General features: G+C 47.4%; 61 protein-coding genes (1 of these 61 running past the window's edge). 32 read left to right on the forward strand and 29 right to left on the reverse strand.

All coding sequences use genetic code 11. From position 1 onward, the window contains the following. Positions 1–482, reverse strand: a 482-nt coding sequence (locus DXZ20_RS34005) for an OB-fold nucleic acid binding domain-containing protein (protein ID WP_250566024.1), incomplete at its 3' end; no start/stop codon positions are given. Positions 483–682: 200 nt separating this feature from the next. Next, positions 683–1,711, reverse strand: a complete 1,029-nt coding sequence (locus tag DXZ20_RS34010) for an adenosine deaminase (RefSeq protein WP_006518281.1) — start codon at positions 1,709–1,711, stop codon at positions 683–685. Positions 1,712–2,081: 370 nt separating this feature from the next. Here DXZ20_RS34010 and DXZ20_RS34015 point away from each other — a divergent pair, with 370 nt between their 5' ends. The 5 genes from DXZ20_RS34015 (at position 2,082) to DXZ20_RS34035 (ending at position 5,531) form a co-directional block, all read left to right on the forward strand. Continuing rightward, positions 2,082–3,419 (forward strand): adenylosuccinate synthase, encoded by a 1,338-nt coding sequence (locus tag DXZ20_RS34015; RefSeq protein WP_163663403.1) that lies wholly within the window; start codon positions 2,082–2,084, stop codon positions 3,417–3,419. 174 nt (positions 3,420–3,593) lie between these two features. Next, a complete protein-coding gene (rplY, locus tag DXZ20_RS34020; protein WP_163663401.1) occupies positions 3,594–3,884 on the forward strand; it encodes a 50S ribosomal protein L25 in 291 nt (96 codons plus the stop codon). A gap of 131 nt (positions 3,885–4,015) precedes the next feature. Further along, positions 4,016–4,315, forward strand: a complete 300-nt coding sequence (locus tag DXZ20_RS34025; RefSeq protein WP_163663399.1) for a hypothetical protein — start codon at positions 4,016–4,018, stop codon at positions 4,313–4,315. 111 nt (positions 4,316–4,426) lie between these two features. Further along, positions 4,427–5,221, forward strand: coding sequence for a YdcF family protein (locus DXZ20_RS34030; protein ID WP_163663397.1), 795 nt, complete (start codon positions 4,427–4,429; stop codon positions 5,219–5,221). Between the two features lie 91 nt (positions 5,222–5,312). After that, positions 5,313–5,531, forward strand: coding sequence for a hypothetical protein (locus DXZ20_RS34035; RefSeq protein WP_163663395.1), 219 nt, complete (start codon positions 5,313–5,315; stop codon positions 5,529–5,531). Between the two features lie 114 nt (positions 5,532–5,645). On the opposite strand, the gene DXZ20_RS34040 is transcribed toward DXZ20_RS34035, so the two are convergent. Together DXZ20_RS34040 and DXZ20_RS34045 are read right to left on the reverse strand one after the other, a co-directional pair. Further along, positions 5,646–5,888: a ferredoxin-thioredoxin reductase variable chain gene (locus DXZ20_RS34040; protein WP_006518275.1), complete on the reverse strand. Its 243-nt coding sequence runs from the start codon at positions 5,886–5,888 to the stop codon at positions 5,646–5,648. Between the two features lie 172 nt (positions 5,889–6,060). Further along, positions 6,061–7,911: a PP2C family protein-serine/threonine phosphatase gene (locus DXZ20_RS34045; protein ID WP_163703016.1), complete on the reverse strand. Its 1,851-nt coding sequence runs from the start codon at positions 7,909–7,911 to the stop codon at positions 6,061–6,063. 258 nt (positions 7,912–8,169) lie between these two features. Here DXZ20_RS34045 and DXZ20_RS34050 point away from each other — a divergent pair, with 258 nt between their 5' ends. Then, the gene (locus tag DXZ20_RS34050; RefSeq protein ID WP_250566025.1) at positions 8,170–8,547 is read left to right on the forward strand and encodes an NfeD family protein; all 378 of its coding nucleotides are present in this window, start codon (positions 8,170–8,172) and stop codon (positions 8,545–8,547) included. A gap of 75 nt (positions 8,548–8,622) precedes the next feature. Further along, on the forward strand, positions 8,623–9,579 hold the full coding sequence (locus tag DXZ20_RS34055; RefSeq protein WP_163663389.1) for an SPFH domain-containing protein: 957 nt from the start codon (positions 8,623–8,625) through the stop codon (positions 9,577–9,579). A gap of 83 nt (positions 9,580–9,662) precedes the next feature. Here DXZ20_RS34055 and DXZ20_RS34060 read toward each other — a convergent pair whose 3' ends face one another. Beyond that, entirely contained in the window at positions 9,663–10,052 is a 390-nt protein-coding gene (locus tag DXZ20_RS34060; RefSeq protein WP_163663387.1) for a Fur family transcriptional regulator, read from the reverse strand. A gap of 120 nt (positions 10,053–10,172) precedes the next feature. Between DXZ20_RS34060 and purS the strand changes: the two genes are divergently transcribed. Next, complete coding sequence (gene purS / locus DXZ20_RS34065) at positions 10,173–10,439, forward strand: phosphoribosylformylglycinamidine synthase subunit PurS (protein ID WP_006518270.1); 267 nt, start codon at positions 10,173–10,175, stop codon at positions 10,437–10,439. 93 nt (positions 10,440–10,532) lie between these two features. Continuing rightward, positions 10,533–11,231: a phosphoribosylformylglycinamidine synthase subunit PurQ gene (gene purQ / locus DXZ20_RS34070; protein WP_163663385.1), complete on the forward strand. Its 699-nt coding sequence runs from the start codon at positions 10,533–10,535 to the stop codon at positions 11,229–11,231. A gap of 127 nt (positions 11,232–11,358) precedes the next feature. Here purQ and DXZ20_RS34075 read toward each other — a convergent pair whose 3' ends face one another. Next, complete coding sequence (locus tag DXZ20_RS34075; RefSeq protein WP_163663383.1) at positions 11,359–11,601, reverse strand: hexameric tyrosine-coordinated heme protein; 243 nt, start codon at positions 11,599–11,601, stop codon at positions 11,359–11,361. Positions 11,602–11,798: 197 nt separating this feature from the next. Here DXZ20_RS34075 and DXZ20_RS34080 point away from each other — a divergent pair, with 197 nt between their 5' ends. Continuing rightward, the gene (locus DXZ20_RS34080; protein WP_163703018.1) at positions 11,799–12,272 is read left to right on the forward strand and encodes a MarR family winged helix-turn-helix transcriptional regulator; all 474 of its coding nucleotides are present in this window, start codon (positions 11,799–11,801) and stop codon (positions 12,270–12,272) included. Positions 12,273–12,337: 65 nt separating this feature from the next. Here DXZ20_RS34080 and DXZ20_RS34085 read toward each other — a convergent pair whose 3' ends face one another. The 6 genes from DXZ20_RS34085 to DXZ20_RS34110 form a co-directional block, all read right to left on the reverse strand. Next, complete coding sequence (locus tag DXZ20_RS34085) at positions 12,338–13,207, reverse strand: Rpn family recombination-promoting nuclease/putative transposase (RefSeq protein ID WP_163703019.1); 870 nt, start codon at positions 13,205–13,207, stop codon at positions 12,338–12,340. 201 nt (positions 13,208–13,408) lie between these two features. Then, positions 13,409–14,089: a DUF1877 family protein gene (locus DXZ20_RS34090; RefSeq protein ID WP_163703020.1), complete on the reverse strand. Its 681-nt coding sequence runs from the start codon at positions 14,087–14,089 to the stop codon at positions 13,409–13,411. Between the two features lie 146 nt (positions 14,090–14,235). Then, positions 14,236–14,853, reverse strand: coding sequence for a flavin reductase family protein (locus tag DXZ20_RS34095; RefSeq protein ID WP_163703021.1), 618 nt, complete (start codon positions 14,851–14,853; stop codon positions 14,236–14,238). 134 nt (positions 14,854–14,987) lie between these two features. Beyond that, a complete protein-coding gene (locus DXZ20_RS34100) occupies positions 14,988–15,797 on the reverse strand; it encodes an inositol monophosphatase family protein (RefSeq protein WP_163703022.1) in 810 nt (269 codons plus the stop codon). A 4-nt stretch (positions 15,798–15,801) separates the two neighbouring features. After that, positions 15,802–17,253 (reverse strand): BCD family MFS transporter, encoded by a 1,452-nt coding sequence (locus DXZ20_RS34105; RefSeq protein ID WP_163703023.1) that lies wholly within the window; start codon positions 17,251–17,253, stop codon positions 15,802–15,804. Between the two features lie 284 nt (positions 17,254–17,537). Further along, complete coding sequence (locus DXZ20_RS34110; protein ID WP_163703024.1) at positions 17,538–17,975, reverse strand: Hsp20/alpha crystallin family protein; 438 nt, start codon at positions 17,973–17,975, stop codon at positions 17,538–17,540. 262 nt (positions 17,976–18,237) lie between these two features. On the opposite strand from DXZ20_RS34110, the gene DXZ20_RS34115 reads away from it, so the two are divergent. After that, on the forward strand, positions 18,238–19,029 hold the full coding sequence (locus DXZ20_RS34115) for an SDR family NAD(P)-dependent oxidoreductase (RefSeq protein WP_163703025.1): 792 nt from the start codon (positions 18,238–18,240) through the stop codon (positions 19,027–19,029). 10 nt (positions 19,030–19,039) lie between these two features. Here the strand turns inward: DXZ20_RS34115 and DXZ20_RS34120 are convergent, their stop codons facing one another. Then, positions 19,040–19,360 carry a hypothetical protein gene (locus tag DXZ20_RS34120; protein ID WP_163703026.1) on the reverse strand — a complete coding sequence of 107 codons (321 nt, stop codon included), beginning with the start codon at positions 19,358–19,360 and terminating at the stop codon, positions 19,040–19,042. A 192-nt stretch (positions 19,361–19,552) separates the two neighbouring features. On the opposite strand from DXZ20_RS34120, the gene map reads away from it, so the two are divergent. From map to DXZ20_RS34135, 3 genes are all read left to right on the forward strand, one after another. Then, positions 19,553–20,371 (forward strand): type I methionyl aminopeptidase, encoded by an 819-nt coding sequence (map, locus tag DXZ20_RS34125; RefSeq protein WP_284681703.1) that lies wholly within the window; start codon positions 19,553–19,555, stop codon positions 20,369–20,371. 35 nt (positions 20,372–20,406) lie between these two features. After that, entirely contained in the window at positions 20,407–20,949 is a 543-nt protein-coding gene (locus DXZ20_RS34130) for a hypothetical protein (RefSeq protein ID WP_250566026.1), read from the forward strand. Between the two features lie 324 nt (positions 20,950–21,273). Further along, positions 21,274–22,020: an SDR family NAD(P)-dependent oxidoreductase gene (locus DXZ20_RS34135; RefSeq protein WP_163703027.1), complete on the forward strand. Its 747-nt coding sequence runs from the start codon at positions 21,274–21,276 to the stop codon at positions 22,018–22,020. Between the two features lie 52 nt (positions 22,021–22,072). Here the strand turns inward: DXZ20_RS34135 and DXZ20_RS34140 are convergent, their stop codons facing one another. Together DXZ20_RS34140 and DXZ20_RS34145 are read right to left on the reverse strand one after the other, a co-directional pair. Next, a complete protein-coding gene (locus tag DXZ20_RS34140) occupies positions 22,073–22,660 on the reverse strand; it encodes a protein kinase family protein (protein ID WP_163703028.1) in 588 nt (195 codons plus the stop codon). A gap of 322 nt (positions 22,661–22,982) precedes the next feature. Further along, positions 22,983–23,909, reverse strand: a complete 927-nt coding sequence (locus DXZ20_RS34145; protein ID WP_163663361.1) for a glycosyltransferase family 2 protein — start codon at positions 23,907–23,909, stop codon at positions 22,983–22,985. A gap of 197 nt (positions 23,910–24,106) precedes the next feature. On the opposite strand from DXZ20_RS34145, the gene DXZ20_RS34150 reads away from it, so the two are divergent. After that, complete coding sequence (locus DXZ20_RS34150; protein ID WP_163703029.1) at positions 24,107–25,315, forward strand: argininosuccinate synthase; 1,209 nt, start codon at positions 24,107–24,109, stop codon at positions 25,313–25,315. Positions 25,316–25,411: 96 nt separating this feature from the next. Here DXZ20_RS34150 and ruvC read toward each other — a convergent pair whose 3' ends face one another. Continuing rightward, positions 25,412–25,906, reverse strand: coding sequence for a crossover junction endodeoxyribonuclease RuvC (gene ruvC, locus DXZ20_RS34155; protein WP_163663357.1), 495 nt, complete (start codon positions 25,904–25,906; stop codon positions 25,412–25,414). Continuing rightward, complete coding sequence (bchI, locus tag DXZ20_RS34160; RefSeq protein ID WP_348918748.1) at positions 25,907–26,986, reverse strand: magnesium chelatase ATPase subunit I; 1,080 nt, start codon at positions 26,984–26,986, stop codon at positions 25,907–25,909. Positions 26,987–27,144: 158 nt separating this feature from the next. Here bchI and msrP point away from each other — a divergent pair, with 158 nt between their 5' ends. Then, a complete protein-coding gene (gene msrP / locus DXZ20_RS34165; RefSeq protein ID WP_163703709.1) occupies positions 27,145–28,128 on the forward strand; it encodes a protein-methionine-sulfoxide reductase catalytic subunit MsrP in 984 nt (327 codons plus the stop codon). On the opposite strand, the gene DXZ20_RS34170 is transcribed toward msrP, so the two are convergent. Beyond that, positions 28,125–28,556, reverse strand: a complete 432-nt coding sequence (locus tag DXZ20_RS34170) for a GNAT family N-acetyltransferase (protein ID WP_163703030.1) — start codon at positions 28,554–28,556, stop codon at positions 28,125–28,127. The two genes, msrP and DXZ20_RS34170, sit on opposite strands and share 4 nt — an antisense overlap. Here DXZ20_RS34170 and DXZ20_RS34175 point away from each other — a divergent pair. Then, entirely contained in the window at positions 28,549–28,830 is a 282-nt protein-coding gene (locus DXZ20_RS34175; protein WP_250564899.1) for a hypothetical protein, read from the forward strand. The genes DXZ20_RS34170 and DXZ20_RS34175 overlap by 8 nt on opposite strands. A 168-nt stretch (positions 28,831–28,998) precedes the next feature. Here DXZ20_RS34175 and DXZ20_RS34180 read toward each other — a convergent pair whose 3' ends face one another. Then, entirely contained in the window at positions 28,999–29,403 is a 405-nt protein-coding gene (locus DXZ20_RS34180) for a hypothetical protein (protein ID WP_163660576.1), read from the reverse strand. 929 nt (positions 29,404–30,332) lie between these two features. On the opposite strand from DXZ20_RS34180, the gene DXZ20_RS34185 reads away from it, so the two are divergent. The 3 genes from DXZ20_RS34185 to DXZ20_RS34195 all read left to right on the forward strand — a co-directional run bounded on the left by DXZ20_RS34185 (position 30,333) and on the right by DXZ20_RS34195 (position 32,349). Continuing rightward, positions 30,333–30,671, forward strand: a complete 339-nt coding sequence (locus DXZ20_RS34185; RefSeq protein WP_006518245.1) for a hypothetical protein — start codon at positions 30,333–30,335, stop codon at positions 30,669–30,671. Between the two features lie 117 nt (positions 30,672–30,788). Then, positions 30,789–31,259: a YchJ family protein gene (locus DXZ20_RS34190; protein WP_163660578.1), complete on the forward strand. Its 471-nt coding sequence runs from the start codon at positions 30,789–30,791 to the stop codon at positions 31,257–31,259. Positions 31,260–31,599: 340 nt separating this feature from the next. Beyond that, positions 31,600–32,349 carry a COP23 domain-containing protein gene (locus DXZ20_RS34195; protein ID WP_163660581.1) on the forward strand — a complete coding sequence of 250 codons (750 nt, stop codon included), beginning with the start codon at positions 31,600–31,602 and terminating at the stop codon, positions 32,347–32,349. Between the two features lie 148 nt (positions 32,350–32,497). Here DXZ20_RS34195 and DXZ20_RS34200 read toward each other — a convergent pair whose 3' ends face one another. Both DXZ20_RS34200 and DXZ20_RS34205 read right to left on the reverse strand, forming a co-directional pair. Next, complete coding sequence (locus tag DXZ20_RS34200) at positions 32,498–33,490, reverse strand: cysteine synthase A (protein WP_163703031.1); 993 nt, start codon at positions 33,488–33,490, stop codon at positions 32,498–32,500. Between the two features lie 103 nt (positions 33,491–33,593). Further along, on the reverse strand, positions 33,594–34,550 hold the full coding sequence (locus DXZ20_RS34205; RefSeq protein WP_163703032.1) for an ABC transporter substrate-binding protein: 957 nt from the start codon (positions 34,548–34,550) through the stop codon (positions 33,594–33,596). A gap of 157 nt (positions 34,551–34,707) precedes the next feature. Here DXZ20_RS34205 and DXZ20_RS34210 point away from each other — a divergent pair, with 157 nt between their 5' ends. Continuing rightward, complete coding sequence (locus DXZ20_RS34210) at positions 34,708–36,024, forward strand: ATP-binding protein (RefSeq protein WP_163703033.1); 1,317 nt, start codon at positions 34,708–34,710, stop codon at positions 36,022–36,024. A 27-nt stretch (positions 36,025–36,051) separates the two neighbouring features. Here the strand turns inward: DXZ20_RS34210 and DXZ20_RS34215 are convergent, their stop codons facing one another. Next, the gene (locus tag DXZ20_RS34215) at positions 36,052–36,693 is read right to left on the reverse strand and encodes a peroxiredoxin (RefSeq protein WP_163660588.1); all 642 of its coding nucleotides are present in this window, start codon (positions 36,691–36,693) and stop codon (positions 36,052–36,054) included. A gap of 514 nt (positions 36,694–37,207) precedes the next feature. Between DXZ20_RS34215 and DXZ20_RS34220 the strand changes: the two genes are divergently transcribed. Continuing rightward, positions 37,208–37,906 carry a response regulator transcription factor gene (locus DXZ20_RS34220; protein ID WP_163660590.1) on the forward strand — a complete coding sequence of 233 codons (699 nt, stop codon included), beginning with the start codon at positions 37,208–37,210 and terminating at the stop codon, positions 37,904–37,906. 145 nt (positions 37,907–38,051) lie between these two features. Here the strand turns inward: DXZ20_RS34220 and DXZ20_RS34225 are convergent, their stop codons facing one another. Continuing rightward, positions 38,052–38,477 carry a DUF1824 family protein gene (locus DXZ20_RS34225; protein ID WP_163660592.1) on the reverse strand — a complete coding sequence of 142 codons (426 nt, stop codon included), beginning with the start codon at positions 38,475–38,477 and terminating at the stop codon, positions 38,052–38,054. Positions 38,478–38,618: 141 nt separating this feature from the next. Here DXZ20_RS34225 and radC point away from each other — a divergent pair, with 141 nt between their 5' ends. From radC to DXZ20_RS34255, 6 genes are all read left to right on the forward strand, one after another. Further along, positions 38,619–39,386: a RadC family protein gene (gene radC / locus DXZ20_RS34230; protein ID WP_163703034.1), complete on the forward strand. Its 768-nt coding sequence runs from the start codon at positions 38,619–38,621 to the stop codon at positions 39,384–39,386. 203 nt (positions 39,387–39,589) lie between these two features. Then, positions 39,590–40,141, forward strand: coding sequence for a sodium-dependent bicarbonate transport family permease (locus tag DXZ20_RS34235; protein ID WP_163703035.1), 552 nt, complete (start codon positions 39,590–39,592; stop codon positions 40,139–40,141). Positions 40,142–40,232: 91 nt separating this feature from the next. After that, positions 40,233–41,912 (forward strand): SulP family inorganic anion transporter, encoded by a 1,680-nt coding sequence (locus DXZ20_RS34240; protein ID WP_163703036.1) that lies wholly within the window; start codon positions 40,233–40,235, stop codon positions 41,910–41,912. A gap of 258 nt (positions 41,913–42,170) precedes the next feature. After that, the gene (locus tag DXZ20_RS38635) at positions 42,171–42,380 is read left to right on the forward strand and encodes a hypothetical protein (protein WP_348917889.1); all 210 of its coding nucleotides are present in this window, start codon (positions 42,171–42,173) and stop codon (positions 42,378–42,380) included. Between the two features lie 122 nt (positions 42,381–42,502). After that, on the forward strand, positions 42,503–42,925 hold the full coding sequence (locus tag DXZ20_RS34250; RefSeq protein WP_163703037.1) for a hypothetical protein: 423 nt from the start codon (positions 42,503–42,505) through the stop codon (positions 42,923–42,925). A gap of 313 nt (positions 42,926–43,238) precedes the next feature. Beyond that, the gene (locus DXZ20_RS34255; protein ID WP_163703038.1) at positions 43,239–45,092 is read left to right on the forward strand and encodes a pentapeptide repeat-containing protein; all 1,854 of its coding nucleotides are present in this window, start codon (positions 43,239–43,241) and stop codon (positions 45,090–45,092) included. A gap of 56 nt (positions 45,093–45,148) precedes the next feature. Here DXZ20_RS34255 and DXZ20_RS34260 read toward each other — a convergent pair whose 3' ends face one another. From DXZ20_RS34260 to DXZ20_RS34275, 4 genes are all read right to left on the reverse strand, one after another. Continuing rightward, on the reverse strand, positions 45,149–45,337 hold the full coding sequence (locus DXZ20_RS34260) for a hypothetical protein (RefSeq protein WP_163703039.1): 189 nt from the start codon (positions 45,335–45,337) through the stop codon (positions 45,149–45,151). Positions 45,338–45,491: 154 nt separating this feature from the next. Beyond that, positions 45,492–46,310 (reverse strand): TolB-like translocation protein, encoded by an 819-nt coding sequence (locus DXZ20_RS34265; RefSeq protein ID WP_163703040.1) that lies wholly within the window; start codon positions 46,308–46,310, stop codon positions 45,492–45,494. 75 nt (positions 46,311–46,385) lie between these two features. After that, on the reverse strand, positions 46,386–47,669 hold the full coding sequence (bioA, locus tag DXZ20_RS34270) for an adenosylmethionine--8-amino-7-oxononanoate transaminase (protein ID WP_163703041.1): 1,284 nt from the start codon (positions 47,667–47,669) through the stop codon (positions 46,386–46,388). 55 nt (positions 47,670–47,724) lie between these two features. After that, entirely contained in the window at positions 47,725–48,123 is a 399-nt protein-coding gene (locus DXZ20_RS34275; protein WP_250564805.1) for a DUF4399 domain-containing protein, read from the reverse strand. A gap of 336 nt (positions 48,124–48,459) precedes the next feature. Between DXZ20_RS34275 and DXZ20_RS34280 the strand changes: the two genes are divergently transcribed. Beyond that, positions 48,460–48,927, forward strand: a complete 468-nt coding sequence (locus DXZ20_RS34280) for a porin family protein (protein ID WP_163703042.1) — start codon at positions 48,460–48,462, stop codon at positions 48,925–48,927. 113 nt (positions 48,928–49,040) lie between these two features. Here DXZ20_RS34280 and DXZ20_RS34285 read toward each other — a convergent pair whose 3' ends face one another. Then, complete coding sequence (locus tag DXZ20_RS34285; RefSeq protein ID WP_163660614.1) at positions 49,041–49,832, reverse strand: SGNH/GDSL hydrolase family protein; 792 nt, start codon at positions 49,830–49,832, stop codon at positions 49,041–49,043. A gap of 441 nt (positions 49,833–50,273) precedes the next feature. Between DXZ20_RS34285 and DXZ20_RS34290 the strand changes: the two genes are divergently transcribed. Next, positions 50,274–51,440, forward strand: a complete 1,167-nt coding sequence (locus DXZ20_RS34290; protein WP_163660616.1) for a 1-acyl-sn-glycerol-3-phosphate acyltransferase — start codon at positions 50,274–50,276, stop codon at positions 51,438–51,440. Positions 51,441–51,571: 131 nt separating this feature from the next. On the opposite strand, the gene DXZ20_RS34295 is transcribed toward DXZ20_RS34290, so the two are convergent. Further along, positions 51,572–52,309 carry a leucine-rich repeat domain-containing protein gene (locus DXZ20_RS34295; RefSeq protein WP_163703043.1) on the reverse strand — a complete coding sequence of 246 codons (738 nt, stop codon included), beginning with the start codon at positions 52,307–52,309 and terminating at the stop codon, positions 51,572–51,574. Positions 52,310–52,917: 608 nt separating this feature from the next. Here DXZ20_RS34295 and DXZ20_RS34300 point away from each other — a divergent pair. Both DXZ20_RS34300 and DXZ20_RS34305 read left to right on the forward strand, forming a co-directional pair. Further along, on the forward strand, positions 52,918–54,711 hold the full coding sequence (locus DXZ20_RS34300; RefSeq protein WP_163660620.1) for an adenylate/guanylate cyclase domain-containing protein: 1,794 nt from the start codon (positions 52,918–52,920) through the stop codon (positions 54,709–54,711). Further along, positions 54,704–55,477, forward strand: partial view of a pentapeptide repeat-containing protein gene (locus DXZ20_RS34305; RefSeq protein WP_163660622.1) — the 5' portion only. Its footprint extends 222 nt past the window's final position; only the first 774 of its 996 coding nucleotides appear in the window; the start codon lies at positions 54,704–54,706; the stop codon falls past the right edge of the window. Before DXZ20_RS34300 ends, DXZ20_RS34305 begins: the two co-directional genes overlap by 8 nt.

Raw genomic sequence — 55,477 nt, forward strand, 5'->3', positions numbered from 1 at the left:
TGGTCTTCAAGAAAACGACGAATCGCTTTCATGACCTCATGACGCAAGCGGATATTACGACTCATGCGCTCTCGTCGCAAATCTAAATAGCGGTACTTTAACCGCAGTTCCTCACGCACATTTTCCTCTTCCGCCGTTGAAATTTGAAACGGCAGTTGCTTACGCACGGCGCTGAGGAGTTCAATGCTATCGGCGTAAATTTCTACCTGCCCCGTTGGCAAGTTAGGGTTCAATGACTCGGGTGGACGCTGGCTAACCCGGCCTTCAATTTTCACGACATACTCATTACGTACCTGATCAGCCGCTGGATAGGAGGCCGGGGTACGTTCGGGATCGCTGACAATTTGCACAACACCATCGCGATCGCGCAAATCTAGAAAAATCACACCACCATGGTCACGGCGGCGATCCACCCAGCCATACAGGGTAACAGTCTTATCGATATGCTCGGCCCGCAGCTGACCGCAGTATAAGGTACGCATGGATATAGAAAGAGGGTGATTTTTCGTAGGTTTCAACAAAGCCTACCTATTATCTAGGATTGTTAGGTAGTTTTGAATTTTGAATTTTGAGTTTTAAGTTTGATCCTTTTGAGATTTTTCTGGCAAGCCCAGGACATCAACTCAAAATTCAATACTTAAAACTCAAAATTCAAGGCCAAATCTCCCTTTCCGTAAAACCGCTATCGGACGGCTGCACGGCCTTGCATCATATCCGATAGCATAGACGCTGGCTGCTTTTGGTGGGGCCAGGCAAAAGCATGACGAAACGCAGCTTCTTGACATGCTCGCAGGCCATCGAAACCAATGACGTCCTGAGTTAGCAGGTTTTCATACTCAAAGGGCAGTCGCACATTGTGCAACCCAGCGTTGTCCGTACAAATTGCAATATCCACACCTGCGTCAAAGCAGCGGCTAAAGACCTCTTTCAGCTGACTAATTTCATCGAGGGTACCCGTTTGCCAGTAGGTCGTCGGACAGACTTCTAAGCATTGTCCCCGCGCAGCTACATCCTTGAGCAGTTCTGGATAATGTAGCGGGATCTGAATACCATGGCCAATCCTCATCAGATAGGGCAACAGCTCTGGATAGCAGCCATTGGACGTTTCATAGAGGTGTCCCGTTGTCTTGATCCCCAACGATTGAGCATAGCGATATAGCTGCACAATCTCATCCAGCTTTTCTCGATAGGCTGCATCTCCACCCGCAATGTCAATGGCACAGACATAGTCTGGGTACTGTGCTGCCAGATCAACGGTGGCTCGATTAATTTCGTAGGGCAAACGGGAGTGCATACATAGAATTTGCCGAGTCACGACTGGATACTCGGTTTGTTCACTGGCACGACCAACGATCTCAACGATCTCCGCCATCATGTCCATGCGCTCCCGCTCGCTCATGCTGTGGGGTGTGCGATAAAACGGCGTATAGCGCAATTCAAGATAAGCCAGGTTTTCGAAGATGTAGGCTCCTCGAATTAGACGATAGATAAAGTAAGGCAGTGCTTCGCGAGTTTGAACACTTTCTACGAGGGTATGTAGCTCCAAATACTCTTCTAGAGAGTCCTTGGGTTGAATGTAGAATTGCTCAAACTCGGCATAATTTTGAAACCGCTCAGCTAAATCAGGACGGTTTCTCTGAAAGTAGCGCCACAGGATTCTGGGTACGACAGAGCCCCCCAGATGGCGATGGAGTTCTGCATAAAGACTCATGATGTCTCAATGTATTGGGTGGATTGGTGAAAAAAATTAATTGCTTAATGTCGCGAGAGCAACGACAACCCCACGACCCTTTCAAAATTACGCGGGGATCAAAAATTACAACGTTGAAACAAAAATTAAAAAAGTGTGAAATGCCTATTAAATTAAGTTTTACCTCAGGATTTAATTTTTTGCCTAAAAAAAACTTCAAAACCCTGATGAGCTTAAACTTTAGTTAACCTTTGGGGTTTGAGAAAGTAGCGCGCAAGTTAGCGGAATTTATTTTTTTACTACGACCAAGGTTTATGTTGCATTTGTTGACACTAGCTACCTTGCCTCATCATAATTGTGATTTGTTTGAACTCTAACGCGCGAGATTCCCTTGGCAAACGTTATTGTAATTGGTGCCCAGTGGGGCGATGAAGGTAAAGGAAAAATCACTGATTTGCTTAGTAAATCAGCAGATGTGGTTGTCCGTTATCAAGGTGGTGTCAATGCAGGACACACTGTTGTTGTAAAAGATCAGACCTTTAAGCTGCACTTGATCCCATCAGGCATCTTGTACCGTGATACGGAGTGTTTGATCGGTAGTGGTACAGTTATCGACCCTAAGGAGTTGATAGCTGAACTTGATAAGTTAGATGGCCTGGGAGTTTCCAGTAAAAATCTCTTTATTTCTGAAACTGCCCATGTGACCATGCCTTATCATCGGCTGATTGATCAGGCTTCTGAGGAACGTCGAGGGAGTAAGAAGATCGGCACTACAAAGCGTGGTATCGGTCCCACCTACGCGGACAAGTCAGAGCGCACAGGGATTCGCATTTGCGATCTAATGGATTTGTCAGCTTTTCGCGATCAGTTAGATTGGACAATTAGCTACAAAAATATTGTTCTAGAAAAGCTCTATAATCTTCCACCTCTCGATGCAGAGGAAGTATTCCAGGAGTATGAGGTTTACGCTGAGCGATTACGCCCCCATGTGGTTGATAGCTCTTTGCACATATACGATGCATTGACAAAGCGTAAAAATGTACTGTTTGAAGGGGCTCAGGGAACTCTTCTAGATCTCGACCACGGTACTTATCCCTATGTGACATCATCCAACCCAGTTGCCGGTGGTGCATGTATTGGTTCCGGTATTGGCCCAACTGCTATTGATCGCGTGATTGGTGTTGCCAAGGCGTATACAACTCGTGTAGGTGAAGGACCCTTCCCCACTGAGCTATTGGATGAAATGGGCAATGCTCTTTGTATGCGTGGGGCCGAGTTTGGTACGACGACGGGTCGACAGCGTCGCTGCGGCTGGTTTGACGCTGTGATTGGTCGTTATGCTGTCCGGATTAATGGCTTAGACTGTTTGGCCATTACCAAGCTGGATGTTTTAGATGAGCTGGATGAAATTAAGGTTTGCGTTGCCTATGAGTTAGATGGTGAACGCTGCCATGATTTGCCGGGTAGTGCTAGTCAGTTTGCTCGGTGTAAGCCGGTTTATGAGGTGATGCCAGGTTGGAAACAATCCACAGCGAACTGTCGTAAACTAGAGGACCTGCCTTCACAGGCTCTTGATTATCTAGAGTTTTTGGCCAAGCTGATGGAAGTTCCCATTGCCATTGTGTCGTTGGGTGCTAGCCGCGATCAGACAATTATTGTGGAAGATCCAATCCATGGTCCAAAGCGTGCCCTGCTCTATGAGAACGGTGGCGCATTTAAGGTGGCTTAGATTATGATCATTGGCCCCCAAACGCTAGGATGATAAAGCTCTAAATTACGGTGTTACTGGGCAGATGCCGTATCGCAAAGGTTTGAGGCCAGTGCAAACTCGATTGTAGGCTGACTGGCTGCCTAAAAAGTTGGACGGACAACAATTTCTTTTTTCATCGATCGGATAATTATAATGGAACTGACTCTCGACTGTAGTAAGCGTGCAGATAATGAAAAACCTGGGGCTTTACGTCGCGCAGGTGTGATGCCGGCTGTACTTTATGGCCACGATGGCACTAACTCGGTATCCCTCAAGGCAAATACCCGTGAAGTTGAAGCGCTGATACGTAATGCTAAGGGGCAGAAAGTGGAGTTGAGCCTGAATGTGACTGATATGCCTTGGAACGGCAAAGTCGTTTTGCAAGAAGTGCAAAATCATCCTTGGAAAAGTGAGATTTATCACATTAGTTTCTTGGCTCAATAAGCTTAATTTTTAGCACAGCTATTAAAACCTCTGATTTCTCTAAGAAGTCGGGGGTTTTAAAGAAACCGGGCTTTTTAATGGCAGCCAGTATAGTATAGGCGTTAACTATTCAGCCCTGTTTTACGACGGATATGAAAACGCCTCAAGGAAAAAAAATTATTAATGACATGACCGATTTGATTGTGCCAGCTGCGTTGCGGATTTGGCTGGTCTTTCTATTGGTCTTTGTGTTGTTAGGGTATCCAGTAACGGTCAGTATTTTGTTCGGGGCTGTGGGTGGTTTTGCAGGTGGCTTAGTGTCTGCCTGGTGGTATGCACCAGGAGGAGAGCCTATGCCTAAAGCAGATGGGCAGACCTTGTCTCCCATGTTGCAGTTACCTAAATTGCGCTGGCGCGGTGAGCGGCGTCATTTGCGGCGGCGGCAGCGCTAATATCCATCAAGTTTAAAAAAGTTGATAGACGGTGGGTAGCATGATGGCTATTACATTTTTTAATTCGGTGATTCCATCTACTCAACAATTGACCCTTGATGGACTACTACTATGTTTTTCTTTTTATCGAAGTTCCTTCCTTTACTGATTTATCCGTTGGGATTGAGCTGTTTGCTCCTATTGATAGCTCTAGTTTCGCTATGGAAGTTTCCTCGCCGGTCTTTATTTGCGATCGCAACCGCCTTACTCATCCTTTTTTGCAGCAGTAATCCTTTAATTGCGGTCACCTTTGTCAAAACCCTAGAATGGCAATACTTGCCCTTAGACCCTGTACCCGCCGCTGAAGTGATTGTAGTTCTAGGTGGGAGTACCCGCGCTCAGTCCCCACCTCGTCCTTGGGTCGAAGTTTTAGAAGCAGGTGACCGTATTTTGTATGGTGTCAAGCTCTATAAAGAGGGGGTGGCTCCCTCGATTTTGTTTAGCGGTGGTCGTGTCTCTTGGCAAGGTAATGAGGGTGGTTCAGAAGCTCAGGATATGGCTGCGATCGCGAAAACAATGGGCGTGCCTGAACGCAGTATTGTGCTAGAGAATGTATCCTTAAATACGTACCAAAATGCCGTAGAAACAGCGAAAATCCTGCGCCAGAAAAAGATCACCAACATTTTACTAGTGACTTCAGCTATCCATATGCCCAGGTCTGTCGCAATTTTTGAGAAGCAGGGGTTTGATGTGACGCCAGCTCCTACTGACTATTGGGTTGCTCAGGAATCTCTGGATCAGATGCGAGGAATTTCCCCAGGGACATTTCTCAATGTCTTGCCCGACACCGAAGCCCTTCACTTTTTTACAAGAGCTCTTAAGGAATATATAGGACTCGGCATCTATCGTCTGAGGGGCTGGTTATAGTGAGGTGAGTAGCACCTGTTTCCCCACATGATTTTCAGACTATGCAAGGTTAAACGTTGACCTCCACCTTAACTTTCTGACTAGCTCGAGTATGTTCAAACGTTCTTTAGAACCTCCCGCAACGAATGTTGGTGAATCGATTCAACTACAACAAATTGCCTACGAGTTTCGTCAGGAGGTTAGATACCGTGATGACTTTGAAGCCTATTGCCAGTGGTACTACGACACGGCTGAAAAACATCGTACAGAGCTCGCTGCAATGAAAAACGATATCCCTTTCTTTAGTTGGTTTTGTCGTAGTCGTACCTGAGGAGACTGTTGGAGTTAAGAGAGGATGGTTTGGCTAGAGAGTAGGATGCTGACATACCATTAAAGTGTTAGCCAACGGCTCAGCTAGCCTAAGCGGTAACTGTTGAGGGAGATGCTAGAGTACTTCTAATTCTGCTGATGACAGGTGAGCTTTGAACGGTCTTTTGGCACCTTCAATGGCAAATTCAACCACGACTGGAAAGTTAGGGCTAATGGGGCGTCCTTTCCAGTCAGTTAAGACTTCTTTGATGACTCCTTCCATGCCCTCAGCATTGTGAGGTTGATTTCGGTGTTGAGGATGGTGAAACAGAACAACAGGAGTGGAAACCCGTACGCGATCGCCAGCTTTCATAGACATGCAATAATCCCAAAAAAGAAAAAACGTGTGATCGCATTGCGAACCACACTGTTCATTAAGTTGAGAATTATTTTCTCATAAGATAGCACCCTCCATGTAGCTTTAACAACTCAGTAGTTGTTAAAGTCGGGTAGTCTTAGCTCTATCCTTGGGTAGGTTGCTAAGCATCGGATTAAGAATCGGGTGCCGTGATGGGTTCCTGTTGGGGGTCATCCGGGATGGCAGCAGGGCGTAGATTTTGCCAAACTAAAACTCCGGCTACACCAGCTACACTGACAGCAATCAAGAGCAAAATGCTCAAAACCAGAGCTTGTAAGGATCTTCGCGGTTTCTCTTCAGTCGGTGTCTCCATTTCTGTGGGCTCCTCACTCTCCCCATACAGTAGGGCTTTAGACGCCGCAGTCAGCTCTGTGGGATAGCTTATGTCCTGTTGGGTTGTTATGGATGGAGGTGTGATCGGGTCGTCAATAATGACCGTATCACCTGTCATGGTGCAACTCATGAGCACAACGGCAACATTGTCATGCCCATTCTTTTGATTGGCTAATTCCACCCAAGACTCTACGGCAGTGGGTAACGGCACAATATTTTTCACAATCAGGCCGATATAGTTAGCCCATGATGTTTCTACGCGATGATTGTCGCTGAGGCCATCGGAGCACAGTAACAAAACACCGGTTTCATCCAAGATAAAACGTTCCACATGGGGTTTGAGGCTATCGGCCTCGCGGGTGCCTAGAGCTTGGGTGAGAGCACCGGCATCAGTGTGGGCATAGGCAGCAGCGGGGTAGCTTTTGCCGGATGTGATTTCACGTCCTGCCACATCGTCATCTACCGTAAGTAAATGACAGGCTTCGGGGGTGATCCAATAGGCGCGACTATCACCCACGTGGGCAATATAGAGCTCGTTCACTTCTTCGTAGCCCTGCGGTGTGGGAATGCGTTGGGGAATCATCAGGGCGGCTACCAGGGTGGTGCCCATGCGCTGCCGTTCGGTTCGCCCTTGGCTATCGTTTTGGCTAGCGACCAAGTTATTGGCAACCCTAATGGCGGCTTCAATCTGGCCCATCACCACATAGGGAGGCAGAGGTTCTTCTTGTTCAGCAATTTCTGTCAGCAGCCCCCTGAACTGTAGCTGGAGCGATCGCACCACGGTTTGGCTAGCAATTTCGCCACCCGCATGACCACCGACTCCATCGCAGACCACGGCAATCCGAGGCAAGCTAGGCAAATCAGCAGGGCTAGACCGCTCTAGTTCCACCTTGCTAGGGTAGCAGGCATCTTCATTGTGGGGCAGTTGGCCACTGCTGGTGCTACCCGCTACCTGAGTCGCTAGCGACATATCCATTGCCTGGCTCAGTAGAACTCGATTAAGTTGCTCAAGGATGCGATCAAAATTTGGCTGAGACCCATCGCACTGCTCTAAAACGGGTCGGAGATTATTGGCAACTGCCGGTACTGACTTAGACAGCAGCGCCGCAATCAAATTCGCCAGATTTTGAAGAGGTGGTTGCCCCGGAATCAAATTACTTAACCGTATGCGCCAGCCATCAACATGGATAGCTTCAGGGGCTGTCAAGCTAGCCGCCATATTCATGCCAAATAAGTGGGGCCACAGATTAAATAGCTGCCAGCACCAATAAACTTGGCGAAATGGTGTGGTTCCAGCCCAGGCTGTACCTAGGGTGGGCATCAGCCTGCCATGACGATCAATCGGGGCATTATCGAGCAGTAATACAGGGCCATCAATCAGCTTGCATTCTCCATAAACCGTTGGTAAGTGCAACTGGTGAGGATAGGCTCGCAGGTAGGGTAAAGCCGCCGCTGAAACAGTTTCTGGATGGTCTGGAGGCTCTGGAGCTTGGGTATCATGCCATATACCTGGACTAAGCACCCAATAGCGTTCATTTACGCTTTGGCCAGGTGGCACATCACGCCCAGGTCCCAGGGCTAGAACGTATTTTTTAAATGGGTAGACGTCCATTTGAGTCATGTCAGCCAGCGATTTTGCCGATATAAACATTTGCCATGTCCAGAATTGGAATTTTTACCTAAAGAAACCATAGGCTTCAACCTGGACGCGGTTTAGAACTACAAAGGGAAAAAGATTAGGTTAATGGTAGTCGCAAAGCGCTCAAATGAGGAATTCTTTAACAATGAGGAGTTCTTTAACATCTCTGCCGATCTGGATCTGGCTGGATTACCCTTGAGATAGCTAAAACGTGAAATACCAATGAGCTTGGCGATTTTTTGGATTCTGCTTGGCGTAGCACTCTGTGTTATGGAATTAATGATTCCAACGGCATTTTTAGAATCTGCTTTAGGGGTGAGTGCCATTGCCGTGGGGGTGCTAGTGATGCTGCTGCCCATTGCATTTAGCTGGCAGGTGGCACTGTGGATGGTGCTTTCAATGCTGCTGTTCTGGGCACTGCGACGGTTTTCTCCACGGCGACAACCCCCTGCGCTCATGGATTCAACAGAAGCAAGAACGATTACATCGATCCCAGCAGGTCAAAGTGGACGCGTGATATATGAGGGGAATTCATGGCCTGCATGCTGTAGTGATCAAGATGTTGCGATCGCGACCAATCAAACCGTCATTGTCGTTGGTCGTCAGGGGAATACGCTAATTGTCATGCCCGAAAGCGCCCTCTTGTAGAGACGGTTGTAGGGGGCATTGCCTGCGACGCCCCTACAAAAATATCCCAAAATATTTTTTAGAAAGACACACATCATGGAACAACTTGTACTTCTGATTATGTTGGCTCTTGGCGGTTCCATGGCCGCTGGCTCAGTCCGTATTGTTAATCAAGGAGATGAAGCCCTAGTAGAAAGCCTGGGCCGATATAACGGCAAAAAGCTCCAGCCTGGCTTAAATTTCACCGTGCCCTTTATCGACAAGATGGTTTATAAGCAAACCATTCGCGAAAAAGTGCTCGATGTCCCCCCTCAGCAATGCATTACCCGCGACAACGTTTCTATTAGCGTAGATGCCGTTGTTTATTGGCGGATTGTCGATTTAGAAAAGGCCTACTACAAAGTTGAAAATCTACAAGCGGCCATGGTCAACCTGGTGCTTACCCAAATTCGGGCAGAAATGGGCCAACTAGAGCTAGACGAAACATTTACTGCCCGTGCCGACATTAATGAGACCTTGCTGCGGGAGCTGGATATTTCCACTGATCCCTGGGGCGTCAAGGTAACTCGTGTAGAACTACGAGATATTGTGCCGTCTAAGGCTGTGCAAGATTCCATGGAACTACAGATGGCTGCCGAACGCCGCAAACGTGCCGCTGTACTGACATCGGAAGGTGAGCGTGAGTCAGCGGTGAACGCAGCTCAAGGCCAAGCGGAAGCAGAAGTTTTAGCCGCTGAAGCGCGCAAAAAAGCAGCAATTCTGGAAGCAGAAGCAGCGCAAAAGAGCATTGTGCTTAAGGCTCAGGCCGACCGGCAAGAAAGTGTTCTGCGGGCTCAGGCCACGGCAGAAGCTGTGCAAGTGCTAACTCAAAAACTAAAAAGCGATCCCGCCGCCCGCGAAGCGCTACAGTTTTTGCTGGCCCAGGGCTATCTAGATGTCGGTAGCAAAATTGGCGCTAGCGATAGCAGTAAAGTCATGTTTATGGACCCCCGCGCGATTCCTGCCACATTAGAAGGCATGAAATCCATTGTGGGAGATTTACAGCAGCAGTAGCCTAGAGGCTGCCCCAAACTGATCGGGAGTAAAAAGATGGGCAATATGGGCAAGCTAGTGATCCCAAGTTTAGCTGGAACCCCTTAACCTGAGGCCGCTTGGCATTTAGCGCAGAGTCCGAAGAACTCTAATGTGTGGTAAAAAATGCGGAAATGATGGGAATCGTTGAGGTGCTTCTCCAGCTCATGGACTGGACACTCTTCGATGGGTAGCGATGCACCACAGCGGAGGCAGGTCAGGTGGTGACGATCTTCATGGGTCAGACTGTAGAGCGATTCCCCATTAGATAATGTCCGTACTTGAACCGTGCCATCTAGTTTCAATGCTTCGAGGGCTCGATAAACGGTGGCCAGACCAATGCGGCTACCATCTTGTCGCATCACACCATGCAGATCCTGAGCAGATATGGCTTGCTCCTGATTTTGTAGTGCTTCCAGGATGCGCTCCTGGTTACGGGTCCGACGAATAGCCATGGGATTTAAGGAATGTGTTCTATTAGCTTAGATCGTAGTACCGTGCTTAGGGTAGACCTGCTGGCGACGTGATACCAGGGGTGCGATAGTATTAAATTTGTCTACTTCTGGATTGACATTGTGGCGCAGACTTATCAGGCTCAAGTGTATGTGACTCTTCGTCCTTCGGTGCTGGACCCGGCGGGTACGGCGGTGCGCTCTGGATTAGAGCACATGGGATATGACAATGTGACGCAGGTCCGCATTGGGAAATATATAGAGGTTTCGCTGACGGCGGATAGTGAAGAGGCTGCGAACGAGCAATTGGATCGCATGTGTGATCAGCTTTTGGCAAATCCGGTGATTGAGAATTATCGGATTGAATTACAGACGATGGCGACCGCCTAATATTCGATACTCCGTAGGGTGAACACTGCCCACCATTCAACATTTAGGCCCCCAGCCCATTCCCCAACCCATTCCCCACCTATTTTTGGTCCCATGAAATTTGGTGTCATTACATTTCCCGGTTCTAATTGTGATCGCGACGTTGTTTACGTCACCCGCGATATTCTTAAGCGTCCCACCCATCGCATCTGGCATGAAGATAGCGATTTAGGTGATATAGATGTGGTGGTGATCCCCGGTGGCTTTAGCTATGGTGACTATCTGCGGTGTGGTGCTGTCGCCCAGTTTTCTCCGGCGATGCGGTCTGCTGTGGACTTTGCCAATAAAGGCGGTTTGGTTTTGGGCATTTGTAACGGCTTCCAGATTTTGACTGAGGTGGGACTGTTGCCCGGTGCCCTAATGCGGAATCGAGATATGCGGTTTATTTGCGATCGCACTCCTCTAAAAGTAGAGCGCACTGCTCTGACTTGGACCAGCAACTACACCCAGGGGCAGGTCGTGACGATTCCCATCGCCCATGGTGAAGGTTGTTATTATGCTGATACAGATACCCTAAAGTCTCTAGAAGATAATCAACAAGTTGTTTTCCGCTACAGTAGCTCAGATGGCACTGTTGACAACAACAATAACCCCAACGGATCCCTCAACAACATTGCTGGTATTTGTAACAAAACCGGTAACGTGCTTGGCATGATGCCCCATCCAGAGCGAGCGGCAGATACTAGACTCGGTGGAACCGATGGATTAGCCCTGTTTGAATCTGTCTTACAATCGGCCCTCAGTGTCGCTTAGCGGACATCCCCACAACACAACAGGCTATAAATTGCTAGACCATAATCAAAAGTAGGCTTCCAGCCTCAATACTTACAAACAGCCTGCTCTACACATAGGCATCTTCAGAGCAGGCTATTTATATTTGCTAAGATTTCTGCCAATAATTGTTAGCCGCAGCAACAGTTGCAAACTCAGTCGCAACGGTCTGCCCCACAGCGATTAGCATCATGGCATCCGACGCATAGACATTTCGCAATTTATCTCTCTCGGCTGCATCTGGCTGCGTCATTTTAATAATGAGCCGCGCCATTTTAACAGCTAACTGCCGTCCCTCCTCAGGCGTATCAGTAATCAAAGAATTACTCGGAACCAATGTAATTTCTTCCATGGTAATTGCCTCTAGTTTTCAGAATGTAAAGCTTTAACACAAAATAAATCGTGTGCGAATTAATCGCGCACGATTTAATGATAGCAAGTGTTCTTGAAAAGTCAATCGTGCGCGATTAATTCGCGTGTTGCTATGATTGGAAGATAGCTGGTGCCCCTGGTAAGGCCGTCTATTTATGCTCTTTGTGATAAGAAGTCATGGTTGACTCGATTTCCCACCCTAGTGAATTTCTTCAGTTTGACGATTTCCTGTGCTTTGCACTCTATGCTGCCAACCACGCTATGAATCGTGCCTATAAGCCATTGCTCGATAAGATTGGGCTTACCTATCCTCAGTACATTGTGATGGTGGTGTTATGGGAAAAAGATGGACAAGCTGTTAGAGAATTGGGAGAAAGGTTGTTTTTGGCATCGAATACGCTAACGCCCTTGCTAAAGCGGTTGGAAAAAATGGGTTACGTCACCCGACAGCGGGATCCGAAGGATGAACGCAAGGTGCTCATTTATCTGACCCAGGTAGGAAAAACCCTCAAGCAAGATGTGCTCGAGATCCCTGGCTGCATTATTAACGCTACAGGTCTTACTTCGAGCAATCTGGAGGCTCTTCAGGAACAGTTGTCTCTGCTTCGCAAAAATCTGGAAACTGCTCTAGAAACAGGTACTATTGACTAGAGATAGTTTAGGTTTGTTTGGGGCAGTATTAGCGACAAGATTAAGCGTGAACTGCTTCTTTGCCCTTATTCTTGCCGTAACTGCTGAATTTCCTCGATTAACAAACCTGTTGTTTGGCTAATAGCATCATCGTCCAACATTGGTAGCAGCCTTCGAGCAATATCCAATTGTGTTTGTTGCTGTCCCCGTTCCATTCCCTGTTGGAGACCCTGCTCTAGAGCCTGTTTAGAGGCTTTAACAATGGCGCCACGCTGATCCTGAATAAACATTTCTTGGTGTTCTAAATCATCCAACTCCTCACGAGTAAGGTTGGCTTGATTTGCTACATTAAATGCCTCTTTGATGGCAGTCACCACCCGCAGGGACTCTGGGATGGTCTCTAGCTCACGGGCATGGTTGAGAAAATAGGCCCATTGATCGGTAAGACTGTGCAATTCGTCTAAGGCACGGTCGAACTTGGGCAATTCCCCGAAGACCAGTTCCAGATCGTGAATGGGATAGTCGAATAAAAAGTTTTTTTCCTTGAGGATAAAACGGGAGAGCCAGCCCTCAAATTCTGGAAACATGACAAAGTCGGTAATTGTCAAGGCAATTACCGGATTGAGCAATGCATAGTCATGACCCTTATTCAGTTGGATGGAGTAGGCTTTAGCGGCATTGTAAAGAATACGTTTTTCAAATCCTTCTAGATTTAATACCTGCATCTCAATAATGACGGTGCTGCCATCGTGGAGTTGGGCTTTCACGTCCAGATAAGTGTCTTTAACGCCACGAATCCGAGGTGCCTGGTAGGGGTTAAGAATGGTTAGATCCTGAACTATATCGTTGCCTTCGTAAACCATCCCGTTTAGGAAACTCATGAGGATGTCCTTGTGTTCTTCAGAACCAAAGATTTTTTTGAAGGCAAAGTCCGTCTTAGGATTAATAAATGCCATAGCAAACAGGTTTGGCTAATTAAAATGCCAATGCTTTTATCTTATTGCATCTTTCAAGATGACATGAGCGTTGACACTTTTTGATGGTCACTTGGTATGTGGGTCGTACCTGGGGGATCAGAATTAGGTCAATCCTTCTAAGACTTGAATAGTCGTCAAAATTTAGCGCTCATTCCCCTCAGGCATGAGTAAATTTTTAATTCAGATTATTGTAGCGAGGATAACCTGCTCTTTCTCAGCTGCTTCTGCGAAACATCTTTTGAATTCTTGACTAGCTTTACGACAGTCTTCAAGCCAGTCCTCTGGAGCATATACCGAAGTATCAAAGTGATGAAGTAGTTCATCTACTCTGATTTTGCAAAGGATCTGTGCAATTTCCTTCACTTGTCCTGAGGTGAGATAACGTAGATTACTTGAATTTATGTGCTCACCTCCCCAAATAGCCAAGTCAGCTAGTTGAGTATTTAAAGGAAATTTTATTTCCAAGACCTTCAAAAGGCATGAATGAACTAGTCTGTCAATTCGTGTGCCAAAGTAAATCTTTCTCTGTGCGAGAAGTGGATCCTCTGCTTTAAATTGTTCCAAAAGTTGTTCTAGAAGATCACAGTATGTGTTTAAATCTTTTCCAGGTGTAAAAGGAAATAGACGCTTGTCTTCGCTACCGTTGAATGCTTCGTAGTCCTCTTCATAGTCTTGAATAAATACATCTATTGTTGGTTCTCGGAAATAGTCAGGATCGGACGTGGGAAGTGCATTGAACCATAAAAACATGCCACTTCCATAGCTCCATATCTCCTTAATCAATATTTGTAGCTTTTCATTACTACGAATCTGCTCAAGTAATTCAATAGGAATAGCTTGCTTTACGATAGAGTGTGACATTTAAGAAGCCTTACATAGAAAAAGCCCTGAATAGTGAGAAAATAATTCAAGAGTTTATTCATATTGCACAATAGCTCAAATATTGGAGGTTTAGATAACTCTTTGATGCATTATGAAGCTGTTTAGCCTTATGTCAGGAGAGAAAATTAATTGGCTAAACCATTTGGAATAGTGAATTGTCGTTCTGTATAGCAATAATTATTCCCAGCCATGCGCCCAATGGGAGCCAACTTTTGAGTATCAACGTGATGGTTCTCATCTATCAAGTCATCACGTACAAACCAATGGACTACCTGGCCAATGACTAAATTAAACGTCCCAATCGGCACAATTTGCATAGTGCGACATTCAAATGCAACAGGAGATTCTGCAACCCTTGGCGCTTTCACCACCTGGCTAGGAACTGTTGTCAGGTCAATATGGTCAAACTCAGAATCACCATAGGGTAGCGGTTCTGATGCCTCAGCCACCTGACGAATGTACGGCGCTACTGCCAAGTTGATTACATACTCACCCACACCACCTTCAGAGACAGGACGTACATTGCGCAACGTGTCTTTTGCCGAACCGTCTGACTTTGGGGCAACGCTAAAGGCTAATGCCAGAGGGTTATGTCCCACTGCATTGAAATAGGAAAAGGGCGCTAAATTTGTTTTTCCGGTGGTTGAGATGCTGGAAACAAAAGCAATAGGTCGGGGCACCACTGTCCCAATCAGCAATTTGTAGCGAGATGGTGGATCGAGTGCTTCAGGATTGATTTCCATAGAGGGGCATGGACTAGTAGTACCAACTACTCCAAATTAGATTGAATATCATCGAATAAATCATAAAAGAATCAAAATGGCTTGACTATGGCAGGTGAGCTGCAATAACTCTTTCAAAAGTCTCGCCTTAAAACTTACTGTCGGATCACATTTACTAATGGTTTAAAGAGTTCTGTTAGCTCTTGTCGGGCGCTTAGTAATGTAGGAAATGGACGATTGCCATAGTTTTGACCAATCTTTAAAGGAAAAATATCTATGTCCTCTAAGGGAGTCCAGGCTGCGCCAGCCGCTTGAGTGATGGCCCAGACAGCGGCGATATCCCAAATTTTGGGTGTGGCTTCTACTGCCCCTAAGCTAATGCCTGCGGCTACGGTCAGTAAGTTATAGGTGGCTACGCCCAGCATGCGAATTTTGCAGGGGAAGGGGTTTTGTAATATTTTGAGGCTGCGGGCACAGAGGCTGAAGAATTGACTACCTGCAACATTGTCTGACGATGTATGAATAGGTTCGCCATCGAGAAAAGCACCACTGGGTCCCTCCAGACCGGAGGTGCCCATAAAGAACCCATGGAACCGCTGATCCAGCGTTGGAATGTACACATGGCCAAAAACTGGTGTGCCTTTGTATAACAGGCCTAAGGAAATTCCCCACAGAGGCACACCACGGGTGAAGTTTGTGGTGCCATCGATGGGGTCAATAATCCAGCAAAAGTCCTGTTCAGGAAAAATATGGGTGCCCTCTTCGCTCAGTACACCATGCTCTGGTAACTCTTTTTGTAACCGTCGCCGCAGTTCACCATCAGCCCACTTGTCTGATTGGGTTACCAGACTGCCGTCGGCTTTTTCTTCTGCTGTAGCCTTACCAAAATCTTTGAGTAACTGCGCACCGACAACGGTGGTTGCAGTTTCAGCGATGGTGAGAATGTGCTGCCAGTCTGGGGTCATGGGGTTAGTCCATATCACTTTCTAGGGCGGTTGCGATCGCACTCTTTGCAGTGGTCTGAAACTCGCGAATGTTCACACGACTGACAATGGCTACCGCAACTAACATACCAACTGCCTGCGTACCAAAAACCAAACCATAGGCAGGCAGCAGCTGCGATTCAGGCACTGGGCCACCCGCAATAGTTTCAACAATACGTTTGCCTAAGGAAAGTAAGCTGCCACCTAGCACTGTAGCCGTGCCTCGGGCAATGGCCTGGGCTAACCCCCAAGCACCAATAAAGGTACCAGCTACTTCTGTTACGGTTAAGTCCAACATCAGCAAGATTGAACCTGTCGTTAAAACCCCAGAAGCCAAGCCAAATAAACCCACACCTAACATCAGCTGTTGAGGATTCCCCGTGGTACCAAAGACAATTAACAGAATTAAGCAAAAGGCAGCCCACCAACAGCCAAATTTAATGGTGCGCTTTTTACCCAGTCGAGGAGCCAACCAAAAGCCAGTTGCGACAATGCCAAACAGAGTACCCATGCCAAAGTAAGCATTGAGCTGGGTAGTTTCGGCAATTGACATACCAAAAATCTGCCCGCCGTAGGGCTCCAAGACGGCATCCTGCATAAACAGACTGAGACTGAGTACGAGCAAAAATACAAAGAACAACCCAGTCTGACGGCTGGCGGTTAACACCTTTAAAGCCGCTCCAAACGTAATCTGATCGTCTCGCTGACGTGTGCGTTCTTTCAAGCGTGAATATTTTTTCTCAATGCCAAAGGTACTAATAATCGCAATCCCACAGACAATGGCAGGCGCAATGATAAACAACCGATTAATCGGGCTCCGTAGTGCATCAAGTGTGGGGGCATCACCTAAAAATCTGAGGACAATGTTGGTGATGATTACGCCTGAGACGATGCCCACCATCAACATACCCCAGCCGATTCCCACTAGCTTAGACTGGGTTTTTTCATCCGACACATCCACCAATAAGGCTGTGAAGGGGGTAGACGTGGAGGCTAAGGCCAAACCATAAAGGGCAAAGATCAAGGCTAGTAGGCCAACCCAAGGATAGACATCAATAGTCCAGCCTGCAGTTTCAATGCGACTACCAATTTGCCAAACAATTTGGACAGCGCCAAAGGCCATCACCGCCATGGAAACAATGCCCAACCATATGTAACCGCTGCGATGGTAGCCAAAAAGTGGCTTAGAGTCGGACATCTGACCGATCCATACACGGGCTGGGGCCATAAATTGATGGACTGCGATCGCACCCGCCGCAATCAAGGGAGGCATACTCAGCTCAGTAATCATGACGCGATTCAGCACCCCCAGTGTGAGCAATGACATAATGCCAAGCCCCATATTGAAAATGCCCAGCCGTAGCATCGTGAATAGGCCAAGTTTAGGAATAGCGGTGTCAGAAGCCGTATAGCTATTGGTCAGATCTGGACTGCTCATAGCCGTCGATTTTGCTCAAAGGATTTACTAATACGCAATACTCAGCTTAAACGCCAACAGCCCTTAACGCGTAACCTTTAGTTCCCAATCTATAACCCCGTAGGGGCTCCCCTGGTGGGTGCCCTGCCAAAATGTTTGCCCAGCAACCAACATCGCAATAAAAAAAGCGGCAGGTATTACCTGCCGCATAGCCAAACTAGGAGAGTTAGAGAAGAGTCATAGAGAATGGGTCAGGCGTGATTAGGTATTCCCAACTAAACACGCCTGTATACAACTAGAAGACGTTATTCAGCAGCTGTGTCAGCAACATTTACCTTAACTACCTGGTTACGAACTTCGGCAGCTTTAGGGACATGTATTGTCAAAATGCCATTGCTGTAGTCAGCTTTCACTTGCTCATGATCAACTGCTACAGGTAGATTGACTACACGCTGGAAGCTACCATAGCGACGCTCGCGACGGAGGATCTGCTGATCATCGCCAACCTCAGTAGCCGTACGCTCACCTGAAATAGCAATGTGCTTGCGGCTGGCTTCGATATTAATATCGTCAGCCTTGATGCCCGGTAGAACCACCTCTAGGACATAATCATCACCAGCATCAACGAGATCAACGGCGGGAATCCAATCTGTTGTTGTGGGGGTGAGATCCTCAAAAATGTTATCGAGCTGTTGTTTGATGGTTTCGATTTCTTGAAAAGGTTGCCAGTAGCGTACGATCATGTGTTGTTTCCTCAGTTCTCGATTGTGTTGTGTCGTAGCAGAAGAGAGACTGTTGTCTGTCTGTTGAACCTCTTCGCTTGCCTTACAGTCACTATGATGCCGTAATGCTTTGACTGTACCCAGGGGAGAGAACCCTACCCGAAATTAGGGCTTGCCGAAGAGATATTGCTGCCCAAATAGAATGGGGTGAAGAGAACCCTAATAGTTGGATCGGTTGGCCGTATCTTAGGGCTATGGTGGAGAAGAAATAGAGCTAAAACCTATGGCAAAAACAGCATTAATTACGGGCGCATCTGGTGGAATTGGATACGAACTGGCTAAGGTTTTTGCCACGAACGACTACGATCTGATTTTGGTGGCTCGCAGCACCGATAAACTACAGCAAATTCAAGCTGAGCTTACGCAGTCCAATAATGTGCAGGCCCATGTGATCAGTTTTGATCTGAGCCAACCCGAATCCCCACCGAAGCTATTTGAGCAAGTCCAGCAGCAAGGTCTGACAGTAGATGTTCTAATCAACAACGCAGGCTTTGCCGATTATGGTCCCTTTGCCGACTGTAATTGGGCTAAACACAGTGCCCTATTGCAGCTTAATATGGTCACCTTGACCCATTTGACACGGCTGTTTTTGCCGCCGATGTTGGAGCGGGGCTACGGCAAAATTCTCAATGTGGCATCAACGGCTGCATTTCAGCCTGGTCCCTATATGGCCGCCTACTACGCCAGTAAGTCCTATGTCATGTCGTTTACTGAGGCCTTAGCCCATGAAGTCAAGGGGACAGGGGTGACGGCCATGGTGCTGTGTCCTGGCCCGACCCGTGGTACTGACTTTCAAGCTCGGGCCAATCTGGGCGATATAGAGTTCTTTAAGCAGCTAAAGCTACCCAATGCTACAGATGTGGCTCAGTTTGGCTATGATGCCTTAGGGCGTAACCAGGTGGTGGCTGTTCATGGTATTTTCAACCGTCTATTGGTGTTTACCAATCGTCTGATGCCCCGTCAGGCAGTGACTGACACCATTGGGCGGTTACAAGAGCCTAAGGAAAGCGTATAGATCGTAATTCTTAGGGGCGGATATTTTTATTGATCGTAAACGAGATGGATGGAGCGGCTTGGGTACGGGGTTGAGCTGGAGGGGCCGTTGCTGTGGTGGGTTGTGCGGCTTCTGCGGCATCGAGTGGCGTTGAGTTGCTGGTGTCAGCAGCGAGCGTCGTTGAAGCCGATTGGATAAGTTTGGGGGCGGTGTTGCTTGCGATCGCAAGCCCTATCCCTGCTAACACCGACATCGGCAGTGCAAAATCCGCCAGCCAATGTAGCCCGGTTACCCAGTTAAACAGTTCGATCCCTACGTATAAACAGACAATGCAGATTGCCCAGAAGTGCATTCTTCTTTACCAATGCTTTAACGTCGTCCCTTTGTATCACATCCCTTGAAATATAAATCTGAATTCCCAACCCTTGATTCTCTATAGGTATGACTCCTAATTTTTAATCAATTTTTCATTATCTAGCGGCTAGAGGATGGCAATAGCGCTAGAGTGAGGTAAGTGGGGTGACGCCCATTCGATAGACAACCATTGAACGAAACTATTGTGGACGCTGCTTTCAAAGGAATCATTCGGCTATCAAAACGGGAAATTGAACAGATGCGTAAGGCTTGCCAGCTAGCTGCGCGTCTATTGGATCACCTTGAGCCAATGGTTAAACCCGGTGTTAGCACCCTGGAACTTAATGACGAGGCTGAGCGTTGGACCCAGGCTCATAATGCCAAGAGTGCTCCCCTGGGATACCCTGGTGGCGAGGGCGTTGAGCCATTTCCCAAGTCTATCTGTACCAGCGTCAACGAAGTCGTTTGTCATGGTATTCCTAATGCCAAGCAAATTTTGCAAGACGGTGACATTATCAACATTGACGTCACCCCCATTTTGAACGGTTACCATGGCGATACCTCCCGTACCTTCTTAGTGGGCGATGTCTCACCCCAAGCGCGCCGATTAGTGGAGGTCACCCAAGAAAGTATGTACCGTGGGATCAAAGCCGTTAAACCCGGTGCCCGCATTGGTGATATCGGGGCTGCCATTCAGACCTACGCGGAAGCAGAAGGGTTTTCTGTGGTGCGTGACTTTGTCGGGCACGGCGTCCACCGCATTTTTCATACAGAACCTCAAATCCCTCACTACGGTACAGCTGGCAAAGGGAAAAAGTTGGCAACCGGTATGGTATTTACCATTGAACCCATGATTAATGTGGGTACCTATGACGTTGAATTATTGGCTGATGGCTGGACTGCCATTACCAAAGATCGAGCTCTAACCGCTCAGTTTGAACACACAGTTGTGGTGACTAAAGAAGGGGTAGACATCTTGACCCAGTTACCTGTGGCAGCAGCGGTTTAAGTACAGTTACTGCCTCAATTCATACGCTCAAGCCCATGCATAGAGTTTTATATTTACTTTTACTTTTGCCGATGTTGGCCTGTACGGGATCTCCAGATCCCAGTAGGCTAGACTCTGCACCGACTCCTGTACCTGAGACAGTGGCTGAACCTGTGGTTGAACCTCTTTCGACAAACCCTACCGATGCTAGCGGTCTCCCTGTGGCTGATATAGACGCAGTCGCCGTTACTGGTGAAGCAGGCAACTACACATTTGCCGTAACCATTAGCAGTGCTGATACCGGGTGTGAGCAGTATTCTGATTGGTGGGAAGTGGTTGATGCTCAATCAGGCGATCTCATTTATCGACGTATTTTGGCCCACAGTCATGTCAATGAGCAGCCGTTTACCCGCAGTGGTGGACCTGTTGCCATTGAGCCCGATCAAAGGGTCGTCATTCGAGGGCATATGGGGGGGCTACAGAGTCATTATGGTGGTCAGGCGCTGGGCGGTAGCGTGGAGTCTGGCTTTCAACCCGTTGAGGATTCTTTACCCAGCTTAGAGACTGTTGAACCTCTACCAAAAGGCTGCGCTTTTTAGAGGCCCAGCGTTGCTTAGGCGCTTGCAGCTAAGTAACCACCCATTTCCCATCCACAGCCCTAGCCTGGGACTTTATTGCTGGGTAGTCCCCCTAGTGGGATAACTATCGGCCATATTGAGCAACCTCAATTGTTTCAGGCCTCATGTACTGACAGCCTCATGTACTGACATAGGAACTGTTGCTAGAAAATCTCTTTTTTCTTTTTTACAAAGAATCTCTTTGTTACATTTTAAGTTCTCTTTTCTTACAAATTAACCACCCTATAATGCCTTAAGATTTCAAAGCATAGAATCTTTTTAACTGGCCAGGACACGGGGTTAATAATGTTGCTGAAAAACCGCGTTGCTCTCATTACATCAGGAGACTGTCGAGTAGGGCGTCGAATGGCCAGCTTGTTGGCACGTCATGGGGCTAGATTAGTTCTTTGTGGCATCAATAAAGCCCATGGTGACAAACTGGTTCATCGTTTAGAACAACAAGGCGCTAAGGCGAGATTTTTTCTAGTGGATGTGGCTGTGTCCAATGATGTGGAAACCGTCATTAAAGATGCGATCGCTACATTTGGTCGTATTGATATTTTGTGTAATAACGCTAGTTTTAGCCTCTTAGGGAATGAAGCCTCTGTTCTAGATCTCACTACAGAATCATGGGAGCATATCGTTGGCCTAAGTTTGCAAGGAGCCTTTCTGTTCAGCCAGTATGCTTTGCCGTTTTTGCAGCGTTCGGCCACGGGGTCAATTATCAACATTGTGCCCTATCCCCATAAAGGAATGCACGTTGTAGAGGGAATAAGCCGGGGTTGGATGATGGCAATGACCCGTGACATTGCCGACGGCACTACTCAGTCAGGAGTGCGAGTTAATTTAATTTGGCCCCATGTAGCCGTCAGTGGAGCGACCCTATCGAGTTATCAGACTGCCCTTGCCCATAGGGTATTTCACATGGCTAAACGCGATAAAGATGCTGCCCGAGCCATCGCCCGAGCAACTCTATATCTGGCATGTGATGCTTCTGTAGATATTACGGGCGCAATGGTTATAGTGGATGCCGACTACCCGCAATGGACATAGTTTTTTCAGAAGGTTTGAGAGCAGTCGTTGGAAATATCCATCAAGTCTGCTACTAAGCAGCCAGATCATCTTGAACTTCTAATTCCCCTGTCCACACTTGTGTAAGCAGCTCAACACCAGCCTCACTTAGTAAAACGTCGCCTCCCTCATAATCAATGTCTTGGGCGGCACCCCCTGCAGCAATGACCAGATCTTCTATCCACAGATTGCAGGGAGTGAGGGGGGTAAGCTTGAGTAGCTGATCCAACTGCTGACATATTGCTGGTGGAAGATCCCGTTGGATGATTTGGTAGAGGGCAATTCCGGTGCGCTGTTCTATTCCACCGAGAACTTGATGCATATACCAAGCGGCTTCGTTCGTGGGGAGTTGTTCTAGCCGCTTTTGCAGTTTTTGTAGGACGGTTGCTAGAAAATCAACGCCGAGATGTTGATTCAGTCTTTGCACAGGACTATCTAAATCCCGTTCAATGACGTTAGAGATTTCATGCCAGTTAATATCGGGAAATGCAGTTTGCAGCAAAATAAAGCCGCGCTCGTTAATGTGACAAGTTCCTTGACTGAGGTCATAGGAGAAATCCTCCCCCGGTTGAGCCCCGGCTTCAATTAGCATACGAAATAGTTGAACGTTGTCAGAATTCATAATAAGAGCAGTTAGAGATGGTCGCTATACGTTTTTTAATATTTTGATTTTCATATCAACCTAGCTACTACGGATGAAGACTGGTGTATCTGTGGGTACAGAATCCTCAAAAGGATTATAAAATCAAGCCAAAAAATTGAGTTGTCAAAGTGTACGACGTGTATAGCTTTCCTGGTAGCGTATGAATACGTAGCTTGTGTCAGTTTCACCGTGCGTCTACGGAACCTAGGTTAAGCTTAAGTAGGCTTTATATACGATGCCTATCTAAATAATAGATAAATTTAAGTTAGTATAGCCTCACCCATAGGGGTACGCCTGCGCGCTATGGCTGCTCTCGATAGGCCGCATAGACAGCGTTGACGTTATACCAGTTCAGAAAAATGCGGGCGACTTCTAGGGAAAGCTGAGGACGTCCTTGGTCAATCAGCCACTGCAATAAAGGTTTGAGTGTGCGTTCGTTCAGCAGACCACCCAGGGAAAGCAGGCCCCATAGCAACCGATGTAACCAGGTCATTTGAATCATCATACGCACGTCCAGGGTGGGGTGTTTTTGATAAAACACGACGCCCATGCGTGCCCGCTGGATTTCTACATCAATGAGTCGGGGTAAATCGTCCAGGCTGAAGGGTGGATGCCAGTGATACCCTACGGCTTCCGGGCATTTGACTAGCTTTAGCCCTAAGTTTTTGAGGCGTACGCCCAGTTCTAAGTCTTCCCAGCCATATTGGGTGAACTGGGTATCAAATAATCCTGCTTCAGTGAGCCAATGTTTTGCGATCGCAACATTCCCTGTTGCAAAAAAGGCTTGGGAATAGTCCGTCACCTTAAAGGGTTCTGACGTAGGTTCGTCAAAATTGCAGGTATTCACCACTCGCCCATAGGTAAATACGCGGTCATTGCCCTGACTAGTGTAATGCTTGGTTAGGGCATCGGCATGGTGCTGTAAAAAGCCATCGAGCACCACTAAATCGCTATCGATAAAAATGATGGTATCGCCGATGGCCTTCTCTACTCCCAGGTTACGGGCAACGGCAGCGCCCCTGTGGTTTTGCTCGTAGAGTTTGACATGGGGAAATTGTTCAGACCGTAACCACTCAACGGTGCCATCAGTGGAGCCATCATCCACCACCACGATTTCATACCCTTTGATTTGTGTATTGGGGCGAACTATCTGGTGTTCCATGGCCCGCAGGCATTTTTCTAGAATGGGTCTGCGGTTGTATGCGGGAATAACAACACTGAAATACATGGATACATGATTAGGGGCATTGCCCTCTATGATAACGGTCTGGTCAGACTATCTCAGGCAAGTTTGTTGGCCTTCTCACTCTTGTCCGTAATAATTGGCGTGTCACGATTTAATCGCAAATATCAAGAATCTAGATACCTTGAGCCTTCTTAAACTGCAATAATAAATGGCTGTGATTTTATTTCTAGGTTAAAACTATGGGTCGGGCTGAACGGGTTGTACTAGCCTATTCTGGCGGTGTGGACACGACTGTGTGCATTCCCTACTTGAAAAATGAATTTGGCGTCAAAGAGGTCATTACTCTGGCGGCGGATCTAGGTCAGGGTGAAGAACTCGGCCCAATTCAGAAAAAGGCACAGGCCGCAGGCGTGAAGGAGTCGCTAGTGGCCAATGTGACCGAAACATTTGTGACGGACTATGCGTTTCCGGCAATTAAAGCCAATGCCCTCTATGAGGATCGCTATCCGCTGTCAACGTCCCTGGCCCGACCACTCATTGCCAAGGAACTGGTAGCTGCTGCGGAAAAATATGGGGCGGATGCAGTGGCCCATGGGTGTACAGGTAAAGGTAATGACCAGGTACGGTTTGATGTTGCGATCGCGGCCCTCAATCCCAACCTCAAAGTTCTGGCTCCTGCCCGCGAATGGGGCATGAGTCGTGAAGAAGCCATCGCCTACGGAGAGAAGTTTGGCCTCACCTTCCCAGTCAAAAAGTCTTCCCCTTACAGCATTGATCGCAACCTGCTAGGCCGCAGCATTGAAGCCGGTATCCTCGAAGATCCGTGGGCCGAACCCCCGGAAGAAGTGTATACCCTGACTAAGGCCATTGCCGATACCCCCGCCGAACCCGAGTACATTGAAATTAACTTTGAAAAAGGGATTCCTGTCGGCATCAACGACAACAGCCTGAGCCCGGTGGATCTGATTAGCCAGCTCAACGATATTGCAGGCAATCACGGCATTGGTCGTCTTGATCTGCTCGAAAACCGGCTGGTGGGTATCAAATCTCGCGAAATCTACGAAACCCCGGCTCTGATTACCCTACTTGCTGCCCACCGCGATCTTGAAAGTCTCACCCTGCTGGCCGATGTCACTCAATATAAGCGTGGCATTGAACAAACCTACAGCGAGCTTGTCTACAATGGTCTCTGGTTCAGTCCCCTTAAGGCAGCTCTTGATGCCTTTATCGACAAAACCCAAGAGCAAGTTTCTGGCACCGTTCGTCTAAAACTCTTCAAAGGCAATGCCACCATCGTGGGACGTAAATCCACTAACGCTCTCTACACAGAGGAACTAGCCACCTACGGCGCAGATGACCAGTTTGATCACAAAGCCGCCGAAGGCTTTATCTACGTTTGGGGTCTACCCACCCGTATTTGGTCAGAGAAAATACGCTCATCCTCATAATACCCAAATTTTGCCGGGGCATTCCTTGGTGGATGCCCCACTGTCTTAAATATCCCCTAATATTTAACATCCCCAATATTTTGGAATATTGTTGCTTCAACCTAAATTAAACCAACCCGTCATTGCAACGGCCAATGCATCAGCAGCATCATCTGGACGGGGAATCTTCTCAAGTTTTAATTCTCGCTTGACAGCTTCCTGTACATCTTGTTTATCAGCGTTGCCATAACCTGTAAGAGACTGCTTAATTTGGGCTGGGGTAAACTCCACAAAAGGTAATTTATGCTGGGCTAACACCAACATGACAACACCTCTCGCCTGGGCTACCAAAATTGTGTTGCCCATGCGATAAAAAAACAATTTTTCAATGGAAACAGAATCGGGATGATAAGTCTCAATCAAACTGTTGAGATCTTCGTAAATCGTACACAACCGTGAACCGACCTCGGTCCCTGCTGGAGTTTCGATAATACCAAAATCGACCACCGCGAGATCTGGTTTCAGATCTCGGGTGGTTGCTGGATCATATTCAAGAATGCCGAATCCTAAAATGGCTAAACCAGGGTCCAGTCCTAGGATTCGTTTGCGCATTTATCGAGCACCTACGGGAGTACGACCATTGGTAGACGGATCAGGGATAGTAACGCCAAAGACATTACCAAAGGTTTTCTCCACCTTGTATCCCGAGTCGATGGACTCCAGCGGATCTTTGCGCAGACGATGGCGCAGGCAAAGGGCAATCACTGTTTGGATATCGTCAAGGGTTACTTCAGTGCGGCCTTCGTAAGCGGCAAGCGCCTTCGCTGCCCGGTTAGATACAATATCGCCTCGCAGGCCATCCACATCTAGCTCAGAGCATACTTGAGACACTTGCAATTTATACTCTTTGTCAATGGTGACATCCTTGAGTCGTTGTTGTGCACTAACGATTTTGTCCTGCAAAGCCTTCTGCTCAGCATCGTACTTAGCCAAAAATGCGTCGGGGTCTTGGTCGAATTCAGAGCGCTGTTCCACAATCTGAACGCGCTGGACGGGGTCCTTCACGGTACGAATTTCAGCGTGCATGCCAAATCGGTCCAGCAGCTGAGGGCGAAGTTCACCTTCCTCAGGATTACCCGAGCCAATCAATACAAACTGGGCGGGGTGACGAATGGAAATACCCTCACGTTCTACGGTGTTACGTCCTGATGCAGCAGAGTCTAGCAGTACGTCTACCAGGTGGTCATCTAATAAATTGACCTCATCTACATATAGTAAGCCGCGATTAGCTTTAGCCAGCAGACCAGGTTCAAAAGCTTTAACACCCTCAGATAGTGCTTTTTCAATGTCAATAGTGCCGCATACACGGTCTTCAGTTGCACCCAGGGGAAGGTCCACCATGGGTACTTTCATGGTTCCTTTTGGAATAGACTGACCTTCGTACTCACGCTTAACCTCAGGATCTTGAGGCTCACGGTTAAACGGATCGTTCTCTACCACACTGATCTCAGGCAGCAGGTCTGCCAAGGCACGGATTGTCGTGGACTTGCCAGTACCGCGATCACCCATGATCATCACCCCGCCGATCTTAGGGTCAATGACATTCAAGATCAGGGCCAGTTTCATATCTTCTTGGCCGATTACCGCAGTAAAGGGAAAAACGGCGCGCCGGGTAGAGGTAGCAGTACTCACAGGGCTTCTTAAATGCAGGGTTATTTAACGACTAGGTTTTATTGTGCCACAGTGCGGTTCGCCTACTGCTGTCATTCAGTTTCTGCTCATTTAGGCCTCAGGTGCATACGTTAATCTATCAGCAGCTGCATTTGTCACGTTCTCTGTTCGCCGAAGTCATGAGCTTTATCCACATTCGTCCCAACTGGCAATTGCCTGAAAAATTCGCAACGTCAAAAGCTGCTTACCTAAACCGTCGTCGCTTTCTAAAGAACTTGGCTGGTGTGGGGCTGGGGATTGCGGCTACGAGCTGTACCGGTCGCCCTTTAACTGCACAAGGGACCGAGGAACTAGCCAGCACGTTTGGTGACCCCCTCAGTAATTTCACAACGAATTCGGTATTTGCAGATGCTGGGCGTTCGGTGACTAACCAATTATTTGCCAGTCGTTACAACAACTTTTATGAATTTGGCCTTACTAAGAATATCTGGTCGAATGCCCAAAGACTGCCCACAGATCCCTGGAAACTGGAGGTTTCAGGGTTAGTCAAAAACCCTAAAACCTATGATCTAGACGATCTCTATAATAGGTTTCCTCTAGAAGAACGCATCTATCGATTTCGCTGTGTTGAAGCGTGGGCCATGGTGGTTCCCTGGTTAGGGTTTCCCATGCGTAAAGTTTTAGAAGATGTAGAACCGACATCAGATGCCAAATTTGTGCGCTTTGAATCGTTCTATGACGAGAACATTACCGAAGGTCCCTCAATATCGTTCTCAAACTTACCTTGGCCTTATCACGAGGGGTTACGCATTGAGGAAATGGCCAATGACCTAGCCTTCTTTGCTGTGGGTATCTACGGTCGCACCATGCCCAAACAGCACGGTGCTCCGATTCGTATGGTGGTGCCCTGGAAGTATGGCTTTAAAGGCGCTAAATCCATTGTCAAAATCGAGTTCCTAGCAGAGCAACCAGCCACCTATTGGAATACAATTTCTCCCAACGAATACAAATTTGAGGCTAATGTTGAGCCTGACGTCCCTCATCCCCGCTGGTCACAGAAACGAGAACGCTTGGTGGGTGCAGGCGAAGCATGGGATTGGGAAAAGCAGGATACGTTGATTTATAACGGCTATGGTGATTATGTAGCTGACCTTTATGCCTAGGTGGGGAAAGTTTTGCTCATTTTGCAATGAACAATGCCAGCTTCTAAAAACTCAGGGCTCGTAATGTCATAGCCCAGGGATTGATAAAACGGGACTGCCATTTTCTGTGCATGGCACCATAGTTGAGATAGCTGATGGTCGCGACCAATAGATTCGATTTCTTCCATGATTCGCCGTCCCAGTCCTCGACGTCGAAAGCTAGGTAATACGGCTAGGCGACCAATTTTTCCATCATGACGGATGTCTAGGCGGGCTGTGCCTGCAGGGCAGCCGTCAACCAAGGCCAGTACATGCTTGGCAATGGGGTCACGGTCATCCATCTCAAGTTCTACAGGTACACCTTGCTCAGCTACAAATACGGTTTCGCGGATGGTACGAATGGCAGAATCGTAGGCCGAAAGTTCGCAACGGACAATTTCGATGGCCATAGAGAGGGCTGAATTGGGTTATAAAAAACGAGTGCCACGGTCACTTTGCCATATTATGCATATTGCTGACCCCGACTATATCAATCCTGTTTTTTCCTTTCCCTATCGCGGTGTGACGATCCAAATTACCCGTGGCACCTATCTGGGAGCAACGATTTATACAGCCTGGGTTGACTATGCTACAGGCAGTGCGGTAGCTGTACCCAAGGCCTATAGCCGAAGTGAAGCAATTAGACGCGCAAAGGATTGGGTTATCAAGAAATTTGTGTTCTGAATAAAAAACAATTAGTGAGTGATCAGCCACTGGCTTACCCACTAATTGTTTTCATGTGACAAGAATTAAATATCATTGCTGATTTAGGGATGAGTTGATCTAGCAAAATTACCTTAGCCCTCATATCTTGCAGATCAAATCCTCCCGAGGATAAGCAATGGTAATAATTTAGTCGATTGAGTCGGTTGATTCTTCAGTACTTACATCTTGAGCTGAGGAGGCATCTTCCTTCTTGTCTGGAATGAATAACTTTTCCAAACGTTCTTTCGACCAGCTTTCACTGACAAATGAGACGGCACTGATCTCTTCCAGACGCACTAGCCAAACGGTTCGGCGAGAGACTTCGTCGTCGGGCTCATCGTCTTCATCAGGCTCGTATACGTGAACATAAACGATTTCAACACAGGTATCGTCCAGGTATACAGGAACACCACTTAACCCCCCCCAAGGAAGGCGAACCTGAACTTCAGTGCCTTCTTGCATCGCCTCATCTAGACGCTGATGTAAACGCCCAGAATAGGACTGCTTTTTATTATCCCCAACGAGGTAAGGTCCTTGCCGATTAGTAGTCATGGCGATCCCTGTCAGCTAATGAACAAATTAAATTAATCAATAGTTACGTTGAGGTTGACCAACGCGTTCAAAATGCAGCTATCAAAATGCTACTGTTTCGTTATGGTTATAGATCGATAACGATTGAACTTTATTAGATCCCCTTATTAAAGGTTTGGTTTCTTATTTGAATTACATCGCTAAACATGGATTTAGGGGTATCTTAACTATGAGCTTAGGACGATCATCCTGTATATCTAGCTTACTCAGTTGGCTTAGGCGTGACAGTAAGTATTTCTGCACATTGTGGAAATAATCTATGGGGGGGGCATCTGCTCACCTGGCTAATGCTTTCAGGCAGCAAAATGTCAAATGTCTTTAGAATTTTGGGCGGATTAGGTTGGGGGGACCTAAATTACCTGTGGTTATTGATGCTTGCACCGTTGCAAATATTCATGGGCAATTTCCTAAAGATTGCCTAGATATGTGACACATATTATACACAGGCAGTATGTTGCTGATTTCGCAATTCTAGCTGATCTTTTTAAGAACGGTTTGCTTTGATTTAATTAGCTTTGATGGTTATTGAGAACAATCTTTTTGATTGGCCTTTACCCAGAGAAAAAGCTCTTGATATGTACGATTTGTCACATCTGTCAAAATTCGAGAGCGATACGTGAAATGGCCTATTAAAATGAGTCAATTCTGCAAATGTTCTTTAAGATTAAAGCAATCGAACAACCAGTTTGTAACCTGTCCTAGTAGTGGCTAGAGGCATGGAGCTGAACGCTACTGTAGTAGAAGTACATTGGGATATTATGGCGTTTGCCTTAAACCAGTACAGAAAAAAATTCCATAGGGGATGTAAACTCAGACTTACGGTTTCGAACTTTTTGTACTACAACTGTAGTATGTAAGTGTCCATTTTATATAATTCCTAAAAACGATTAATGAGCCTGAATACCAAGCTGCCCACTACTGATATGCAAGTCACTAGCATCCGTTTCGAGCGGGAGCTGATTGATAAGCTCAAAACCCTGGCAGGCAGTCGTGGGTATCAGTCACTGGTACGCGAGGTGCTGTGGGATTATGTGCGTCAACATTCCGATGATCCTGGCTTTCAGATACAGCGTCAGCAAATTCGTGCCATTATGGCTGCCGAAGCGCAACGTCGTGAGCGCTGTGCCCTAACTGGAGTCACCATTGAGCCTGAAGAGGAGATGTGGATGGCGTTTACAACGGATCATGAATTAGTGCCATTAAGTGTCGATAGCTTGGAAATAGACTAGAGTAGCGGTTTTGTGGCAAAAATTCTTGGTAGGACTACACCTGTTTGTGTATGGGGTTAGCCTTGTTCAACCCTATGTCTGGTAGTCTGGCGGCTATATGCTTCAATCTTGCCGTCAATGCTTTTAAATCTTTGCCCTTGTGGAAGTGGATCTGCCTATGCCAGGTGCTGTGAGCCCTATTTGATAGGGGGCGATGTAGCACCTACGGCAGAGGCTTTAATGCGATCGCGATATACAGCCTATTGCGAGGGTAATGTGGATTATCTACTCGCTACCCATCATCCAACCAAGCGGACGTTTGACGATCGCATTAACCTGCTTAAAAGTATTAAGACTACGGTTTGGCAATCCCTGACCGTGGTCAGCACCCGCAAAGGCCGTGCTAATGACACCGTTGGCCAAGTGGAATTTATGGCCGTTCACAGCCAGCCAGAGTGGGGCCAACTGCATGAACGTTCCAGGTTTACCAAAGAAAAGGGTCGCTGGTTTTATCTAGATGGTGAGATGCTGCCGCCGATACTACCAAAACGTAATCAACCCTGTTGGTGTGGGAGCGGTAAGAAGTTTAAACATTGCCACGGTAAATAGATTGTGAAGTATGGGTTTTGAGTTCTAAGGAGCAAGCCATAAATAAATTCCAAAAGTAAATGCTGAAGAGACGTTCCATGGAACGTCTGTACATCCAAAATTTGGAAATTAATTAATTTTTGCTTCCTAAGTCACTTGCTTTACGGCAAGTTAGGGCCAAATAAAGGACGCCAACTCTCATAATTCATCATTCAAAACTAAGAACTATTAACCTCAACCTGTTTACTACAAACTACGTAGCCAATTTACGCACTGGCCCTCACTCGATACCCTCCTCATTACGCTACGTTAGTCTCAGTGAGGAGACATCGGCTAAGTTTACGGTAATAAGGAGCGAATCATGGGCTGGATGACAATGCCTCAGATTTCAGGTTTGAAAATTCTCCCCTTCTCCCATATCCTATCGATCACTAAGGTCAGCGTACTTGCCTTAAGTGTGACATTGGGGCCTACTCTGGGGGGTGGTTTGGTTTTAGCCAATGACGGTGAAGAGGCTCCTGAACCTGTTAGCTCTCGGTTTACCTGTGAGATTCAAGATGGTGAGTACACAGTCATGTATCGTCCCAAGAGTGAGCCTGGTCAAGCATATCCTTGGGCTGTGCCCGCAGAGATGGGTGGTGGCTGGACTCCTGAACGTCGTTGTGAGACTATTAGTGCCCGACTAGAGGAGTATCGTCCTGACGGTCTTGTCGAGCTACGTACAGATGTTGAAAATGGTTACAACACGGTGTGTGCGACTACTGAAGAATCATTAGAATCTTGCCGCATCGTCTTTACTGTACCCCCCGGTCAAGACCCAGTAGCAACACGGGATGCTGTCTTTTCTAACATTACCCTAGCGGATGCCGGAACAGGTACTAACGCAGTCAATACCTTTGTAGGTGGTGCAAGATTGCCCGAGACTGATTTGTTCGGAGTCGGGGCTTTGGATAGTGAGATTTTGGGAGCGGTGGATGAGATTTTTGGAGGTCGTTCCTCCACGCAGCATCACGGTATTTATCTGAAGCCTTATCTAGACCCTACAGATGGTGGTACTGGTGAGTATCTCAATCAGGCAGGTCGCAGTTTCAATCCTGACAATTTCCGTTAGGTATTAGTCCACACAGTTACATAAATGGGGGTGACACCATCGTGGTGTCGCCCCCATTAGGTTGTTACTCTGACTAGCTGAGCCAGCCATTTATATCTTTGTGCCCATAATCTTTGTGCTCATAGTTCATACCCTATTGGAGCCTGCCCTAATAGGGTGACAGTAACTGATCGGACCAAAGGCCTTTAGTCTCTAGCCATGCTCGGTTAAATATTTTTGACTGATAGCGAGAGCCACTATCACACAGTACGGTGACAATGGTGTGTCCGGGGCCTATTTGCTTAGCCAGGGCAACTGCTGCGCCTACATTGATACCTACGGATCCACCCATGTAGAGACCATCTTTATACAGAAGCTGATAAACCACGCGCAACGCTTCAGGGTCATCAATTTGAATGGCATCATCGGCAGGGGCTCCAGCCATGTTGCCGGTAACACGACCGTTGCCGATGCCTTCGGTAATAGAGTTGCCTTCAGCCTGGATTTCACCTGTTTTGACGTAGCTGTATAGACCGCTGCCCATGGGGTCGGCTACTACACACTTAATGTCAGGATTTTTTTCTTTAAGAAACATCGCGGTACCGGCATAGGTACCGCCGGTACCGGTTGCCGCAACCCAGGCGTTAATTGTGCCATCGGTCTGCTGCCAGATTTCGGGGCCAGTGGTTTCATAATGAGCCTGTCGGTTGGCCAAATTTTCAAACTGATTTGCCCAAATAGCATTGTCCATTTCTTCGGCTAGACGGCCCGATACTTTAACGTAGTTGTTGGGGTCGCGATACGGAACAGCTGGAACCGTGCGTACTTCTGCACCTAAGGTGCGGAGCAGATCAATTTTCTCTTTAGATTGTGTTTCGGGAATGATGATAACGCACCTGTAGCCCTTGGCATTACAGATGTGTGTTAGGCCAATACCGGTATTGCCAGCCGTTCCTTCAACAACGGTGCCACCGGGTTTGAGTAATCCTTTCTTTTCGGCGTCTTCAATAATGAAGAGAGCCGCTCGATCTTTCACCGAGCCACCGGGGTTAAGAAATTCAGCTTTACCTAAGATTTCACAGCCAGTTTCGTCGGAGAAGCTATTGAGCCGAATCAGCGGGGTGTTGCCAACGGTGCCAACAAAACCTTGCTTGATATCCATAGGAGCCTTCGTGCAGTAAACGTTGGTAATAATCAGTCTTTTTATCCTAATGGGGAATGGGACGTGGTTAACGGTGGAAAAGAATAAAAAGAAACGTAACGCCTTATGGCCAAAGGCTAAGGTCAATGGAGGTGGTTAACGGTGGCAGTGTATCAATTAAACCGGCCTGGGCAAGTTGCTGAGCAGAGTGCTGCCACCGTGTTGCATTGAGGGTGCCGATAGTCTGGTTACTGTTTTGTACATAGTTGGCAATAATCTTGAGGGATTGGGTTTGATAATCAAGATCTTGGTAGTTTGGTTCAACGTATTGCTCTACCAACAGACGGGCGGTTTGTTCGGGATGATTGATGGCCCAGTGCCAGCCTGCAAACGTGGCGGTCAAAAAGCGTTTTATGGTTTGGGGGTGCTTGGCGACTAACTGGGTAGGGGCAAAAATTACTTGGCTGTAAGCATCGAACCCGTAGTCATGGAAGGTCAACACTGTTGGTGATTGGCCCAGACGACGGGCAAAATCTAGGGGTTCATCCAGGGCATAGCATTGGACAGCATCGAATTCGCCATTGATTAGACGCTGATGCTTATTGCGATAGGGAATGGTGACAATATCGATTGGGTCTGAAGGGATATGATTTTGGGATAGAACCTGTTCTAAGGCTTTGCGCCCGTCGCTATGGACGCCAACGCGTTTGCCGGGTAGCTGTTGGAGCTGGCTGAGGCCTTTTTGGGGCAGACTCATGAGGGCTAACGGAGATGCTTGGAGCATGGTTGCGATCGCAACCACATCCACTCCCTGAGCCTGGGCTGCTAAAATCAGCGACTCCTCAGCACAGCCAAGGGTATGGGGCTGTGAAGCCACTGTTTTCACCACATCCAGATTGGGCGGTGCCGGCTTTAGGGTGACGGCCAGTCCCTGGCGGCGATACTCTCCATGGGCTTCTGCTACACAGAGTCCAGCAAATTGAGCATTGAGTCGCCAGTCGAGCTGCATGGTCAATGGCTGTGTCCTGCGCCAGGGAATTAGTCCGAGCCCAGCTTGCAAAAAAAGGCGACGCGATAGCACTCCTATCTCTCTCCATAACAATTACCTGGCCGCTTTACATCGTAAAGACATTTACCCTCAACCACATCTAAAACAAAGGGGGCATTGCCCAATTTTGAGTTTTGGTCATCGACAATCCGGGCAATCTAAACCCGTGGGTATGAAGTAGGAAAAGTTGATGGTTCAAGGCAGCGCAACCTTTGAAACCCTGGCGAATAGCCATCAGTTATGGACAACGCTATTCAACCATTTGAGCACAGCGATTCACCTTAAAACCCTTAAGGGAAAATGGCTCTATGCCAATGATGCCAGCTATCGCCTGTGGGAGCACGATCCGATCAGAGAGGTGAGGACCCAGCTTCCTCAGACCGATCGAGAGCTCTTGCCCCTGGCCCAAATCGCAGACTTTGCCCAGGCAGATGCCCAGGTCATTCGCCACGGAGACTGTATTGAATTCACAACGCGATACTCACGGCGCGCCAGCACAATTTTCGTTCGCAAATCTTTGATTTCATTGCTGCCAGGCAATCGGTTAATTTTGACCGAATGCCAGGATGTGACCCAATGTTATGAGCAGTCTGCCGCCGTTGGTCCTGAGGCTTTGGCAGATGCCTTACAAGAATTACAGCAAACCCAGCTACAGCTGGTGCAGAATGAAAAAATGTCCAGCTTAGGGCAACTAATGGCTGGAGTTGCCCATGAAATTAATAACCCCGTTAATTTCATCTATGGCAATATTCGCCATGCCCAATCCTACACAGAGGAACTCATGGATCTGATTGATGCCTATCGGTCTGAGCATACCCAGCCTACGGCTAGTGTGCAAGCTATGCTAGATGAGATCGATTTTGATTTTCTCTCTGCTGATCTACCTAAAGTATTAGCCTCTATGCAAGTGGGGGCTGAGCGCATTCGAGCAATTGTATCGTCACTACGCACATTTTCGCGCATGGACGAGGCGGAAATGAAAACTGTTAATCTCCATGATGGCATTAACAGCACGTTGATGATTTTAGAGCATCGATTTAAGGCTAATAACCAACGTTCTGGCATCGTTGTTCAAAAACAGTATGGTGATCTACCTGCCATTGAATGTTACGCAGGACAGCTCAATCAAGTTTTTATGAATCTCTTGACCAATGCTATTGATGCGTTAGAGGAGACCATTGACCACAATGCTACACCCCTGGAAATTAAGATTTCGACTCGGTTAGAGCAGCAGCAGGCAATTGTTGCTATTCATAACGGTGGACCAGGCATTCCACCTCATATTCAGGCACGGCTGTTTGATCCTTTTTTCACGACTAAGCCGGTGGGCAAGGGGACGGGTATGGGGCTGTCCATTAGTTATCAGATCATTCATGAACGGCACCATGGCCAGTTAACCTGTGAGTCCAGCGATGCCACAGGGACAACATTTACAATTGCAATTCCCGTGAAGCAATGTTCCTGTACTATGGCACGAAAAAAGGATGCCCCAGTGGAGCATCCTTGATGGTTCCAGCAGAGTGGATGTTATTGCCTACTTGTTAGGCTGGGGAGTCATACGCAAATAAGGCTTGAGTTCTGTAACCCCCTTGGGAAACTGCTGCTTCGCATCTTCAGTAGAGATTGAAGGTACAACGACACAGTCGCCACCATCTTGCCAGTTAGCAGGGGTGGCAACCTTGTGGTAGTCAGTCAACTGTAGGGAGTCAATGACCCGTAGAATCTCATCAAAGTTACGGCCAGTGCTAGCTGGGTAAGTAATGGTGAGACGTAGCTTCTTGTTGGGATCAATGACAAATACGGAGCGTACAGTCAAGGTGTTACCAGTGCTGGAGTTGGGGTGAATCATCCCATATAGCTCAGACACTTTCTTGTCTTCGTCAGCCAAGATGGGATAGTCAACGCTAGTACTCTGGGTTGTGTTGATGTCACCAATCCAACCCTGGTGAGATTCTACACCGTCAACGCTGAGGGCGATAGTTTTAACGTTGCGCTTGTCAAACTCAGCTCGATACTTGGCTACAGTACCTAGTTCAGTGGTGCAAACGGGAGTGTAGTCAGCAGGGTGAGAGAAAAGAACGACCCAGCTGTCGCCAGCCCATTCATAGAAATTGATATCCCCAGCGGAAGATTTCTGGGTAAAATCTGGGACCTGATCCCCTAGTTGAAGAGCCATAACCGAATTTCCTGATATTTCCTTACATCAACAACGCTTGCATTAAAGCCATGTGATTAGGCTAGTTGCGCTAAGAATCTCATAAACCCCGGTATTCCGGTCGGAGTTTAGATGATTCTTAATCATCCTATCGTGAAAGGACCCAAATGGTATCAATTGCAGCAGTTGTCTACGGGCAAATATGTATATTTTTTAACCTTGCACAGACTGCTGTGTGAGTTCTGAATACAGGTCTACAAGGAGTCTTATGCCCCAATGTTGCCATTGGTAATTTACTGATAAATGTCAGGACTTGATATCAGTTCTTCTTAAATGACAGCGATCGCATCCTGGTTTTGTGGGGCTATCCAGGTGTCGTGACCCTGAGCGAAACGAATGGAATTTTGACGAACTTTGCACAAACGATGGTCAACAGTGAAGTGGGAAGATAGTATTTCCCAGAGTTGGGGACTACATATGATGAGAGTGCCCAATTCCGATTAAGCTTAGGAACTGTAGCATCAAAGGAAAAGCCATGGCAGAGGCAGCTAAACGAGTCCTGTTGGTAGATGATGAGCCCGGCTTGCGTGAGGCGGTTCAAGCCTATTTAGAAGACAGTGACTTTCAGGTGCGCACGGCCAGCAATGCCACTGAAGGACTAGAGCTATTGCAGCAGGAACCCCCGGATGTGCTGATCTCAGACATTATGATGCCTGAGGTGGATGGCTATGCATTTCTTAAGCAGGTGCGTGAAGATCCTCGCTACAAATCGCTACCGGTAATTTTTCTGACAGCCCGTGGGATGACTAGCGATCGCATCCAGGGCTACAACGCTGGCTGTGATGCCTACCTATCCAAACCGTTTGATCCAGAAGAGCTGGTGGCCATGGTCAGTAATCTGATCGAACGCCAGGCCGCACGTACGCCAGAAGCTGGAACCGTGCCTGATATCGCTGCTATGGCCCGCCAAATTGAGGAAATTAAGGCTCTGCTCACACAGCGAGGAACGATCCCTCAAAAAACATCGCCGATTCGTATTGATCTGACGCCCCGCGAACAGGATGTATTAAACCTGGTGGCAGAAGGCCTCATGAATAAGGAGATTGCGAGTCGTCTGGGCACCACAGTCCGCAACGTCGAAAAGTACGTCAGTCGTTTATTTGGTAAGACCGGTACTAATAGCCGTACAGAGCTAGTCCGATTTGCCCTAGAGCATGGGTTGGTAACTACGTAGGTCTCGCTTTGTAAGGATGCACTGCTGCTGTGCATCCAATCGAGTGCATGGTGGATATGTGCTGACATCTTGAAGGGCGTACGTCGGTACGCCCCCACTGGAGGCTGGTTGATTGTTAACCGCTCCCTTGTGCATCGACTAACGATCATTCATCAAATAAGTCCAATGGAAAAGGTCCATAGGTGCCATTAACCAGGTCATACTCGGGCTCACTAGCGTGGAAGGAGACCAAAACGCCGCGATTTGGCCCCCCATAGTCATCTAGATACCAAGCGCCTTTGAGGGTATTGAACTTCAGGTAAATAGCACCGTCTCGTTCAGGCAAGTCTAAATTGATGGGACGGCTGAGGCGACCGACATAGGCTTCGGTTGCTGCTTTGCCTTCGGCCAGGGTATCGGTACATACACCCAGGGTTTCGTAGTCAGCTAAATCGCTAAACCATAGCAGAGCATTAATGAGATCACGCTTCTGCGCTTTAGACAGCTGGGGGGGAACTGCCAAACAGCTAAATTGCGCTAACTGCTGGCGGACTTTTTTAAGGTTGGTGGGTGACGGGGTGAGGTTTAGCATAGCGTCTGAGTAAATGTAGGCTTCGCTATGATTTCGTGGTGATAAGGTCGCTCTTAGGCGGGCTGATGGGCTCACTAAATCATGATGCCGCGCTGCCTTAGAAAACAGTGCGGTGATTATTATGCCATTGCACCTCTATCTATGACACTTACCTGCGATCGCAGCCAAGAACAGATTCACAAACGCTACAATCTGCGGGTTAAAGATATGCCGACGGAGCAACGTCCCCGCGAGCGATTGATGGCCTATGGTGCTAAAAATTTAACGTTGGCTGAACTGCTGGCGATTTTGCTGGGCACAGGGGTTAGCCGTGGTCATAAGCTATCAGCTGTGAATCTCGGTCAATGTATTCTCAATGAACTTGCCCAGGATAGTGCCACAGCCCTGGATGCTTTACGAACTGTTACACCGCAGGAGCTGATGACCATATCCGGTGTCGGAGAGGCGAAAGCTGCTGCCATCTTAGCCGCATTAGAACTGGGAAAGCGAGTTTTGCAAAATCGTCCTGCTGATCGCACAATAGTGGATGATCCCGCCGTAGCTGCTGCTGCCCTCAGTCAAGATTTAATGTGGCAATCGCAAGAGAGATTTGCGATCGCACTGCTCGATGTTAAACATCGACTCCTGGGCACCAAAATTATTTCTCTCGGTACTGCCACTGAAACCCTAGCCCACCCAAGAGAGATTTTTCGTGAAGTCATTAAACAAGGGGCTACCCGTGTGATTGTCGCCCATAATCATCCCTCCGGTATTCTTGAGCCCAGCGATGCTGACTTAGCGTTGACCCGCCAGTTGCTGGAAGGAGCAAATATTTTAGGGATTCCTCTGTTAGATCACCTAATTTTAGGAAATGGAGACTTTGTAAGTCTACGACAAACTACAGAGCTATGGAATACGCAGGCTGAATAAGCTTGGCGGCGCAACAACTTGTGGAAGTAATCATGGAGTATTTAAACCCCATTGGCTACGTATAACTCAATAAATATTCGTAAATAATTACCTAAAAGTATTCTTCAATACTCTGCTTCACATTCGATGATAGGTTTGAATTTACTTGACACACAGCTGCTATCGGTCGCCGCACTTTACTAAAGTGAGCTATGGACTCTAGCTTGATTCTTTCGAATGTTTTAAACTCACCTGTCTTGTTTTTCGTTATTGGCCTGACAGCTGTGTTTCTCAAGTCAGACTTAGAGATCCCTCAGTCGATCTCCACGCTGTTCTTTGTGTATTTATTATTTGCCATCAGCTTTAATGGGGGGGACGGATTCTACGAAAGCGGTTTGAGTTCTGAGGTTGCTATAGCCTTAAGGTCAACTGTGGTGGTGGTTGCTGTCGTCTCTGTTTATTCTTTCTTTATTTTACGGCTAAAGCTTGATCTCTACAATGCTTCAGCGATTGCAGCAATCGATAGCTTTCTCTGTGCGGTAACGTTTGTAACCGCTAGTTCGTTTCTCTCTCCAGTAAATGTTGACGTTGGCAATTATCTGGTAGCTACTTTAGCGTTGATGTCATCACCAGCAATGATTATGGGTCTTTTATCGGTGAGAGTGTTTGTCAATCGACTCAAGGATAAGAGTTTGCAAGACACACTTGATTGGGGAGAATGTTTCAGGAGTCTTGCCCGAATGGTTTGGCCTTTTTGTTGGTGGGTAGTTTGTTAGTGAAGCTAGTTGCCAGTGATTTTTCCCCTTCAATACCGGCATTTCTATTTACTTTCATTTAATTCAAAACGTTTGGAGTTAGATATCGATCATGGCATTGTCTCCATCTGTTCTACTGCCAAGTCTCAATTTCAAGAATCTGCGGGGAGACTTATTTGGTGGTGTCACGGCAGCGGTTGTTGCCTTACCTTTAGCTCTGGCCTTTGGTGTTGCTTCTGGAGCAGGACCCATTGCTGGGCTATATGGAGCCATGTTTGTTGGCTTTTTAGCTGCTCTGTTTGGGGGTACTCCTTCCCAGGTCTCGGGGCCTACAGGCCCAATGACGGTAGTCATGGCATCTACCTTTGCGGCACTGACGGCTAAGTACCCAGAGGCCGGTCTCGCCATGGCCTTTACGGTGGTTATGTTGGGTGGTCTGTTTCAAATTTTGATGGGGCTTTTGAGATTAGGAAAATACATTACTTTCATGCCCTACACCGTTATCTCTGGGTTTATGTCAGGGGTGGGGGTGATTATTATCCTGATTCAAATTGGCCCTCTGTTTGGGGCTGTCGGGCAAGGGGGTGTTGTTGATTCAATTCTGCTGTATCCAACTGTTTTTAGTACTATCAATCCTGTTGCTGCCGGGCTGGGGTTGCTGACTCTAGCGATTGTGTTTGCTGCCCCGCCAAAGCTTAATCGCATCTTGCCAGCGCCTCTGATTGCCCTGGTGCTTTGCACCTATCTATCAGTGAGATTCTTCCCCAATAGCGGTATTCCTCGCATTGGTGATATTCCTTCGGGCTTGCCTAGCCTGCATATGCCCTACTTCTCTTGGGGGGCTATGAAGGACATGCTGGGGTACAGCATTATGCTGGCTGTACTGGGAGCGTTAGATTCACTGCTCACCTCCTTGGTAGCCGATAGTATTACACGCACCCAACATGATTCTGACCGTGAGCTAATTGGTCAAGGTATTGGTAATTGTGTGGCTGGCTTGTTCGGTGGTTTACCCGGAGCTGGAGCTACTATGCGTACCGTGATCAATGTGCAGACGGGGGGTAAAACTAATCTTTCGGGCATGATTCATGCCCTTGTGCTAGCGGCAATCGTGCTTAAGGCTGGTTCTTTGACTGAACCAATTCCCCATGCTGTATTGGCAGGAATTTTGATCAAAGTCGGGATTGACATCATTGACTGGGGCTTTTTGAAGCGAGCCCATCGCCTGTCTACAAAGGGGGCAAGCTTGATGTATCTGGTCATGGGACTCACGGTTTTTGTGGACCTGATTACGGCTGTGGCCGTTGGGGTATTTTTAGCCAATCTGCTGACCATTCAAGCAATTACCGATATTCAGGTACAGGATATGCGGGCAGTGACCCATGGGGATAATGAAAACTGGCTCACCCCTGAAGAACGCTCCCTGCTAGAAGCTGCTAAGGGACGAGTACTCATGTTCCATCTCAGCGGTCCCATGAGTTTTGGCGCGGCCAAATCCATCGCTCGGCGCATGGCTATCGTAGAAAATTATGAAATCCTGATTCTAGATTTGAGCACTGTCCCTAGATTAGGAGTAACGGCTTTGCTGGCGATTGAAACCATGATTAAAGATTCCTTGGCTAAACGGCGAGAGGTATTTTTGGTAGGTGCCCATGGCCAAGTTGCCCACAGGCTTGAACGGTTAGAAATTTTGCAGAAGCTGCCTCCAACCCATCAGGTTACCGAGCGCATTATTGCCCTAGAGCGCTCGATAGAGCTGATTCGTGACTATGCTCCCCGTGCAGAGGTTTAGGTGAATCAGACTGGGGTCTCCTGGGGGGATAAATGACAGATCTCTCATAATTAGTTCATTCTCAGTGCACAACGGTCTTAACTCATGGTTAGTACGTTGGGGGCATTGATGATATTTCATTGATATCCCCCAACGTATCCTTGGAACGCATGAAAATGATGCTTTCTGAGCATGCTGAATCCCTGTGCCTAGTTTAAACATCGGACGTTTGAAGGATTATATATACGTCACGTTGTTGCTTGTTTGGAAAGTCTTTTTATGCAAGCATGCTCGATCTCGGATATTTCAGGTTTGGCAGATTTAGGTCGGATGGCGGATTTAATTGGGTCGTTTAGCGATCGCAACTATCTTCAAAAAATACCCGCTCTCTTTTATGAATTTGAGCAAAACTGCGCTAACGACAGCTTAGGCTATCGGCAGATTAAACAGGCCAATGTATCGGCTGATAAAGCTCGTCTATGTACCTAGGACGGCCAATTTAGCCTTGTCAATGGAACCTTAAGTAAGTTTTAGTGATCGTATCTCATAACATCCGTATCCATATCGGCGGAAAGCACCTAAACTAGGTGCTGTTCTTACCTGAGAGACCCATGGCACCACGCGATGCGAGTAAAACGTCCACTGCTGCTTCTGAAGCCGTGGATACTGCCCCAACCAAAGCAGCAACTCCCGCTAAAGCAGCAGATTCTGCTAAAGCAGCAGATTCTGCTAAAGCAGCAGCTCCTGAAGCTGCACCCGCTGTAGATACTGGAAACTTGGACACGATCTTCAGCGCCCTCAAAACGTTAATGACCACAGTGGATAAGCTACAGAAGTCGCGCCAAGAAGTGGGCGATATCAAACCTTTAATTGTGCGGATGCTGGATGGAGAATTGCTGTCGGGAGATGAATTAGATCAGTTAAAGACAGGTGTCAGTGGCCTTTCTAAATTGGTGCGCATCTACAGTGACTACCAAACTGCCCTGGAAAAAGCTCAGCCAGCTAGAGAGATCTTAGATACGGTGCTGAAATAGCTATCATTCTCGTATCTGGAACGTTTGAGAGAAGACTGACTCGATCAACTATTCAGGACCTATATTTGTGGCAGAGAGAAGGTTGTTAGGTCTTGAATAGTTCTCCTTAGAATTTGACTTTAGCGCTGTGTTACGGCCAGAGATGTCTGTAAAAATCGACATCTGTATGAATGACATCCTTGATTGCAAGGCATGATGATTGGCTATGGGTCGTAGATCTCTTGTCCTTGGGGCTCGCTATACTTTCAATAACTCCTAGATAATGCTGAATCACAGCTTGGGTAGCATTAGGTGATTGATTGAGGGTGTCGTTGTGGCTAATCTACAGCATTTAGAACGGCTACATCAGGGTGTACAGCGATGGAATCAGTGGAGATTAAATAATCCTGAAATAGTGCCTGATCTAAGTGGTGCAACCTTATTGGCGGCTCAATTGAGTGGAGTGAATTTCAGCGGTGCCAAGCTCCATAGAGTGCAGCTAGATAAAGCGGAGTTAAGCGGTGCTAATTTGTATAAAGCTGATCTGACTCAGGCTCATCTATCGGAGGCTGACTTAAGCGGTGCAAAACTACGTAAAGCCAGGTTACGGGGTGTTAACCTAGCCAGAACCGATCTGCGAGGGGCCAATCTAACCAAGGCGCATTTACCTGACGTGGATCTAAGTGGTGCGAGTCTAAGTGGTGCGAATCTGAGTAGTGCGAATCTATGTAGGGCTAACTTGAGCAGTGCCAATTTGAGCAGTGCCAATTTGAGTGGTGCTGCTTTGATGCAGACGCAAGTGTTGGGTACTGTATTTGCCAAGGCAATGCTTACCGGTGCCTGTATACAAGACTGGACTTCCAATGGTGCGACGATCTTGGAAGGGGTTATTTGTGATCATATCTATCTCAAAGATGTGCCAAAAGAGCGACATCCCAAGACAAGAAATTTCAAGCCTGGTGAGTTTGCTAGGGGCTTTCAGCAAACTACACGTGTGATTGATCTTGTTTTTCAGGGGCGTATTGACTGGCAAGCGTTTTCCCAGGCTTTCCAAACGCTTTGCCAAGAATATGTTGATGCTAATCTCTGTATCCAATCGATTGAAAAAAAGCAAGGTGGTGCTTTTGTTGTTCGTTTAGCCATGGCTCCTGATACCGATGCTGCTGTGATTGAAAGTCGGGCAAAAGAGCAGTACATGGTTGAAATGCATACACTGGATGCACAGTATAAGCGGCGATTGCGATCGCAAGGATATCCTTTTAGCATGGCCCGTCATAGTATCAACATGGAGCGTCGGGATAAAGCCACCCTAATGGGCGTGTTGACCACGATGGCCAATAGTCAGCAGGGGCCCAAATATCGGATAGACAATACGTCCTTGTTGAATAGTTTGACCACGACGGGGCAAAACATAGAACTTAACGGTTATGACAAACATCCGGCTCATATCATAGATGCCCTCAGGAAAAAGGCTCTGAAAACAAGGACTTGTAAGCTAAAGGCTTTCAAGAACGTGGAACCTGTCCAAGCCAAAATTATTGAAATGTTGTTATCTGGTATGTCTCCATCGAGAATTACCAAAGTGATGCAGCTTGATCGGGGTCAGGTCAACCTTTACCAACGGCAGTCAACCTTTCGCACAGCCTTTTGGCGAGCCTTTCTCAAGAAAATGCTGGATTTTGTTGGGAGATTGCTAACCATATTGCAAAATCTGACTACTGATGCTCAGATCTCTTCAAAGTATCGTCTATGGCTTATAAAATGGTGGTTAGGCTGTTTTTTCGCAACTGTTGACTACCAAGGCCCCCCCCATGTACCTGTTTTACAGAGCGAGATTATTCATCTGTTGCTGTTTGGTATGACCCTCACAGAAGTAAGCGATGCTCTGATGATTGATCCTAGACAGGTCAATAAGTACCGACAACAACCTGCATTTCGGGTTGCATTTTGGCATGCCTACTGTCAAAAACTGCTGGTTTTAATCAGTAAGGCTACCGATACTGCTAAAGCTCTGCTAGTTAATCCTCAGATGACTTTTAACTGTCGTCTGATCGCAGTTGGCTACTTATTCCAAAAGTGCCCCACCGACTTTATGCGCACCCTTGAAAGAATCGAATTAGAACAGATGGCCTGCGTGCTGATATCCATTAGTGCGGGACAAATTTCTGGCGTATTACCATTGTCATAGTCTGCATGCGGTGCTGCTCCGCAATTCGCCGGGATAGTCTTCTTCGCCAACGGCTACTATCGTGTCCCACCGCTGAGTCGTCTTTGGGGCACACCGGGGGGATCTGGCTGAAACGAACGCTCTACTGAAAGTTCCTGACATGGCCAATCCATTCTTATAGTCAGTGGTTGGGCAACGGCATCTGCCATCAGACAATTGGGGACAATGATTGTGGCGCATGCCAGGTTCCGTAACAGACCACCCATGGGCAGATTTCCAAACAAACAAGGTCAATTCGGTGCCCGCAAGCAACCGCAATGACCTATCGGTGGTTAGTTAGACTTTACGACCAGGTTGTTGCAAAACTTAATTAAAAGCCGTTCCTGCTTTATATAGCTTGGCGCACATAGTTCACAACATCTACTGAAGACTGAGGGTCAGATTATAGGAAGCATCGCTAGAGATGCCGCCGACAACTACTTGGTAATCGCCGGTGTGAGGTAAGAAAACCGTCTCATTATTGGCGCTAAATGCCAGGATGTAACCGCTGGGGGAAATGATATCAAAAGCAGCGTTATTTTCTGTGGCCTGGAGGCTGATACTCATCTGCTGACCACCGTTAGCGTTGACCAGATAAATATCCCGGTCCCCTCGCACTACCCTATTGCTAGCAATGACATAGCGTTGGCCAGGGTCGAACTCAATCCGTTCGGTTCTGGCATTATTCGCTCCGGCCAGCAGGTCCTTGGCTTCAAGACCATTGTGATCTTGGAAGGCCGGATCAACCAGTTCACAGTCCGTTAGATTGAGGACGTTGTCTTTGGTTTGCAGTGTATTGCTGGTTAATATCCAGGTATCACGGGTGTCTTTGACGTCTTTGTCAATCCAGGTGGTAACGTCGACTATGGATGTGTCTGCGATTAGTGAACCTGAAAACACTTGGGCATAGGTTGTTGAACCGTTTGCTGCTTCGGTTTGAACCGATGAGCGCACATCGCCGCTAATCTGATGGTTGTCGAGGGTTAAACGCAAATACGTCGCGAGCATGCCGTTGTTTAATAAGTAGCAATAGCGACCTGGATCCAGCTCAAACGTCTTCGAGATGGACTCTGAGATGGTTTGAGGTGTGGATGCTTCAGGTGCGATCGCACCTGATCTAATCGTTTCTCGAGGGCTACATCCTATAAGCAGGCTGAGCAAACTAACAGTCAGCAGACTGATTGAAGTAAAGCGCATCATGATGACAAGCCTATCCTGGATAGGAATTGTGACTATGAATTTTAGCCGTAGTAAATGCGACTGCTCACCACAACATTAACGAGTCAGTTCAACTATTGCCTGGGTGATGCAACTCAACTCGGCAGGCTCAATGATATAAGGCGGCATCGTGTATATAAGTTTACCAAAGGGGCGTAGCCATACACCGTGCTCTACTACCTGTGGCTGAATTACAGCCATATCCACCGGTTCATGCAATTCGACAACGCCAATGGCTCCTAACACCCGCACGTCTTTGACTAAGGATGATGCCCGGCAGGGGGCTAGCTCTTGCTTCAGCTGTGCCTCGATTGTCTGGATTTTGGCTTGCCAATCGTAGCTGTCTAAAATGGCAAGATTCTCTAAGGCGACGGCACAGGCCAAAGGATTGGCCATAAACGTAGGACCATGCATAAACACCCCTGCTTCGCCCTGGCTAAACACCTGACTAATGTGGGGTGTGGTGAGCGTTGCCGCCAGCGACATAAACCCACCGGACATGGCCTTGCCGATACACAAAATGTCAGGGAAAATCTTTGCATGTTCGCAGGCAAAGAGCTGCCCTGTACGCCCAAAGCCTGTGGCGATTTCATCCAGAATTAACAGCACACCATACTGGTCACAGAGCTCTCTGGCACGACGCACATAGTCGGGACTGTAAAACCGCATGCCCCCAGCCCCCTGCACCACAGGTTCAAAGATGGCTGCGGCGATCTGTCCATGGTTTTCCGCCAAAAGTTGTTCAAAACTAATAATATCGCTGTCATCCCACAGTCCCCAGAACGGAATCTGGGGAATATCGGCAAAATACTGTTGTCGAAGAACCTTGCTAAATAGATGGTGCATGCCGTTGACGGGGTCACACACCGACATAGCATCAAAGGTATCGCCATGGTAACCGCCGCGCACCGTTAGAAAGCGATGCTTCTCAGGCTTGCCCAGGTTATACCAATACTGAATCGCCATCTTCATGGCCACTTCCACAGACACTGAACCAGAGTCGCAGAAGAACACCTGCTGGAGTGGTTCTGGCGTGAGTTCCACTAATCGCTGAGCCAGTTGCACCGCCGGTTGGTGGGTAAGACCGCCAAACATCACGTGGGACATGCGATCAATTTGATCGCGAGCGGCCTGGTTAAGCCGGGGATGGTTATACCCATGAATGCAGGTCCACCAGGAGGACATGCCATCCACCAGGGTCAGCCCTCCCTCTAGCTCGATGTAAACGCCCTGTGCCGACTTGACCGGAAAAATGGGTAACGGATTGGGCATGGCGGCGTAGGGATGCCATACATGTTGGCGGTCAATGGTGAGTAGCTGGTCCGTGGGTAAGGATTGCATAGGTGTTTGGATTGGGAGGGGGGGGGAACCGCTGACGCTATGGGCTAAGCACTAGTTATTCAACAGTGACTGTGATTTTCTCTGAGATAACGGGTTTTTCGTGGGGAATATGGCTATAGTTGCCCAGTACCAACTGTAAAGTGTGTTTGCCCGGTTCTAGGGTCAGCTGAGTTTCGGTTTGACCGGCACCATAATGGAGAACTTGTTCAGAACCTTGCAATGGCTCTGTTAGAGGAGGTAGCTCATCGACATCGACGAGTAAATGATGATGACCTGTATTGGGACGATCTATCCCGGCAGGGGCAATTCCCATGCCCGACAGGCCAAACCGCACGGTGAAGGGTGCTGCGACCGTATCACCATTGCTGGGAGAAATAATATAAGCGGCAGCAGATTCGGGTGCAGGGGAGAGGTCTGCTGCATAAACTGGATGTACAAATGGGCCGACTAGCATAGTCAGCCATAGGGCGGCAAGGGCAAGGCTATACCGAAGACAAATCACCATGAATAACACACTCGGAAACAAACATTATCACAAACATTATCTATGGTAAGCCGTTGCGTTGCCACCACGGTCATATCCCTAACTGTCACAGTTCTAATGAATGATTTTTCAGTGGTTATAGCGTTAAAATTATAGTCCACCCAGAAAAAGTGTCCTCTGTTTTTACGCGTTCCTAGGGACTAAACGATACAACAAGACCATGCAAGCGAGGTTCAGTAATCTCTGGTACTAAATACCCATGGAAAACTAGCCCGTCTGCCATAAAACGTTTCGAGGAATTCAACCATGATGTTCAATCGTATTCTTTGCACGCTGGGGCTAACGGCTGCTGTTCTTGCTGCAGCTTCCCTCACCGCATTTGCTCAAGAAGCACCTGACTATAACTATGTCGGGATTGGTGGCGGTGACGAAGGATTTGTTGTTAACGGTAAACTCTCTCTTTCTGATAATCTTTCTGTCCGTCCCGCTGTCAGCACTGACTTTGACTTTGATGATGGCGAAGATGTGGCCTATGTACTGCCCATCACCTATGATTTCAATTCTCTTGATCCCGCTGGTCGCCTTAATCCCTTCCTAGGTGCTGGTATCAATGGTGAGCTAGGTGATGATAGCTCCATTGAAGCTGCTGTGACCGGTGGAGCAGACTATCGTGTTAATGACAAATGGTTGGTTAATGGCTCTGTTGTGTGGTCTCCATTCCAGGATGGTGACGATGATGTTGACTTCATCGCTGGTGTTGGATATAGCTTTTAACTAAAATCTCCTAGGCTGAAGATTTTAAATCAAGGTTATGACACCAGGGTAGCTCCCCATCTCAACAAAACAGCCCTGCCACGGCGGGGCTGTTACCAACACCAAGGATATTCTTAAATGTTGTCTGCTTCCGCAATCTCTGTGTTATTGGGAAATGTTGCAGTGTCAAAAAACTCAGAAAATGCCTCATTTAAGACAGTATATCCCTGGGCATTGAGGTGCAACTCATCTTTGCCGAAATCTTTGGGAATCATGCCTTTTTCATCGGCAATGGCTGAAAACCCATCAAACACCAGTACTTTATCACTTTGCAAGGAGTCAATATATCCGTTGACCTCATAAATGGCCTGGGCTATGTCATCTGACCAAACGGGTTTGCGTACAAGCGGCACTTCTCCCACTGGAAGAATAGTGGATATGATGACCGTGGCTCCCAATGCCTTAGCATCTTCTGTTATTTGTCGAATGTTAGCGCGGCAAAGATCGATGATGACATTGCGTTCATCGGGCATCAGTGGAATGGCTTTGAGATCATTTATGCCTACTTGAATGACAACAATGTCTGGTTCTAAATCTCCTAAATGAAAATCGAATCGTTGACTTGTTTGTGCAGAGGTTTGGCCGCCAACACCACGGTTGACAAATTCATATCCCTTAATTTGAGGGGTAGGCCAATCAGCAGCTCTAGAGTCTCCGAAAATAATGACTCGTTTATTGTCTCCCTTGTCATTCAAGTTAGAGTTTGGTTTATAGTAGCTAAGGCCCAGCGGATCTAAACGAACTTGATTGAGTTCAACGTAGTATTTTGTGAGTTGTCCGTATAGGAAAAAATTGAGCGCTACTGAAGCACCTACAAGAGGGATCCCCAAATACAGCAGCAGTGAGCTAACCTTGACCATTTTCATAGGGCCGTTTGCGGTATAAATTTGTTTGATCTAGAAGGACACTGTAATAAACCTTGATGACTAATGGTCCAACATAATTTGTTCCAAGCTACAGTATGTAACGTTATCGCTAACACCCTGAATGAGTTATGGGGAGATGCTTTTTGCCTGCTTTAAATCTTTGGCAAAATTTTGTAAGGCTAAGGTGTTGTACTTAGGCGGTTAGATACGGCGTCAAGATTTAACTATTGATAAGGGTGTATATGGATAGTTTGTCAGAAGTGAGTTTTCTGGTAGTCATATCAGGTGAACTACTCATGACTAGTTCACTATTCAGTACTCAGTTGTCTCATCCGAAATTTTCAGTTTGAGGCCGCTGTGTTTAAACGGCAACTGTTGCCATTTAACCCTGAGGCAAGGCATAACCATATATGACTGTTGGGTCTATTCACCGTTTGCTTTATGGTTGCTGAGACTGCGTTATTCTTTCCACCTAAACCTAAACCGTTACTGATTCGGTTGGTGCAGAGTGTGTCATATCTGGTGCTACAGCGGTTGTACCGATGCGGATTAGTGGTGTCCGATGACGATGTAGCTAAACTGCGGGCATTGGATGGCGCACGGGTGGTTTATGTGTGTAACCATCCCACTATGGAAGACGGTATGGTGCTATTTAGCCTGGCGGCACGGGTAGGCCAACTGTGGCACTATATTGTGGCTCGGGAGTCGTTCAAAGGGCTGCAGGGACCATTTTTACAATGGATGGGCTGTTACTCTATTCGTCGGGGATTGGGGGATAGGGCTAGCATTGCTCAGACGCTGAGTCTGTTAAGGGAACCTGGGGCGCAGGTGGTGATTTTTCCAGAAGGTGGCTGCTCTTATCAAAATGATACGGTGATGCCGTTTCGGTCGGGGGCAATCCAAATGCCGATGCAGGTAATCGCGCAGCTGATGAAGAAGACCCCCGATGCGGATTTGTATGTTGTGCCGATTTCGCTGAAGTATCGCTATACTCAGCCGATGACGTCAGTTATCCAGGAGACATTACAGGGTCTGGAGGACGAACTCGGTTTAGTATCTGAAGATCCCCAGGATTTTTATCAGCGGTTACTTGCGATCGCATCCTTGATCATCACACGTATAGAAACAGAATTTGGCTTAACTAGGGAACCGGATCAAGACTGGAATCAACGGATCAGCCGTTTGCGGAATCATGTCATCAGTCAGTGTGAACAGCAGCTGGATCTAGAATCCAATGGAGCACCGATTCGAGAACGAGTTTATCGGATCCAGGCATTATTAGAGGCAGAAGAACCGAAAACGGTTGCTGAAGGGGATGCCCTCTATTGGACGACGGTAAGATTGCTGAATTTTGATGCCATTTATGATGGTTATGTTGCGGCTAAGCCTACTCCGGAGAGGTTTCTAGACACATTGATGCGTTTAGAACGAGAGGTGTATCAAGTTGAACATATTCAGCCTAAGGCTCATCGCCAGGCTGTTTTCCGAGTCGGTGAACCGATTAATCTAAAAGATTACGTCAAGGAGTTTCGAGCTGATAAGGCAGGAACCGTGGCGCGGCTCACAGAACAGTTACGCACAGCTGTGCAAGACAATTTAGCTGTGTAGTAGGGGCTGTGCCTTGTGCTAACCCTTACAAAATGTTCGTTGTGATGAGCAATTTTCTCTCTCTTTTGTTCCCTGGATTGCTGTTATCTAAACAGATTAATAACAAAACAGCGAGTTTCTTTTGCCTCGCTTCATCCACAGATGTCACCCAGATTGTCGGGACAGGTTTGATCGTCAATATCAATGCCGCTGAGGTCGAGCAGCTGCCATTCTCCTTCTACGGCGGGGGTGAGAATTTCACCGATGGGACTAATATCTGTAAAGGGATTGTAACCAACATTGAGGGAGCGAATGGTGGGGATCTCAGCCACAGGTGCGATATTGTCGATTTGGTTGTAGCTAATATCTAGGGTGGTGAGTTGCCCTAGGGCGGTGAGGGCAGTAATGTCCTGTAGCTGAGTGTTGGCAAGACGTAGGGTTTGCAGCTGAGTGAGCTGAGCAATGGGGGCTAAGTCGCCAATGACGTGCCCGCTCAGGTTGAGAGCAGTGAGATTGGGGGTTGCGATCTCAATTATATGCAAATCCACACCCGTCGGAAAATCTACCATCAAACCGTTGTCTGGCAAGTAGTTCCTCTGTATCTGTGCCCCCCGTAAAACCTCCATCGCAGCCAGCTGCTGTGCGGCTACATTACAGTTGCTAATGCCCAATGCCGACATCAAAGCTTCCACCGTTTGCCAGGAATACGGGCGGCTGTATAGGGCGCTACTCCACTCGCCTGCCCCCCCTTGAAATGCTTCGCACAAGTCAGCAAATGTGGGTTGAGGCAGTTCTATTCCATAGGTTGCAACTGGTGTAATGGCTACAGTGCACCAGACGGTAGCTGCGCCAGCTAGTAAATGCATTGCCAAATGGTTGAGTTTGGGCATAATTACCTTTTGGGCACTAGACTCACCAGCATTGGACCATTAATTTCTCCCAATAGTCATTAATCTTTAATAACCATTCATATTTCGCAGATTTTAGAATACTCAAGCAGATATCTCATCTTTTTTATCCCGATAATTTCTTAAACGTATCAAAGAACTCTCTTTGGTCTAAAGCAGTCAAAAGAATTCAAATTCAGAAACTAAAATGGGAACAATCAAAACGATCTTCTTCAGTGTTATTGTTCTCATTTTAGAAAGTATCGAAAATTACATAGGGTTTTGCCCCCTGTATGACTTGCAATAATGAGTGGTTTGGTCATTTCGTAACCACCATCACATGACAGAATCGCTATCATAGGAGAGAATGAAGTATGGCATCTAGGATCCGGTCGCAAGATTGTCCCATCAATGGTGGGGAATGAAGTTTATCTTGCTATGAGATTAGGTGGGGTGAGGGTCTATCGGTAATTACGTATTTTAATACGACGATATAAAAAGGCCCGATAAATTCTTCCGCAAATTCCGTATTCATTACTTCATGATGTGCGGAAGTCCCTATAGGACCAGGGTAATCTTAATATCAGGTAGTCTTGTCAGTCAGGTTTTCTATGGAAGGAGCGCAGCCATCGCTTCAAACCCAGCAGCGTGTCCTTGCCGCAATTGTGGTAACAGACGCTGTTGGGTTTAGTGCCCAGATGTCCTCTGATGAAGAACGGGCACTGGCGATTATTAATCGAGATCTTAAGCAGATTGCCGGACTGTGCAATGTGTTTAAGGGCCAGGTGCTTAAATCAACTGGCGATGGTCTATTGATGTGCTTTTTTAGCGCAGCTCAGGCCGTGGCTTGTGCACTGAATATTCAAAAAAAACTGCGCGGTGATAGCAAGCGGGATAGCTTTGACCATCGCATTGGCATTCATCTAGGCGATGTGTACATAAACAATTCCGACGTTATGGGGAATGGCGTCAACATTGCGGCTCGTTTAGAAAGCTTTGCGGCCCCTGGTGAAATCTGTGTTTCTCAGGTGGTCTATGATGTCGTCAAAAGTCGCCTAGATTTAGATGCCACATTTCTTGGCCCGCTAAATCTTAAAAATATTCAAGAATCAGTCCCTGCTTATCAGCTACGGCCAGTCATTGAGCTGGAGGTGTCTGATGCGGAGATGACCCGACCATTTTTTGCTGAAGGGTTTGAAGGTTATGCCTTTGAGAGCCCAATTGATCAGGCTTTACAAAGTCTAGGTGACCATCCCGACCATCTGCGGATCAAAAAACTGATTTTTGGTACCTGTCAAAACCTATGGGAAAACGACACTACCGTTCTGGATCAGTTTTCATTGCAGCATCTGATTGACGCATTGGTGCAGCGCAATCCGTCAGTGGAGCATTGCCGTGCGAGTCTTTACCGCATTGTGGCTACCCTCAACCATAAAGAGGTCTACTCTGATGTGGCTGAGGTAATTTTGCAGGCCATTACGCCGTTATATATAGAACGGGCGGCCAGTTTACTTCCTGGTGGGGAGCCAGAAGAAGCTGAGGATGCGGCAGAAGAAAGTGTAGAGGAATCTAAGGATCGCTATCAACAGGTGGCGGATGAGCTAGAGCGAGATTCCCAGATTATCCGGATAAAAAAAGTTTTATATTGTCTGTGCCATAAAGTTTGGGAAACGGATATCCGTAAAATTGAGCAAGCGGATACGGCGATTTTGATACAGCAGCTGTATCAGCTGACACCAACACCCAACGATCTTAAATATCGGTTACGTCATTTATTGCACCATCTAAATCGCAAAACTAAATACACCAAAATTGTAAATATTATTTTTAAGGCCTTTCATCCCCTTTATAGTGCTCAAACTGAGCTGATCCCGATGTCAACACCGGGGTTCTCCACTGCCAACGACACCGATAGTCCAGAAACCTGTTTTGGGGATCTGCCGGTTGGTATTCATCCTGAAAATACCGTCGCCTATTCAGCGAAGTCTTTAGAAGGACCTTCTATGGAGGTGGCCCAGGTGAAAGACCGGGCCGATTTGTTTGAGCTCAGGCTCGATATCATCAAATATTGCAACCCGCTACGGGCTAAAATCTTGCTGCATTCCACCCTTTACAGTCCCTTTACCGGAAGTTCACAAGAGTGGTCATTGCTACGTAGTAAAACCTTAGAAGACTTTTTACGAGAAGTTTTCAACTATTGTTCTTCATTCCAAGACTTGGAAAGTAAATTATCTATTATTGTTCACTGTTTAGAAGACACCGATGACAATGAGCCAGTTGTCACTGCTATTTTGAATGCTATTAAACCCTATTACGCTGAACCAGACGAAGTGGTAATCCCTGTCGATAGTGCTAGAGCTGCTGTGTCTGCTGTTACCTCAATGAGGCCTGCATCCTATGGATAATGCTGCTGAACTATTAGCCTGTTATAACAGTGGCCAAAAGGACTTTAGTGGTCTGTGCCTAGCGAATTTACAGATGCCAAAAGTGGATTTGATCGGCGCGAACTTTTCGAAAGCTGATCTAGAACGTACGGATCTGATGTTTGCCTATTTGAGCCGGGTGAATATGCAGCAGGCGAACCTTAGCCATGCCAACCTGAGCGGCGTCAATCTGAATCAGGCGAATCTGATTTATACCAACCTGAGTGATGCTAATTTGCATGGCGCGAGTTTACAGGGGGCCGACCTGCGGGGGGCTGATCTCACCCTGGCCGATCTATTTGATGTGAATTTAGCCGACGCTGATCTCCGTAATGCTGACCTGAGCGGCGCTAATTTAACTGGGGCTTGTTTACGGGGGGCGAATCTGCGGCAAGAACTGCGCAGTGAGCAAACAATTTTGCGGGGGGCCCATTTGCGTCAGGTGGATCTGCGCGGGGCTAACCTTAAAGGGGCGGATCTGGCCAATGTCGATCTGAGTGGTGCCAACCTGAGTGAGGCGTTTCTCAAAGATGCTGATCTGCGCAATGCCAACTTGAACGGTGCCAACCTTAAGGGTGCATCATTGGCAGATGCTCAGTTAGAAGGTGCTAATTTGCGCTATGCCAATTTGACCCGCACCCGTGCCCAGCGGGCAAATCTATCTGGCTGCGATTTCACTGGTGCTGATCTAAAGGGTGTGAATCTTACTGATACTAAGCTTTGTGGTGCTCAACTTTTCCAGATTGTT

This window comes from Adonisia turfae CCMR0081, from assembly GCF_011009555.1.
GTDB lineage: Bacteria > Cyanobacteriota > Cyanobacteriia > Phormidesmidales > Phormidesmidaceae > Leptothoe > Leptothoe turfae.

Excerpts from the sequence above, each read along its gene's own strand:
- bioA (WP_163703041.1), bottom strand. The coding sequence starts at position 47,669 with ATGCAATCCTTACCCACGGACCAGCTACTCACCATTGACCGCCAACAT.
- DXZ20_RS34175 (WP_250564899.1), top strand. The coding sequence starts at position 28,549 with ATGGCCATAGAGAGGGCTGAATTGGGTTATAAAAAACGAGTGCCACGG.
- DXZ20_RS34260 (WP_163703039.1), bottom strand. The coding sequence starts at position 45,337 with ATGGGTGGTCTGTTACGGAACCTGGCATGCGCCACAATCATTGTCCCC.
- radC (WP_163703034.1), top strand. The coding sequence starts at position 38,619 with ATGACACTTACCTGCGATCGCAGCCAAGAACAGATTCACAAACGCTAC.
- DXZ20_RS34050 (WP_250566025.1), top strand. The coding sequence starts at position 8,170 with ATGGAATTAATGATTCCAACGGCATTTTTAGAATCTGCTTTAGGGGTG.
- DXZ20_RS34200 (WP_163703031.1), bottom strand. The coding sequence starts at position 33,490 with ATGGATATCAAGCAAGGTTTTGTTGGCACCGTTGGCAACACCCCGCTG.
- DXZ20_RS34115 (WP_163703025.1), top strand. The coding sequence starts at position 18,238 with ATGGCAAAAACAGCATTAATTACGGGCGCATCTGGTGGAATTGGATAC.
- DXZ20_RS34295 (WP_163703043.1), bottom strand. The coding sequence starts at position 52,309 with ATGCCCAAACTCAACCATTTGGCAATGCATTTACTAGCTGGCGCAGCT.
- DXZ20_RS34190 (WP_163660578.1), top strand. The coding sequence starts at position 30,789 with ATGCTTTTAAATCTTTGCCCTTGTGGAAGTGGATCTGCCTATGCCAGG.
- DXZ20_RS34030 (WP_163663397.1), top strand. The coding sequence starts at position 4,427 with ATGTTTTTCTTTTTATCGAAGTTCCTTCCTTTACTGATTTATCCGTTG.
- DXZ20_RS34095 (WP_163703021.1), bottom strand. The coding sequence starts at position 14,853 with ATGGAAATCAATCCTGAAGCACTCGATCCACCATCTCGCTACAAATTG.
- DXZ20_RS34240 (WP_163703036.1), top strand. The coding sequence starts at position 40,233 with ATGGCATTGTCTCCATCTGTTCTACTGCCAAGTCTCAATTTCAAGAAT.
- DXZ20_RS34180 (WP_163660576.1), bottom strand. The coding sequence starts at position 29,403 with ATGACTACTAATCGGCAAGGACCTTACCTCGTTGGGGATAATAAAAAG.
- DXZ20_RS34220 (WP_163660590.1), top strand. The coding sequence starts at position 37,208 with ATGGCAGAGGCAGCTAAACGAGTCCTGTTGGTAGATGATGAGCCCGGC.
- rplY (WP_163663401.1), top strand. The coding sequence starts at position 3,594 with ATGGAACTGACTCTCGACTGTAGTAAGCGTGCAGATAATGAAAAACCT.
- DXZ20_RS34035 (WP_163663395.1), top strand. The coding sequence starts at position 5,313 with ATGTTCAAACGTTCTTTAGAACCTCCCGCAACGAATGTTGGTGAATCG.
- DXZ20_RS34250 (WP_163703037.1), top strand. The coding sequence starts at position 42,503 with ATGGCACCACGCGATGCGAGTAAAACGTCCACTGCTGCTTCTGAAGCC.
- msrP (WP_163703709.1), top strand. The coding sequence starts at position 27,145 with ATGAGCTTTATCCACATTCGTCCCAACTGGCAATTGCCTGAAAAATTC.
- DXZ20_RS34150 (WP_163703029.1), top strand. The coding sequence starts at position 24,107 with ATGGGTCGGGCTGAACGGGTTGTACTAGCCTATTCTGGCGGTGTGGAC.
- DXZ20_RS34055 (WP_163663389.1), top strand. The coding sequence starts at position 8,623 with ATGGAACAACTTGTACTTCTGATTATGTTGGCTCTTGGCGGTTCCATG.
- purQ (WP_163663385.1), top strand. The coding sequence starts at position 10,533 with ATGAAATTTGGTGTCATTACATTTCCCGGTTCTAATTGTGATCGCGAC.
- DXZ20_RS34120 (WP_163703026.1), bottom strand. The coding sequence starts at position 19,360 with ATGCACTTCTGGGCAATCTGCATTGTCTGTTTATACGTAGGGATCGAA.
- DXZ20_RS34085 (WP_163703019.1), bottom strand. The coding sequence starts at position 13,207 with ATGGCATTTATTAATCCTAAGACGGACTTTGCCTTCAAAAAAATCTTT.
- DXZ20_RS38635 (WP_348917889.1), top strand. The coding sequence starts at position 42,171 with ATGCAAGCATGCTCGATCTCGGATATTTCAGGTTTGGCAGATTTAGGT.
- DXZ20_RS34040 (WP_006518275.1), bottom strand. The coding sequence starts at position 5,888 with ATGTCTATGAAAGCTGGCGATCGCGTACGGGTTTCCACTCCTGTTGTT.
- DXZ20_RS34225 (WP_163660592.1), bottom strand. The coding sequence starts at position 38,477 with ATGCTAAACCTCACCCCGTCACCCACCAACCTTAAAAAAGTCCGCCAG.
- DXZ20_RS34135 (WP_163703027.1), top strand. The coding sequence starts at position 21,274 with ATGTTGCTGAAAAACCGCGTTGCTCTCATTACATCAGGAGACTGTCGA.
- DXZ20_RS34185 (WP_006518245.1), top strand. The coding sequence starts at position 30,333 with ATGAGCCTGAATACCAAGCTGCCCACTACTGATATGCAAGTCACTAGC.
- DXZ20_RS34140 (WP_163703028.1), bottom strand. The coding sequence starts at position 22,660 with ATGAATTCTGACAACGTTCAACTATTTCGTATGCTAATTGAAGCCGGG.
- DXZ20_RS34275 (WP_250564805.1), bottom strand. The coding sequence starts at position 48,123 with ATGCTAGTCGGCCCATTTGTACATCCAGTTTATGCAGCAGACCTCTCC.
- DXZ20_RS34300 (WP_163660620.1), top strand. The coding sequence starts at position 52,918 with ATGGAAGGAGCGCAGCCATCGCTTCAAACCCAGCAGCGTGTCCTTGCC.
- DXZ20_RS34080 (WP_163703018.1), top strand. The coding sequence starts at position 11,799 with ATGGTTGACTCGATTTCCCACCCTAGTGAATTTCTTCAGTTTGACGAT.
- DXZ20_RS34110 (WP_163703024.1), bottom strand. The coding sequence starts at position 17,975 with ATGATCGTACGCTACTGGCAACCTTTTCAAGAAATCGAAACCATCAAA.
- DXZ20_RS34130 (WP_250566026.1), top strand. The coding sequence starts at position 20,407 with ATGCATAGAGTTTTATATTTACTTTTACTTTTGCCGATGTTGGCCTGT.
- DXZ20_RS34195 (WP_163660581.1), top strand. The coding sequence starts at position 31,600 with ATGGGCTGGATGACAATGCCTCAGATTTCAGGTTTGAAAATTCTCCCC.
- DXZ20_RS34105 (WP_163703023.1), bottom strand. The coding sequence starts at position 17,253 with ATGAGCAGTCCAGATCTGACCAATAGCTATACGGCTTCTGACACCGCT.
- DXZ20_RS34170 (WP_163703030.1), bottom strand. The coding sequence starts at position 28,556 with ATGGCCATCGAAATTGTCCGTTGCGAACTTTCGGCCTACGATTCTGCC.
- DXZ20_RS34210 (WP_163703033.1), top strand. The coding sequence starts at position 34,708 with ATGGTTCAAGGCAGCGCAACCTTTGAAACCCTGGCGAATAGCCATCAG.
- DXZ20_RS34265 (WP_163703040.1), bottom strand. The coding sequence starts at position 46,310 with ATGATGCGCTTTACTTCAATCAGTCTGCTGACTGTTAGTTTGCTCAGC.
- DXZ20_RS34075 (WP_163663383.1), bottom strand. The coding sequence starts at position 11,601 with ATGGAAGAAATTACATTGGTTCCGAGTAATTCTTTGATTACTGATACG.
- DXZ20_RS34285 (WP_163660614.1), bottom strand. The coding sequence starts at position 49,832 with ATGAAAATGGTCAAGGTTAGCTCACTGCTGCTGTATTTGGGGATCCCT.
- DXZ20_RS34100 (WP_163703022.1), bottom strand. The coding sequence starts at position 15,797 with ATGACCCCAGACTGGCAGCACATTCTCACCATCGCTGAAACTGCAACC.
- DXZ20_RS34215 (WP_163660588.1), bottom strand. The coding sequence starts at position 36,693 with ATGGCTCTTCAACTAGGGGATCAGGTCCCAGATTTTACCCAGAAATCT.
- DXZ20_RS34145 (WP_163663361.1), bottom strand. The coding sequence starts at position 23,909 with ATGTATTTCAGTGTTGTTATTCCCGCATACAACCGCAGACCCATTCTA.
- DXZ20_RS34290 (WP_163660616.1), top strand. The coding sequence starts at position 50,274 with ATGGTTGCTGAGACTGCGTTATTCTTTCCACCTAAACCTAAACCGTTA.
- DXZ20_RS34045 (WP_163703016.1), bottom strand. The coding sequence starts at position 7,911 with ATGTTTATATCGGCAAAATCGCTGGCTGACATGACTCAAATGGACGTC.
- DXZ20_RS34010 (WP_006518281.1), bottom strand. The coding sequence starts at position 1,711 with ATGAGTCTTTATGCAGAACTCCATCGCCATCTGGGGGGCTCTGTCGTA.
- ruvC (WP_163663357.1), bottom strand. The coding sequence starts at position 25,906 with ATGCGCAAACGAATCCTAGGACTGGACCCTGGTTTAGCCATTTTAGGA.
- DXZ20_RS34280 (WP_163703042.1), top strand. The coding sequence starts at position 48,460 with ATGATGTTCAATCGTATTCTTTGCACGCTGGGGCTAACGGCTGCTGTT.
- DXZ20_RS34060 (WP_163663387.1), bottom strand. The coding sequence starts at position 10,052 with ATGGCTATTCGTCGGACCCGTAACCAGGAGCGCATCCTGGAAGCACTA.
- DXZ20_RS34090 (WP_163703020.1), bottom strand. The coding sequence starts at position 14,089 with ATGTCACACTCTATCGTAAAGCAAGCTATTCCTATTGAATTACTTGAG.
- DXZ20_RS34025 (WP_163663399.1), top strand. The coding sequence starts at position 4,016 with ATGAAAACGCCTCAAGGAAAAAAAATTATTAATGACATGACCGATTTG.